44 protein-coding genes and 1 pseudogene (2 of these 45 cut by a window edge) are annotated in these 57,671 nt (G+C 52.0%); 25 read left to right on the top strand and 20 right to left on the bottom strand.

The window, feature by feature from the left end:
- Both JT719_RS12075 and JT719_RS12070 read left to right on the top strand, forming a co-directional pair.
- Positions 1-39, top strand: partial view of a TPM domain-containing protein gene (locus tag JT719_RS12075; RefSeq protein WP_207433598.1) — the end only. The gene continues 423 nt to the left of window position 1, outside the view; only the last 39 of its 462 coding nucleotides appear in the window; the start codon falls outside the window, past its left edge; its stop codon occupies positions 37-39.
- On the top strand, positions 40-828 hold the full coding sequence (locus JT719_RS12070) for a TPM domain-containing protein (protein WP_207433597.1): 789 nt from the start codon (positions 40-42) through the stop codon (positions 826-828).
- A gap of 843 nt (positions 829-1,671) precedes the next feature.
- Here the strand turns inward: JT719_RS12070 and fbaA are convergent.
- Both fbaA and JT719_RS12060 read right to left on the bottom strand, forming a co-directional pair.
- Positions 1,672-2,739: a class II fructose-bisphosphate aldolase gene (gene fbaA, locus JT719_RS12065; protein WP_207433596.1), complete on the bottom strand. Its 1,068-nt coding sequence runs from the start codon at positions 2,737-2,739 to the stop codon at positions 1,672-1,674.
- A gap of 53 nt (positions 2,740-2,792) precedes the next feature.
- Positions 2,793-3,041, bottom strand: a complete 249-nt coding sequence (locus tag JT719_RS12060) for a 2TM domain-containing protein (RefSeq protein ID WP_207433595.1) — start codon at positions 3,039-3,041, stop codon at positions 2,793-2,795.
- 751 nt (positions 3,042-3,792) lie between these two features.
- Here JT719_RS12060 and polA point away from each other — a divergent pair.
- Complete coding sequence (gene polA / locus JT719_RS12055; protein WP_207433594.1) at positions 3,793-6,660, top strand: DNA polymerase I; 2,868 nt, start codon at positions 3,793-3,795, stop codon at positions 6,658-6,660.
- Positions 6,661-6,761: 101 nt separating this feature from the next.
- Here polA and JT719_RS12050 read toward each other — a convergent pair whose 3' ends face one another.
- From JT719_RS12050 to JT719_RS12025, 6 genes are all read right to left on the bottom strand, one after another.
- Complete coding sequence (locus JT719_RS12050) at positions 6,762-7,217, bottom strand: hypothetical protein (protein ID WP_207433593.1); 456 nt, start codon at positions 7,215-7,217, stop codon at positions 6,762-6,764.
- Between the two features lie 477 nt (positions 7,218-7,694).
- The gene (locus JT719_RS12045) at positions 7,695-8,168 is read right to left on the bottom strand and encodes a lipocalin family protein (RefSeq protein WP_207433592.1); all 474 of its coding nucleotides are present in this window, start codon (positions 8,166-8,168) and stop codon (positions 7,695-7,697) included.
- 532 nt (positions 8,169-8,700) lie between these two features.
- Positions 8,701-9,165, bottom strand: a complete 465-nt coding sequence (locus JT719_RS12040) for a lipocalin-like domain-containing protein (protein ID WP_207433591.1) — start codon at positions 9,163-9,165, stop codon at positions 8,701-8,703.
- A 151-nt stretch (positions 9,166-9,316) separates the two neighbouring features.
- Entirely contained in the window at positions 9,317-10,747 is a 1,431-nt protein-coding gene (locus JT719_RS12035) for an SGNH/GDSL hydrolase family protein (RefSeq protein WP_207433590.1), read from the bottom strand.
- An 11-nt stretch (positions 10,748-10,758) separates the two neighbouring features.
- Positions 10,759-12,000 carry an OmpP1/FadL family transporter gene (locus JT719_RS12030; protein ID WP_207433588.1) on the bottom strand — a complete coding sequence of 414 codons (1,242 nt, stop codon included), beginning with the start codon at positions 11,998-12,000 and terminating at the stop codon, positions 10,759-10,761.
- Between the two features lie 107 nt (positions 12,001-12,107).
- Positions 12,108-12,245, bottom strand: a complete 138-nt coding sequence (locus JT719_RS12025; RefSeq protein ID WP_207433586.1) for a hypothetical protein — start codon at positions 12,243-12,245, stop codon at positions 12,108-12,110.
- Between the two features lie 24 nt (positions 12,246-12,269).
- Between JT719_RS12025 and JT719_RS12020 the strand changes: the two genes are divergently transcribed.
- Together JT719_RS12020 and JT719_RS12015 are read left to right on the top strand one after the other, a co-directional pair.
- On the top strand, positions 12,270-13,163 hold the full coding sequence (locus JT719_RS12020) for an NAD(P)/FAD-dependent oxidoreductase (protein WP_207433584.1): 894 nt from the start codon (positions 12,270-12,272) through the stop codon (positions 13,161-13,163).
- 348 nt (positions 13,164-13,511) lie between these two features.
- The gene (locus JT719_RS12015; RefSeq protein ID WP_207433582.1) at positions 13,512-14,705 is read left to right on the top strand and encodes a T9SS type A sorting domain-containing protein; all 1,194 of its coding nucleotides are present in this window, start codon (positions 13,512-13,514) and stop codon (positions 14,703-14,705) included.
- Positions 14,706-14,798: 93 nt separating this feature from the next.
- Here the strand turns inward: JT719_RS12015 and JT719_RS12010 are convergent, their stop codons facing one another.
- Positions 14,799-15,629: a cyanophycinase gene (locus JT719_RS12010; RefSeq protein WP_207433580.1), complete on the bottom strand. Its 831-nt coding sequence runs from the start codon at positions 15,627-15,629 to the stop codon at positions 14,799-14,801.
- 250 nt (positions 15,630-15,879) lie between these two features.
- Here JT719_RS12010 and JT719_RS12005 point away from each other — a divergent pair, with 250 nt between their 5' ends.
- Entirely contained in the window at positions 15,880-17,229 is a 1,350-nt protein-coding gene (locus JT719_RS12005; RefSeq protein ID WP_207433578.1) for a rhodanese-like domain-containing protein, read from the top strand.
- 338 nt (positions 17,230-17,567) lie between these two features.
- Positions 17,568-18,374, top strand: a complete 807-nt coding sequence (locus tag JT719_RS12000) for a DUF481 domain-containing protein (protein ID WP_207433576.1) — start codon at positions 17,568-17,570, stop codon at positions 18,372-18,374.
- Positions 18,375-18,486: 112 nt separating this feature from the next.
- Here the strand turns inward: JT719_RS12000 and arfB are convergent, their stop codons facing one another.
- Entirely contained in the window at positions 18,487-18,891 is a 405-nt protein-coding gene (gene arfB / locus JT719_RS11995; protein ID WP_207433575.1) for an alternative ribosome rescue aminoacyl-tRNA hydrolase ArfB, read from the bottom strand.
- A gap of 413 nt (positions 18,892-19,304) precedes the next feature.
- On the opposite strand from arfB, the gene JT719_RS11990 reads away from it, so the two are divergent.
- A complete protein-coding gene (locus JT719_RS11990) occupies positions 19,305-19,508 on the top strand; it encodes a hypothetical protein (protein ID WP_207433573.1) in 204 nt (67 codons plus the stop codon).
- A gap of 78 nt (positions 19,509-19,586) precedes the next feature.
- On the opposite strand, the gene JT719_RS11985 is transcribed toward JT719_RS11990, so the two are convergent.
- Positions 19,587-20,135, bottom strand: coding sequence for a hypothetical protein (locus JT719_RS11985; protein WP_207433571.1), 549 nt, complete (start codon positions 20,133-20,135; stop codon positions 19,587-19,589).
- 282 nt (positions 20,136-20,417) lie between these two features.
- On the opposite strand from JT719_RS11985, the gene JT719_RS11980 reads away from it, so the two are divergent.
- The 3 genes from JT719_RS11980 (at position 20,418) to JT719_RS11970 (ending at position 24,558) form a co-directional block, all read left to right on the top strand.
- Entirely contained in the window at positions 20,418-20,819 is a 402-nt protein-coding gene (locus JT719_RS11980) for a BlaI/MecI/CopY family transcriptional regulator (protein WP_207433569.1), read from the top strand.
- On the top strand, positions 20,794-22,878 hold the full coding sequence (locus JT719_RS11975; protein ID WP_207433567.1) for a M56 family metallopeptidase: 2,085 nt from the start codon (positions 20,794-20,796) through the stop codon (positions 22,876-22,878). The genes JT719_RS11980 and JT719_RS11975 overlap by 26 nt, the downstream gene beginning before the upstream one ends.
- Before the next feature lie 201 nt (positions 22,879-23,079).
- A complete protein-coding gene (locus JT719_RS11970) occupies positions 23,080-24,558 on the top strand; it encodes a serine hydrolase domain-containing protein (RefSeq protein WP_207433564.1) in 1,479 nt (492 codons plus the stop codon).
- 154 nt (positions 24,559-24,712) lie between these two features.
- On the opposite strand, the gene JT719_RS11965 is transcribed toward JT719_RS11970, so the two are convergent.
- From JT719_RS11965 to galA, 5 genes and pseudogenes are all read right to left on the bottom strand, one after another.
- Positions 24,713-25,300: a carboxymuconolactone decarboxylase family protein gene (locus tag JT719_RS11965; protein WP_207433562.1), complete on the bottom strand. Its 588-nt coding sequence runs from the start codon at positions 25,298-25,300 to the stop codon at positions 24,713-24,715.
- A gap of 139 nt (positions 25,301-25,439) precedes the next feature.
- A pseudogene (locus JT719_RS11960) lies at positions 25,440-25,936 on the bottom strand (YfbM family protein).
- Between the two features lie 43 nt (positions 25,937-25,979).
- Positions 25,980-26,735 carry a hypothetical protein gene (locus tag JT719_RS11950; protein ID WP_207433556.1) on the bottom strand — a complete coding sequence of 252 codons (756 nt, stop codon included), beginning with the start codon at positions 26,733-26,735 and terminating at the stop codon, positions 25,980-25,982.
- 61 nt (positions 26,736-26,796) lie between these two features.
- A complete protein-coding gene (locus tag JT719_RS11945; protein ID WP_207433554.1) occupies positions 26,797-27,300 on the bottom strand; it encodes a RidA family protein in 504 nt (167 codons plus the stop codon).
- A 23-nt stretch (positions 27,301-27,323) separates the two neighbouring features.
- Positions 27,324-30,200 (bottom strand): beta-galactosidase GalA, encoded by a 2,877-nt coding sequence (gene galA, locus JT719_RS11940; protein ID WP_207433552.1) that lies wholly within the window; start codon positions 30,198-30,200, stop codon positions 27,324-27,326.
- Positions 30,201-30,376: 176 nt separating this feature from the next.
- Here galA and JT719_RS11935 point away from each other — a divergent pair, with 176 nt between their 5' ends.
- The 3 genes from JT719_RS11935 (at position 30,377) to JT719_RS11925 (ending at position 34,900) form a co-directional block, all read left to right on the top strand.
- A complete protein-coding gene (locus JT719_RS11935; RefSeq protein ID WP_207433550.1) occupies positions 30,377-30,895 on the top strand; it encodes a hypothetical protein in 519 nt (172 codons plus the stop codon).
- A 177-nt stretch (positions 30,896-31,072) separates the two neighbouring features.
- The gene (locus JT719_RS11930; protein ID WP_207433548.1) at positions 31,073-31,783 is read left to right on the top strand and encodes a head GIN domain-containing protein; all 711 of its coding nucleotides are present in this window, start codon (positions 31,073-31,075) and stop codon (positions 31,781-31,783) included.
- Between the two features lie 366 nt (positions 31,784-32,149).
- Positions 32,150-34,900, top strand: a complete 2,751-nt coding sequence (locus JT719_RS11925; RefSeq protein WP_207433546.1) for a S8/S53 family peptidase — start codon at positions 32,150-32,152, stop codon at positions 34,898-34,900.
- Between the two features lie 100 nt (positions 34,901-35,000).
- Here the strand turns inward: JT719_RS11925 and JT719_RS11920 are convergent, their stop codons facing one another.
- Complete coding sequence (locus JT719_RS11920; RefSeq protein ID WP_207433544.1) at positions 35,001-35,963, bottom strand: TolB family protein; 963 nt, start codon at positions 35,961-35,963, stop codon at positions 35,001-35,003.
- A gap of 338 nt (positions 35,964-36,301) precedes the next feature.
- On the opposite strand from JT719_RS11920, the gene JT719_RS11915 reads away from it, so the two are divergent.
- From JT719_RS11915 to JT719_RS11865, 11 genes are all read left to right on the top strand, one after another.
- The gene (locus JT719_RS11915) at positions 36,302-37,945 is read left to right on the top strand and encodes a TldD/PmbA family protein (RefSeq protein WP_207433542.1); all 1,644 of its coding nucleotides are present in this window, start codon (positions 36,302-36,304) and stop codon (positions 37,943-37,945) included.
- Between the two features lie 71 nt (positions 37,946-38,016).
- On the top strand, positions 38,017-39,333 hold the full coding sequence (locus tag JT719_RS11910; RefSeq protein ID WP_207433541.1) for a TldD/PmbA family protein: 1,317 nt from the start codon (positions 38,017-38,019) through the stop codon (positions 39,331-39,333).
- 241 nt (positions 39,334-39,574) lie between these two features.
- Positions 39,575-39,808 carry a DUF2442 domain-containing protein gene (locus JT719_RS11905; protein ID WP_207433540.1) on the top strand — a complete coding sequence of 78 codons (234 nt, stop codon included), beginning with the start codon at positions 39,575-39,577 and terminating at the stop codon, positions 39,806-39,808.
- A gap of 15 nt (positions 39,809-39,823) precedes the next feature.
- Positions 39,824-40,444 carry a DUF4159 domain-containing protein gene (locus JT719_RS11900; RefSeq protein ID WP_207433539.1) on the top strand — a complete coding sequence of 207 codons (621 nt, stop codon included), beginning with the start codon at positions 39,824-39,826 and terminating at the stop codon, positions 40,442-40,444.
- 285 nt (positions 40,445-40,729) lie between these two features.
- The gene (locus JT719_RS11895; protein WP_207433538.1) at positions 40,730-41,725 is read left to right on the top strand and encodes an AAA family ATPase; all 996 of its coding nucleotides are present in this window, start codon (positions 40,730-40,732) and stop codon (positions 41,723-41,725) included.
- Positions 41,726-41,900: 175 nt separating this feature from the next.
- Positions 41,901-42,785, top strand: coding sequence for a DUF58 domain-containing protein (locus JT719_RS11890; protein ID WP_207433537.1), 885 nt, complete (start codon positions 41,901-41,903; stop codon positions 42,783-42,785).
- Positions 42,786-43,194: 409 nt separating this feature from the next.
- Complete coding sequence (locus JT719_RS11885) at positions 43,195-43,644, top strand: RNA methyltransferase (RefSeq protein WP_207433536.1); 450 nt, start codon at positions 43,195-43,197, stop codon at positions 43,642-43,644.
- 149 nt (positions 43,645-43,793) lie between these two features.
- Positions 43,794-45,347 carry a BatA domain-containing protein gene (locus tag JT719_RS11880; RefSeq protein ID WP_207433534.1) on the top strand — a complete coding sequence of 518 codons (1,554 nt, stop codon included), beginning with the start codon at positions 43,794-43,796 and terminating at the stop codon, positions 45,345-45,347.
- A gap of 29 nt (positions 45,348-45,376) precedes the next feature.
- Positions 45,377-47,596: a DUF4175 family protein gene (locus tag JT719_RS11875; RefSeq protein ID WP_207433532.1), complete on the top strand. Its 2,220-nt coding sequence runs from the start codon at positions 45,377-45,379 to the stop codon at positions 47,594-47,596.
- A gap of 2 nt (positions 47,597-47,598) precedes the next feature.
- Positions 47,599-49,386, top strand: coding sequence for a hypothetical protein (locus JT719_RS11870; RefSeq protein WP_207433530.1), 1,788 nt, complete (start codon positions 47,599-47,601; stop codon positions 49,384-49,386).
- A gap of 189 nt (positions 49,387-49,575) precedes the next feature.
- Positions 49,576-52,815, top strand: coding sequence for a T9SS type A sorting domain-containing protein (locus JT719_RS11865; RefSeq protein WP_207433528.1), 3,240 nt, complete (start codon positions 49,576-49,578; stop codon positions 52,813-52,815).
- 362 nt (positions 52,816-53,177) lie between these two features.
- On the opposite strand, the gene JT719_RS11860 is transcribed toward JT719_RS11865, so the two are convergent.
- The 3 genes from JT719_RS11860 to JT719_RS11850 all read right to left on the bottom strand — a co-directional run.
- Positions 53,178-54,644: a PKD domain-containing protein gene (locus JT719_RS11860; RefSeq protein WP_207433526.1), complete on the bottom strand. Its 1,467-nt coding sequence runs from the start codon at positions 54,642-54,644 to the stop codon at positions 53,178-53,180.
- Positions 54,645-55,166: 522 nt separating this feature from the next.
- Positions 55,167-55,808: a response regulator gene (locus JT719_RS11855; RefSeq protein ID WP_207433524.1), complete on the bottom strand. Its 642-nt coding sequence runs from the start codon at positions 55,806-55,808 to the stop codon at positions 55,167-55,169.
- Positions 55,795-57,671: the 3' portion of a tetratricopeptide repeat-containing sensor histidine kinase gene (locus JT719_RS11850; protein ID WP_207433522.1), read on the bottom strand. Its footprint extends 91 nt past the window's final position; the window shows 1,877 of its 1,968 coding nt (coding positions 92-1,968); the start codon falls outside the window, past its right edge — the gene reads right to left on this strand; its stop codon occupies positions 55,795-55,797. The genes JT719_RS11855 and JT719_RS11850 overlap by 14 nt, the downstream gene beginning before the upstream one ends.

The following is a 57,671-nucleotide window of genomic DNA, read 5'->3' as shown; positions in this document are numbered from 1 at the left end:
ATCTCCTTTGGCAGTTCCCTTGACGAGAATCAAAAGTAAATGAGAAAATCTATCTGGCTTCTGGGGGTTTTATGGCTGTGGGCTTGGCAAGGACTGGCGCAGGATTTTCCGCCACGCCCTAATCCGCCGCGACTGGTCAATGACTTAGCCGATATTCTGAGTCCGCAGGAAGAGCAGGCCCTGGAGCAGAAACTGGTCAACTACAATGACAGCACTTCCACCCAGATTGCCGTTGTCAACATCACCTCCATTGGCGGTTATGATGTGTCTGACTATGCTTTCAGGCTAGCCGAGCAGTGGGGCATTGGCCAGCAGGGCAAGAACAACGGTATTCTCATTCTTACTGCGGTAAAGGAACGGCGCGTGTTCATTGCCACCGGCTACGGCATGGAAGGCGTGGTGCCAGACGCCATTGCCAAACGCATTACAGAATACACCATCAAACCCGAATACCAGCAAGGCAACTACTACGCCGGTCTTGACAAAGGCACCAGCTTCATTATTGACGTAGCCAGCGGCGAATACAAAGCCGATCCGCGCCAGCAACAAAGCGAAGAAGGAGGCGGTTTTCCCCTCCTCTGGATCATCATTGGCCTGCTCATCCTTATCTTCATCATTAGTCGGCGCGGTGGCGGACGAGGTGGCCGGGGCGGCGGCATGCGTACCCTGGGCGGACCATTCTTCCCACCCGTGATCTTCGGGGATTTCTCCGGCGGACGCGGCATCTTTGGGGGCGGCGGTGGCGGCTTTGGAGGAGGCGGCGGAGGTGGTTTCGGCGGCTTCGGCGGCGGTAGCTTTGGAGGCGGCGGGGCTGGTTCCAGCTGGTAAAAAGCTTTCTGCTTGCGCGGGAGGAAGATCTATAAAATCGAATGGGGGCTGTTTTCTGAAAAACAGCCCCTATCCGATTTTATGTTTGTACCAGAGTTGAATGTGTATCTCGTTCACAAACAAACCTTCAAAGAAGTTAAAGTTCAAAGAGGTTAAAGTTCGAAGGGGTGAAAGAAGGAAAACATTCCCTTATTCCTGCCATGATTCAAGTCTGTGACTTGGACCTGCCATGGTCTGAAGTTCGCAAATCAGTAAGGCACTAGCCTCAAATTCACTCTTGCTCTTCTATGGCGCGGAAGTTACTTCCGTGCCTTTCTTTTCTACTTGCTGCTTTGCCAGCCATTCGCCGTTGTTGGTGTTCCGCCGTTGTTGGTGTTCTCACCAACAACCCAATCTGCCTCTCAAGCTACTACTTCCTATTCCCTGATTCAGAACTCTTGACTCATGACTCGCTCTGCGGGCGTTTGTCACTTTTCTCCTTGATGAGAAAAGTAACCAAAAGAATCAAGAAGCCTCAAACTCGCTGACGCTCAAACAGTGAGGCTTCGGATGGTACCACCGGGCACCGTCCTCCGTTTCATAGGGAGCGTGGGCTATTGCTAACTTAGACGCTACTACTTGCCCGAAAGCCCCTGTTGGGTTACGCAGGCGCCCAACAGGGGCTCTGGGACATTCAAGTATTTACTGTTTGGGCTGCTGCAATGCCTTCATTGTCCTGCGGACGGGGCTTTAGTTATTATCTGTTCCCTCAATATTTAAAAACAAAAAAGCCGATCCTTGTGGATCGGCTCTTCTATCTGCATGTGCAATAGCACATCAGCACATTAAAAAATTAGCACATTACTATGCGTTGCGGTTGATGCAGTTCAGGTCCTGGAAGGCCTCTTTCAGGCGGGTAACGAAAGTCTCTTCGCCGGCGCGTAACCATACGCGTGGGTCGTAGTACTTTTTGTTAGGGCTGTCTTCGCCGGTTGGGTTCCCGATCTGGCCTTGCAGATAGTCTCTTTTGCCTTCGTAGTAGTTCTTGATGCCGTCCCAGAATGCCCACTGCATGTCTGTGTCAATGTTCATCTTGATGGCACCGTACTCAATGGCCTCGGTGATTTTCTCTTTCTCAGAGCCAGATCCGCCGTGGAACACGAAGTTCACGGGGTTCTCCTGCGTACTGTATTTCTCCTGGATGTGTACCTGAGAGTTTTTCAGGATCTCAGGCCGAAGCTCTACGTTACCTGGTTTGTACACACCGTGCACGTTACCAAACGCTGCAGCCACGGTGAAACGAGGGCTGATTTTGTTGAGCTCTTCGTAGGCATAAGCCACGTGCTCTGGTTGCGTGTATAAGTGGGCGCTGTCTACGTCTGAATTGTCTACACCATCTTCTTCGCCACCGGTTACCCCCAGTTCAATCTCAATGGTCATGCCCATTTTGGACATGCGCTCCAGGTATTTGGCAGAGATTTCAATGTTCTCTTCCAGAGGCTCCTCAGAAAGGTCTAACATGTGCGAGCTGAACAAGGGCTTGCCGTGTTGAGCATAGAATTTCTCACCGGCATCAAGCAGGCCGTCAATCCAAGGCAACAATTTTTTGGCAGCGTGGTCTGTGTGCAGAACAACCGGAACACCATAGACCTCGGCCATTTGGTGTACGTGGTGAGCACCAGAGATAGCACCGGCAATAGAAGCTGCCTGGCCCTCGTTGCTTAGGCTTTTACCCGCGTAGAACTGGGCACCGCCTTGTGAAAACTGAATAATGACAGGGGAGTTTACCGCTTTGGCAGTTTCCAACACCGCGTTGATGGAGTTGGTGCCAATTACGTTTACTGCTGGCAGGGCGAAGTTATTATCGTTTGCATACTTGAATAACTCCTGCACCTCATCGCCGTACAGAACGCCAGATCTAAATTTAGGCATGGGATAGCTAGTTTTGGTCAACTAGCAAAACTAGTTAATTTATCTGTTAAGTTCTAGGGGTTCTTCTTGCGGGTTAGTTTCTCATACTCACGTTCTACTGCAAAATCCTGTGAGCCATGGTAAGCATCATAGTAATTGAACGCCAATGCCACTCCCCAGCCAAAGGTCATCCAGGCCGGCCATGGAAGCCCTCCGGCCAGAGTTCCCTGCTCTTTGGTAAAGAGCCATACGCACCATACCAGGATATTAATCACAATATACGTGGAGAGATGACGCCTGAACGCCACCCGTTTTTTCGCCAATTTCCAGAGATGTTTATCTTTTCCAGCTTCCATAGACGAAAGAAATATAGTGATAAATAGATATAACGTACAAATACTTATGGATGTTAGCCTATAAAGTACTTGTTTGCCGTAATGTTTTGGATTTCTGCTGCCATTTAGCACTTTTAGCCAAGACTAGCAGGTAGTGCCTCTCCGCTACACGTGCATTCTGAAATAGAAATTGATTTTATTTGGATAAGTTGCTGAGTGTTAAACTATAATACTTTATAAATCTAGCGATGTGATATGAAGCTAGCGCCTTACGGCAGTTACAAACTGCCATCATAGTAGGTCCAAGTCACAGACTTGAACCATGAAAAGGCAATGCGTGCAGGAGACAAGGCAGTGCCTTGTCTCTACAGGGTTCCACAATCATTCTGCCTCTTCCCCGAATCCAGTCTTTCCGTTGAGCGCCTTAGCAGGTTCCGGTGCCTACAGGCATTGCGACTGAAAGGAGCAAAGGAAGCTGGTACAGCGCGATGCGGGAAGACGGGGCCTCGCGGCCGTGAGCGCACGGAGGCTAACTATGAAACAAGCTGTCTATGAGTCACTGGATCAGCCGCCACTACGCCAGCAAAAGCAAACTACATGCACCTCAAACCACCCTGTTTCAAGCCTCTTTCCATAAAAACACTTCCAAAACAAAACCCTTCAACTTTTTACGCAAACCATAGTTTATACAATAACCACCATTGCACAGCCGCCGCTTTGCCCGTACCTTCGCTAGCCTATGAGTACACCAGACAAACGCCTGTTTCTGCTAGACGCCATGGCGCTCATCTACCGCGCCCATTTTGCGTTCAGCAAGAACCCCAGAATCAATTCCAAAGGCATGAACACCGGGGCAGCCCTGGGATTTACCAACACCCTGGTAGACCTGCTGAACCGCGAGAAGCCTACCCATATTGGCGTCTGCTATGACGCACCCTCAAAAACGTTCCGGCACGAGAACTTCGTGGAATACAAGGCCAACCGCCAGGCCATGCCCGAGGACATCGCCATTGCCATTCCGTATGTGAAGAAAATTGTGGAGGCGTTCCGCATTCCGGGCCTGATCATGGACGGTTACGAGGCCGATGACATCATCGGGACGCTGTCCTGCAAAGCCGAGAAGGCGGGGTACGATGTTTACATGATGACGCCCGACAAAGACTATTACCAACTGGTCACCGACCACGTGTTTGTTTACAAGCCGGCTTTCCTGGGCAACGCCATTGAGGTGATTGACAAACCCAAGGTGCTGGAGCGCTGGGAAATCAGCAACGTAAAGCAGGTCATTGACATTCTGGGCCTGCAGGGCGATGCCGTAGACAACATCCCAGGAATCCCCGGAATTGGCGAAAAGACCGCGAAAACGCTTATCCAACGTTTCGGGAGCGTAGAGAACCTCATCGCCAACGCGCACGAACTCAAAGGCAAGCAGCGGGAGAACGTGGAGAAATTTGCGGAGCAGGGCTTGCTGTCCAAAGAACTGGCCACCATTCACCTGGACGTGCCCATTGACTTTGACGAGGACGGCCTGCGCTACGATGGCCCGGATACCGAGAGACTAGCCGCCCTGTTTGATGAACTGGAATTCCGGCAACTGGCTACCCGCGTGCTGGGCACCGCCTCGCCGGCTGTTCCCAAACCCGTGAGCAACAAACCTACCGTGGGCAAAGGCGTGAAATCCAGCGTACCTACCGGGCAGACTTCGTTGTTTGGAGCCACTGAAGAAACCGTTGCCCCGGAGATCGGCTCGGCCGCTGAACCTACAGCAGATGAGTTCACACCGCGGGTACGCAAAACCATTGATACCACGCTGCACGAGTACCACCTGCTCACCACCCCTGAGCAACGGCAGCAGCTTTTGAAATATCTCAAACTGCAGAAGGAAATCTCTTTTGACACCGAGACCACCAGCATTGACGCCATCACGGCTCGGTTGGTAGGGATGTCGTTCTGCTACGTGCCCGGCGAGGCCTACTACATTCCGGTGCCGCCGCACGATGAGGAAGCTGCCTTTGAGATAGTGCAGGAGTTCAAAGAAGTGCTGGAAAGCCCTTCCATTGTGAAGATCGGGCAGAACATTAAGTACGATCTGGTGGTACTGCAACGCTACGGCATTGACGTGCAGGGACCGCTTTATGACACCATGCTGGCCCATTACCTGCTGGAGCCCGACATGCGCCACAACATGGATCTGCTGGCCGAGACCTACCTCAACTACACGCCCATCTCCATTGAGACGCTGCTGGGCAAAGGCAAAAACCAGCTTACTATGGACAAATTGCCGGCCCTGCAGATCTACGAGTACGCCTGCGAAGATGCCGATGTCACCTTACAACTCAAAAACTACTTTGACCCACTTCTGGAAAAACAAGGCCTGAAACGCCTCTTCAACGATGTGGAGAACCCGCTGCTGCGCGTGTTGGGTCACATGGAGCGCGAAGGCGTGAGCATTGACGCCGAAGCCCTGGCCGAGTCTTCCCAGGTGCTGCAAACCGATATTCAGGAGATAGAGCAGAAGATCTTCAACCTGGCGGGTATGGAGTTCAACATCGGTTCTCCCAAGCAGTTGGGCGAGGTGCTGTTTGACCGCATGGGCCTAGGCGGAAGCAAGATCAAGAAAACCAAAACCGGCCAGTACGCCACCGGCGAGGAGATTCTGTCCAAACTGGCCTTTGAGCACGAAATTGTGCAACTGATTCTGGACCACCGGCAACTGACCAAACTGAAGAGTACCTACGTAGATGCGCTTCCGGCCTTGGTTTGCAACGAGGATAACCGCCTGCACACCTCCTACAACCAGGCCGTGGCCGCTACCGGGCGCTTGAGTTCTACCAACCCCAACCTGCAGAACATCCCTATCCGGACGGAGAAAGGCCGCGAGATACGCAAAGCGTTTGTGCCGCGGGATGAGAACCACGTACTCCTCTCCGCCGACTACTCGCAGATTGAGTTGAGAATCATGGCGCACTTCAGCAACGATGCCACTATGAAAGAGGCCTTCCAGAATGGGCTGGACATTCACGCCTCTACGGCAGCCAAGGTGTTCCACGTGAACGTGGAGGATGTGACTTCAGACATGCGCCGGAAAGCCAAAACCATCAACTTCGGGATCATCTACGGCATCTCGGCCTTTGGTCTGGCTGAGCGTCTGGCCATTCCGCGCCGCGAAGCCGCCGAGATAATTGAAGCGTACTTCCAGGAGTTCCCAGCCGTGAAAGAGTACATGGACAGCGCCATCAACCAGGCTCGCGACCAGGAATACGTAGAAACCCTTCTGGGCCGAAGACGCTACCTGCGCGACATCAACTCGCGGAACCAGAACATACGCGGCTACGCCGAGCGAAACGCCATTAACGCGCCTATTCAGGGCACCGCCGCCGATATCATCAAGATAGCCATGATCAACATTGACCAGTGGCTGCGCGACGAGAAACTGGCCAGCCGTATGATCCTGCAGGTACACGATGAATTGGTGTTTGACGTGCTCAAAGAAGAACTGCCCGTTGTGCAGCCTAAGATTGAGGAACTCATGAAAAACGCCTTCCCGCTGAGCGTACCTATGGAAGTAGGCCTGGGCACCGGCGAAAACTGGTTACAGGCGCACTAAGCATTTTAAGCCTGTTTTGCTTAAAGAAGGCCTAAAACAGGAGACACCATAAACAGAAAGGGGAGCCATGGCTCCCCTTTCTGTTTTATATATAGCAAAGCTTATTTTGCGTTCATGGCAATGTTCTCAGTTACGGTGACATTTTGCACCTTAACGGAATAGGTCAGCTTCAGTTTACTGTTGCTCAGTTCAGAGATGGTGAAGGAGGTTTCATCTTCCATGGTCTGCCCAATCACTGATAATTGGCAGTCCCAATTTAGTTTGTCGCCTTTCACTTCATAGGAGCCTTCTGAAAAATGCTCGCCATCAACGTAGATGGTGTATTCTCCATTCTCCTTAAATTCAAAAGTTACCTCATTACCGTCGTATTCGGCTAATACGTCGTAGTCCTCCTCGTCGGTGGCTTTCACTATGTGCTCTGTTACCACCCATTCATGGTTCTGCAATTGTTTACCATCAATTCTTGGGGTTGGGTCATCTTTGTCATCTTTGCTGCAAGAAGTGAATACCAGAACGAAAGCGGCCAGCAGGGAGAGTAAATAAGATTGCTTTAACATGGTTAAGAAGATAAAGTGAAAAAGTAAATGGTTATAGGTTAGAGTAGATTGATACTGGATTGTTCTTCTTATTTCCGGCAGTACTGGGTAAGATTGCAGGATATGCTGCCAGGAGGTTGACGGATGTATTGTATAGACCAGGAAGCTCCGAAGTCCCCCTACCAAGATTTCTTAGAAAAGTGCCCTATTTTACTGAGGCATGATTGAACGCGGTTGAAGTTGGAGAAAGCACCACTGAACCGGCTGTCCTGATGCGACATCTGAGATTTACTGAGCCCAGTGGGAGAAGCGTTTTTTGATTGTTTTTTGTAAAAGTCGCCTAAACCCAGGTGTATGGGTCCAAGCTTTAGTTTGATTCTGACCTATTTGCTTTGATTAGAAAAGCCAAGAACCAACTTAGGGGAAAGCTGGTCCTTGGCTTCTAGGTGGTTATTGCTCCATAGGGGCTATTGAAGAGGAAGCCCCAACTGAGAAGGCTTATTGAGCGGTAAAGGTGATGGTTTCTTTCAAAGGCTGGCCTTGGTACGTCGCGTTTGATATAAGCCTTAACGTGTTACCGTTTATCTCAAATTCATAAGGCAGAATGTCTTCATCAGAGGATAACCAAGAGATAGTAGCTTTGTAATTCCACTCTATCTCATCGCCGTTTATTTCATAGGTGCCATCCTCTAGGTTTTCGCCATGAGAAGAAATCATATATCCTCCTTCGTCATCAAACTCCACCACAATTTCATCTACTTCAAACTCTTCATAGATGACATTAAGCACATTCTGTTCTTGCCCGTTCCCAACTTTAGCTTTCTGTGAGGTGAGTTTCCATTCTTTACCTACCAGTTTAGCTGTAGGGGTTGGCTCTGGATCCGGATCTTTTTTGTCTTTGTCTTTCTCGCAAGAAGTGAATACCAATGTGAATGCGGCTAAGATGGTAAGCAGAAACGTTTTTTTGAACATGGTTGTAGGAAATAAAAAATTAAACAAATAATGAGTTATGGTTTAGGGTAATGGTTACTCTGCCAGATCATATCCTTAAATCAATCAGTAAGTGTCAAAGGATAAGTTGCTGTTCTGTAGTAAAGACCTCATTATCAGAATATTCCCCTACGCGTAATGTTCAGGAATTTAACATAATAGGATGAAACTAGAATTTGGGCGAGTGAAGCTGGATATACCAGACCTGAATTGATGGGGCATATAATGGGGGAGAGAAGAGAAAGGAGATTGAAAAGGTGAAAGAAAGCCGTAACTGTTTGATGCTTAACAAGAATGATTCTGCTGACAGGTGAGTTTCAAGGGCTTTGCTCTTTCTTGTTGGGTGAGGTAACTATCCTTAGACCAGCAACGGCTTCGCAGCCAAGGAAGCAGTTGGTTAGGGTGTGCTGTTTTGATGGTCGTTTTCAGAAAACGGCATAAAAACAGAAAGGGGAGCCATGGCTCCCCTTTCTGTTTTTATGCGTGATAGGTACCCTCTAGTGGGTTGGCAGGTTTACTGCTGTACTGTCATTTCAAGGTTGCCGTCAAACGTGAAGCCTGAAAAAGTAGTTTCAAAATCAGCCGCAAGGGAGGTGTTGGTCAGTTCCGTTACTTGTAGTTCCAGTTCATCTACCTGTAAGGAAAGGGCCGCCCCAATTCCACTAATCCGAAGGGTGTTGCCTTCCAGTGACCAGGTGCCGGGGTTTTCCTGAGGCGCTGAATCATTACATTTTGTAGGGCCTTCGTTCATGACCAATATGCCACCAGATCTGAATTCTATGTAATTATCCCGCATGCAATCTTCAAATTCCTCATAGTAATCTATAGATCCCAGGGGCGTGGAGACCGTTAAGCCGGTAATCTGCCAGCGCTTGTTCATCAGCATTTCCTCTCTGGAAGGAGTGTCGTCGTCATCGCTGCAGGCGTTCAGGAAAAAGGTACAGCAAAACAAGAGGAGCAGAAGCGAGTAATTTTTCATAGGAATACAGATTTAGGTGGACGTATACAAATCTATCTTTTTAGCACCACATAACCGAACGGATTTACCTTGAAATAGTTGAAGCCCAAGTTGGTGCAAACGAAAAGACCAGCCGGTGAAAGCTGGTCTTTTCTGCGAGGCAGGGGCCGTATTACGGGAACAACACCGCTCTGAACTGGGTCACATCAATGGTTGGGATGGTTGAACCATACTTGGCATTGATGGCTTTGATCATCTCATTGGCAATGATGGCATACCCGCGCTGGGTTGGGTGCACCCCATCCAGAGAGAACAGGTTACCGGTGATAAACGCCGGAGAGTAAGCAACCCCGTTCTGGGTAAAGCCAGCCTGGATGCTGTTGAAGTATTGGTAAGCATCAAATATCGCCAAACCCTTAGCGTTTGCCTGTGCCTTTATGATATCATTGAAGGCAGCGGTTGCCGCATTTATTTCATTCTGTTCGGTATCATCCAATACAAAAGCGCTAGGTATCGGATTTCTTGGATCTAACCCAAAAGCTTTGGTGGTATCAATCTGGAAATTGGCAAGATAGCCCTGCAGTTGAGCTGTAGGGTTTGTTGGGTTTTGAGAAGCAGCCAATTCACGCCAGTATCTTCCGGTTGGTTGTCCAATCAAAGGGAGATACGCACTGGAAGTTAGTGTCAGGAGGATACTTCCACCAGATGCATCTTTGATAGAAGCCGGGGTGATGGTGATACGGGTTGCGGTATTTTTACTAAGGGCTGTTACACCAGTAATAGGAAGACCTTGAGCATTGGCAGCAGCCACTGCGGCAGCCAGAAGAGGTTTGGCAGTTGGACCAACAGTCGTAAAGAAAGGAACTGCCCGCACATCTGGAATAGTGGCTACAATACCTTCAGCACCATTAGCGGTCAAGGTATTAATTAATTCAGTATACAGATTAGTAAACGTTTCAACAGGGGTGAGAGCCCCCGCAAAACCTCCAGCAGTTGCATATCCTAAAACATCGTTATTGCCTAACCAAGAACTAAAGAAAGTAGGGTTACTAGCCGCAACACGTTGCAAATATGTCTGCAATTGATTTGCATCTGGCGTAATGCGCTCAAAGTACGGGTTGCCTTGGGCGCTACCATAGCCTGGAGTTTTTATATCAGCAAGTCTGATGCCCGGTATACCCAAGTTTTGCACCTCTCCAGTAAACTCGTCTTTAAAGAAAGCGCTGGTAGCTGATTCAGTAGCCAAGTTGGTGGTTACCGGCTGCAGGATAGGGGAACCGGTAGCCGTGAAACCGCTTAACCGCAGGTAGCCAGAACCGTTGCGCTGCTCATTGGAGAACAAAGGCTGCGCAAATCCACCGCCGCCCGCAAAAGAGAATTGGTTGGCCAGAATGTTAGGGTAAGAGAAAACCTGGCCTTCCAGGTACAGGCCGTTGTCCTGGTAACCGGCCGTTAGGGAGTTCCCCACGGCTACGTATTTGCTTAAATTCAAAGACCCCGCACTTACCTGTACATCATCTTCAAACTCAGGATCACAACCAGAAAAAAGAAACGCGCTGGAAAGAAGAGCCGCAGCGCCAAATTTGTAGAATATGTTCTTCATGGTACTTTAGATTAAAACTTATAGTTGAGGCCTACCCCAGGGATGTAAGCCACTGACTTGTAGGTGCCGGCCACGCCACCAGATTTGCTGGCATCATCGGTGCGCTGTTTCTTGTTGATGTACAGGAAAGAAGCATCCAGGTCTACCTTTTCGCTCAGTGCCAGGGTTAAACCGGCAGAAACACCTCTTGAGTCGGCATCTGGCGTTTCCGGGGTAAGGTAGCCTTCCTGAACCGGAGACTTGTCATAGTACGCTCCAGCACGCAGGGTAAGAATGTCAGATACCTGGTACTGTGCACCTAAACGGTAAATGAACACATCTTCATAATTGCGGGGGCTTTCAGAGAAGTTCTCACCTCTGATGGGCGCGTTATAGTCAAAACGCAGGGCTTTGTAGGCGCTCCATTGCACATGCTGGATGTCAACGGCAATAGCAAGTTTCTCGGTAGGTCTAAAGCCAATCCCCAGCGTAATGTTGGCCGGTAAAGGAAGTTTGGCATCAAACTGGGTAGCCTGGAACTGGCTTGTGATCAATGGAGAAGAAGGAAGCATGAAGGTTACATCGCCTTCTTTCACTTCCATTTCTACTTTTGATCTGTAAGTTAAACCAAGAGAGAGTTTCTCAACAGGCTGGAAGAAAACCCCCAGGTTAAAGCCGAAGCCGCTGGCATTACCGTCTAGTTCTACCTGACCCTCGGCATAGTTACTGGCTTGCAACGGAATGCTTCTCTGCAGGTTCACATTACCGGTAGAGTAGACAAAGCCTGCCCCAAAGCCTAATTTGTCTGAAATACGATAGCTGATGGTTGGCTGGATAAAAATGGCCTGCAAGGTGAGTTCATTCAACCCGAAACGTCCTTGCCACAGGTTGCCCCAGTTCACTGAACTACCATACGGAGTGTACACCCCAATCCCGAAACGCAGTGGGCTTTCTTCTTTGCCATAGGAGGCATACACCTGGAAAGGAGTGCTCAGGGGGTTATCGGTTTGGGCCGAGGAAATGCCGGGAGACGGCTCACGGTAGGCTATTTTAGCATTTAACGCACTCACACCCAGTTGAATGCCGTTCTGGCGGAGATGAGCCAAAGCACCAGGATTAAAAAAAATGCTACTCTGGTCTAAAGCCAGGCCTGTACCAGCGTGCCCCATTCCTATCTGCTTCTGCCCCTGAAGGTTGGCTTGGAAGCCTCCCGCGGTGGCTACGCCCGCTGAGAGCACAGCACTGCCCAGGAAAGCTAAAATTTTACTTTTCATGCGTTTGCCAGTTAAAATAAATGTAATTGTATCTTATTGATTTGATAATCAAATATAGAAAAACAGAATAGATATTCTAATAGTGTTATGCATAAGCACTATGTATTTTAGAAAATATTAATGGCCTGTGCTGCAAGGGATAGCAAACCCAGGAAGGAAGTTGCTGGGGCAAAGCACATTTCTGACGAAACGCCGAAAAAAGTGACGCAATTTCCATCTCTTTTTTGCCAGATGCGTTTAGCCATGACTGGTTAAGAGATATAGAGAATATGTACGACGTGTTAATTGTTGGCGGCGGGCCGGCGGGACTCAGCGCAGCCATGTTGCTGGGGCGCTGCATGCGCAAAGTGGCTTTGTTTGATTCAGGGGAGTACCGCAACTCCTACTCTCATTCTATGAACGGTTTCATCTCCCGCGATGCCACCCCGCCCGACGAGTTCCTGCGCCTGAGCCGGAAGGACCTGGAGAAGTACGAGGTAGAATTCAAGCAGAAGCGCATTGTGCGGGTCACCAAAGAGGGAGATCTCTTTACCGCCTGCGATGAAGACGACCAGGTATATCTCTCCAGAAAAGTATTACTAGCCACTGGCTTGTGTGACCGATGGCCTAAGCTACCCGGAGCAGAACCGTTCTATGGTTCCAGCATTCACCACTGCCCGTACTGCGATGGGTATGAATCCAAGAACAAGCCCCTGGCAGCCTACGGCAAGAACCGCGATGCCATCGGCCTTTCGCTCTCCCTCAAAACCTGGAGCAGTGACGTTATGCTTTTCACCGACGGCACCAACCGCCTCACCCGCGAAGACCGCGAACTCCTGGCGCGTAACAAGGTGCAGATCAATACCGCGGGCATTGAAAGACTGGAGGGGGAGGAAGGCCACTTGCAGCGCATTGTGCTCAAGAACGGACAAATTGAAAACCGGGAAGCCATGTTCTTTTCCACGGGCTCAGACCAGCGCTCAGACCTTGCCCGTCAGCTGCAATGCGATTTCACCAGCAAGGGCGTGGTAAGAACCTACAAGCACCAGCAAACCAACGTTCCGGGGCTCTATGTAGCCGGAGACGCCGCCCGAGACATGCAGTTGGTGATTGTGGCGGCGGCCGAAGGTACCAAAGCCGCCGTGGCTATCAACATGGAGTTACAGAAAGAATTCAGGCTGTAGTTTTAGCCACCAAATTATTAAAGAGAACTTTCAGGTGCGTTTCAGGGCTGCTTTATACAAAACAGGCCTGAAACGCATCTTTTTCATTTAAGCACAGAGAGCGGCAAGCTGTTTATTGCCTGTTTTTCAGGAAGGTAGGTAAAAAAATATCCTAGAGTGTATAGGGGTATTTCTTACAAAGGCTGTCAAGCAGTAACAACTTGTCCTAAAATATCTTGGCAAAAAGCAAGGTGAGTGAAGTGGAAGAGAAGCAACAGGCTGCTTTTAGGGAATAAGGACAATCCAGAAATGAGTTACATCAGATTTAGTGTCTTTATAATTCATTAAGAACCCCTTAACTCTTTGCTTATGAAAACTCTTTACATCTTGGTATTGCTTTGTGCCCTCTGCGTGAGTGCCTTTGCGCAGACCACCACCATAACCCTTCCCCGCAAGACAGAATTCTATTCTTGGGACAATCAGGCCTCTCCGCCAGCCTGGGAAGTGGCTGGTGTCTATACTACCACGTATAACAACAGAGCTCAGCAAACCGAGCAGGTGTTGACGTTTGAGGATGAGAACCAGTCCCGGGCGGTCAATACCTATGACAATTTCAGGTTAACGGAGACGCTGTTGCAGACCTGGAACCCTGAAACCAATCAGTGGATGAGTAATCTTAAATCTACTTACACATATGATGCGCAGGGCAGAATGCTGACCATCACCTCCCAATCTAACTTTGGGGCGGGCACCGGAACATTGGTTAACACAGGAAAAACCACCTATACCTACACCGGAAATGAAACCAATCCCACTATTGTAGTAAGCCAGAACTGGGATGCCACTTCAAATAGCTGGGTTAATGATGAGAGAAGCCATAATTTCATGTGGGCTACCGGTGGCGGCAACCCCGCCGGCTTTATCATGTATGAAACCCAGGAATGGGTTAATAATGCTTGGGTAAATGAGGAAAGGGTAAACAGTTCCTATGACACCAATACCCGCAAACTCACCATCACCACCGAAGAAGCCTCTGGTTCCAACTGGGAGAACGAATCCCGTGAAATCACCACCTATGATGAACGGATGAACGTAATCAACTCCCTGAGCCAAGAGTGGGATGGTAATTCCTGGGAATTTGACAGTGAGACCCAGTACGTGCTTACGTACAATACTAGCAATGTGCTCACAGAGAGAATTACCCGGCAAAGAACAACCGAAGACGAGGAACTGGAAAACTCCATAAGAGAAGTATACAGTGACTTCCAGACGTTCACCATCACAAAATCAGCAGAGCAACTGCCTCAGTCATCGTTAGCGGTATTCCCTAACCCAACCACCGATGATTTGAAGATCACCTTGAAGAGCGTGGAGTTCAAAGAAGCACAGGTAGAGTTGATCAACACCCAGGGAGTGAAAGTGTACGAGGCGGCCATTCCGCACAGATCTCTGACCAGTGGCTTACACGTAATCCCTACAGAGCACTTAGCGTCTGGGTTATACATTCTGCACATCAGAACGGACAACAATAAAGAGATTGCCCGCCGGGTCTTGAAGAATTAACCCATTGAACTATGAAAAAGCAGAAAAGCCCGGTGCTAAACGCACTGGGCTTTTTCTTTCTTATCTGGTTAAGCAGGAACCGGCAACAGCTTTCTAGGTCTTGCTGGATTCTTTCTGTTTCTGCTGAGAAACTTTCCTGAAAACCCGGTCGGCCAGGCAGTACTCATGGCCTTCTACCAGCAGGTGCATGGTAAGGTTCTCTACGGCAATGGGCTCGCCTTCTTCTACCTCGTTTATGTTGGAGTAACGCACATGCGAGGCATCCATGATGGTGACCACCCCGGTGCCAAACACCTCTACATGGTTGCACCCTTTAATGATAATGCCGGTTTCCTCACCCAGGCCTATTCCTATGAACTGAGGGCGTTTAGCAATGGCGTGGGCCAGCCGGCCAAAGCGCCCGCGTTCTGTGAAATGCGTATCAATAAACACGTTCTGGATAAAGGACAGCCCGTCGGTGGTTTTTACCTCCCCTTTCAGCAGAGAGTAATAGCCGTACCCTTCATAGATCATGCGGTTAGACATGGCTGCCGCCCCGGCACTGGTTCCGGCAATGGTGATTTCTTCCTCCATGAAGCGTTTCTGCATGAGTTGGTGCAGCTTGGTGCCGCTCAGGAACTCCTTCAACCTTAACTGGTTGCCCCCTGTAAAGAAAATCACCTCGGCGTTTTCAATACGGGAGAAATAGTCGGGTTTATCGGCTTCGTTGTCCTCGTCAATGTGCATGAACCGTACGCTGCTGCATCCCAGTTCTTCAAAGGCTTCTTTGTAGGCCTGGCCAGACTCCATAGGCTCCAGCGTAGCGGTAGTAATGACCTCAATATTAGAGTTGACGCTGCAGAGTTCAGACCTGATAAGGCTGATTAAGCCGTCATCGTCGCCGCCGCCAAGCGCTATAAGGGTTCCTTTGGGGGTTATTTGCATGATTTCCAAAAAAAGTAACGTAAAACGTAAGCCGCTCAAGCCTGCAATAGAAGACTCATTTCCACCTACGGGAGATACTGCCTTTAGATTATACCCAAGCCGGGTACTTTCTAAAATAGAGCATAAAAACAACAGGAATCAAGCAGATCTTGTTTGCGGTAAGCCCTAAGAGAAAGCAGAAGTTTGTGCCTGCCCCGGAAAGCCGTTCTCTTCAACGAGGATGGTATTCTGTACGTAAGCTTCAAGTGCTATGAAAATCGAACAATTTGAAGACAAAGGGCTAGCCCATTTCTCTTACATCGTGATGAGTGATGCCGAGATTGCCGTTATTGATCCGGCGCGAGACCCCAAGCCGTATGAAGAATACGCCATGCTTCATGATGCCAGAATTGTCGCTATCATTGAAACACACCCCCACGCCGATTTTGTAAGCGGCCACCTTGAACTCTCAGAAGCCAAACACGCCGCCATTTACGTGAGCAAGCGCGCGGGGGCCACTTACAAGCACAATCCTTTTGACGAGGGAAACACGCTTAGAGTAGGCCAGGTAACCTTGCAGGCCATCAATACGCCCGGGCACTCACCAGACAGCATCTCCATTCTGCTGCGCGATGAAGAAGGCAAAGAACACGCTGTTTTCACCGGAGACACGCTTTTTGTGGGCGATGTAGGACGGCCGGACCTACGTGAAAACGTGGGCAACGAAACCGCCGCCCGCGAGGAACTGGCCCGGCAGATGTACCGGTCTACCCGCGAGAAGCTCATGCCCCTCCCAGATTCTGTTCTGGTGTATCCGGCGCACGGAGCGGGCAGCCTCTGCGGGAAAAAGCTGAGCGATGCCAAAAGCAGCACCATCGGAAACGAGAAGGCCACCAATCCGGCGCTGCAGCCCATGACCGAAGAGGAGTTTGTAGCTTACCTTACCTCAGATCAGCCGTTCGTGCCCAAGTACTTTGAGTATGACGTGCAACTGAACCGGAAAGGAGCACCCAAGTACCTGACGTCTATCAAACAGGTGCCCATCATCGGCGCAGACCATGAACTGGACAAAGCCTGCCTCATAATAGATGCCCGCTCGCAGGAGCAGTTTAAACAAGGGCATGTGCCAGGCGCCATTAACCTGCAGGCCGGACCTAAGTTTGAGACGTGGCTAGGCTCTATTGTGTGGCCAGATGAAACGTTCTACCTCATCAGCGAGGATGAGGAGAAACTCAGGGAACTGATCGGCAGATCGGCCAGCATTGGGTATGAACCCTTAATTGCCGGAGCGTTGTCTGTGGCACCTGCGGGCACCGAGCAGGAGCCCAGGTTAGACGTAGAGCAGTTCAGAGCCCATCCAGAGGAATTCACCATTGTTGACATCCGGAACATGACCGAGGTAAAGGAGAAACCGGTTTTTGCCGGTGCCCTCGCTCTTCCGCTGCCGGAGCTAAGAGAGCGTTTAGACGAGATTCCCACTAATAAACCCATTGTGGTGCATTGCGCCAGCGGGTACCGGTCTGCTGCCGGAGCCAGCATTATTAACCAGTTCATCACCAATGTGCCGGTGTATGACTTAAGCGATGCCGTTTCTGAGTTCAATGGCGAAGAGAAGACTTAAAAGCCAGATTTCTGGAATGTCTTTTCAAGAACCCGTTTTAAGGCTGTTTTTCATAAAGCAGCTCTAAAACGGGTTTTCTGTACCCGGGGAATTGGCTGTGTATAGGCAAAGGAACAGAAAGCCTCCGGTAGATTTCTGCCGCAGAAGAACCGCCTGACCTTTGCGCCGGAACCGCGGGCTGCCCGTAAGACCTTGGCTGCTTGGGCTAAAATCCTTACCTTCGGGGTAGAGTGAAGGAGCGGACTGCGCATTTTGCAGTGACCAGACAATCAAGTCTCCGCTCCTCAGGTTCAATCAGATAAAGGCAATGTCTCTGGGTAGGCATGTCTGCTTTGCTTATGCGTTTACCATTCCGTCTTTCTTTCCTTTTTGCTACTGCTTTTCTTCTTTCTTTTTCCGTTTCCGGCCAGATTCTGAATGTTGAAAAATCCAGGGTAGACCGTGACTCATCGCACTACTTTACCGGTAAAGCCGGGGTGAACCTTAACCTGTTTAACCGGGCCGTGGGGGTGGAAGGCAGAACCGACCATTACATCGGGCTTACCGGTACCGGAAACATTGGCTATGTGTCTGAGCATAACACTTACCTGTTGCTGGCTTCTTACAACTACGTGCGGCTGAAAGGCGAAACCCAGGTAGAAACCGGCTATGTGCACGGGCGGGTGACGTTCAGGAGGCAGGAAAGATTGTCTTATGAAGCCTTCACGCAGGCCCAGTATGATTACAACCGGGGTCTGGAGTTCAGGGCTCTGGCGGGCGCGGGCATCCGGTTCACGGTTGTGCAGAAAGGCGATCTGCGGTTTAACCTGGGCACCGGCGTTATGTATGAGCATGAGCGCTGGCGCAACATGGAAGAAGACCGATACATCAGGAAAGACATCCCTAAGCTGTCAAATTACGCCAGTATCCGGTTGCCCCTGAACCCTTACCTGGAACTGAGCACCATCCATTATTACCAGGTAGGGTATGACCAGCCCGCCGGCATGGCGCGCCACCGTTTCAGCGGCGACATCTCTATTGTCACCAAGATCAACAACCGTTTCCAGCTGGTTACCAACTTCACCCATACCTACGAAAACCGCCCTATCGTTCCCATCCCCAACTACCTGTACAGCCTTACCACGGGAGTTCAGGTAAGTTTTTAGGTGATTTTTCGAGAGATCGGTAAGAGTATAATTCCGGTTTATCAATCTGCAGAAGCGGAAGACTGCGTAAAACCGTTCCTTGGCAGTTTTTAGAAAAACAGGCCTGAAATGTTCATTCCTCTCCGCCCCGGAAACCTCTGTTTGCTTTCTTCTGGCTTTGCCTTTGTTTACTCTGTAAGCGTTTCTGCACGGCCGCTTTAGAAGGGGTGGTTCTTTTGCGGGGCTTGGGCCGGTGAAGGGCTTTTTCCAGTACCTCATAGAGTTTCTGCACCACCAATTCTTTATTAGCCAGTTGGCTGCGGTCTTCCTGGCTGGCCAGATGCAAGTACCCTTCCTTGTTAAGCCGGGAGGCCAGTTTCTCTAACAGCAAATCTTTCTGTTCCTGGCTGAGGAGCGCAGAGTTCTCAATGGAAAACCACACCTCTACCCTGCTGGCCACTTTGTTGACGTTTTGTCCGCCGGGGCCACTGCTGCGCGAAGTCTGAAAAATCAATTCTGGGGTTAAATCTGGTAGCATAGAGTAAGAGTACGGGAAGAGATAGGCTAAGATAATCTCCTGCCTCAGAAAAGGCTTCTGTGGCACCGTTCCCCTGCATTCTTTCCCAGAAAATCTCAGATAATTCTTAGGTGTCCTTCAGGGCTGGTCACCCCTGCATCAAAAGTGTTCGTAAGTGGACATCTTCAGTTCATGGGTGGACACTTTTAAATGCAGGCTCTATTTGTAAATAATTAATAATCAATTACTTAACTGTTTGGCACAGCATTGGAAAAGAAACTAACCAGAGCGGGCAACCAAACAAGCAGCATCTGCATCTTTTAATTGTAACGGTTACGATGAAAACAGCAGAGAAAAGCTCTGGTTCCGCTCCGCAAGAAGCAACCAATTAGAAAAAGCAGTAGTCTATCAGTTAACCTCAAAAGAATAAAGCCATGAAAGTCATCATCCTAATGTTCGCAATGTGTATTGGTTCTGGTTTGGCCTTGAAAGACGCCTTGAGCGGCCTTAACTACAAACAAGAAGTCATCTACATCAACCAGTCAGGTAAGCGCATGCCGGCTCCCACCGCTGAGGCCGCCGAAACCGCCACTGCCTGCTCTTTTGTGATGGGCGGAAAAGTAACCTTCAGCGCCTAACAGGCCTTGTAGCAGGCGCCTTTCGGTTTTGGTTTTGTTTTCTTCCAAGTACGCCCAAAACGCAGCGCACCTGCCCGCTTAGAACCAGGAAGAATCTTTCTTCTTTTTCTTGTCTTTGCCTTTATCCTTGCCCTTTGGGCTGAAAATGCCCTTGATGATTTGACCAGGGGTAGGCGGTTTCTCCCGAACGATTACGTACCTGATGGAGAAGGCACCTCCCATATCAAACCATTCTTCGTGCCGAAGATGGATGGCAGGTTTCAGATCAGCCGAAAGCAGAAAAGGGAGTCCGTTTATTTTGTACTCTATCCCGGCGATGGCGTCAAAGCCATAGATAGCACCATAGTCTTTGAGGCGGCCACCGTGTACCCCGCCGCCCATGTAGTAATTGAAACGCTGGCCCAGCATAGGAAAATGCTGCTCTGCCAACACCGTGGCGGTAACCTGCCGGGGGGCAGCAGTCACCATTCCTTCCAGCGTGGTTTTGTCCAGAATTTTCTGCTGTACGGTCAACCCGAATTCCTCATTGCCAATTCGTAAGCCGGCAGCTGTTTTATAGCGTTGTGCCAAGGCCGGCAAACAGCTCAGAAAGCTTAAGCCCAGCCCTAGCAGTAAAGTCTTCTTCATGCGGTAAAGTACGGAAGAGTTTGCCAAACGGCTGCTCTCAAAGCAACCGACTCCAGCCCTAGGAACGAGATAAACACCTTTTTCTTTTATACCATGCGCATCTGTCTGTCCTGTACCTGTAGGGGAATTACCCTCACCTGTTTGTCTACCAGAGACATAGCGGGCGCAGCGTGCCTTTTTTTCTTAATCTACGAAAAATTTCGTGCTAACTATTTTCTTTTTACGAAAAGCTTCGTATAATTGTCTACGAAGTTAGTCGTAGATCAAGAGAGGAAAGAAACCATGGAGAACACAGCACCCCTAAAACCCACCGAAACCGAACTGGAAATCCTGCAGATCCTGTGGCAGCACGGGCCCAGCACGGTCCGGTTTGTGAACGAAGAGCAGAACAAGGTCAAGGAGACCGGCTACACCACCACCTTAAAGCTGCTGCAGATCATGTTTGAAAAGAACCTGGTCTCCCGCGATGAGGAAAGCCGCTCACACGTGTACCGCGCCGCCGTGACCGAGGATGAAACCCAGCAACGCCTCCTGGACCGTTTCCTGGACACTACTTTTCGGGGATCGGCCATGAAACTGGTGATGCAAGCCCTGGGCAATCACCGCACTACGCCAGATGAACTGAATCAAATCCGCCACCTTTTGAAAAAACTAGAAGATGACTCCTCAAACGCTGATTCATGATGTAGTACCACAGGCGGTAACCCACGCCTTAGGTTGGACCCTCCTGCACTCCCTCTGGCAAGGTGCCTTGCTGGCTTTGCTCCTGGCGGTGTTGCTCCGGCTCATGCACCGGCACTCAGCGGCCATCCGCTACCGGGTTGCCTGGGGTGGCCTTATGGCCATGCTGCTGGTTTCTGTGATCACCTACACCAGGCTGTACAACAAGGAAACGGCCATTGCCAAAAAAGCAGCGGTTTTGATTTCTGCGCCAGAAACCCAGCCCATGGAAACCATTCACCTTTTTTCGGTGCAGGCTCCTTCTACCTGGGAAAGCTCTCTGGCTAAAGGCCAGGCCTATTTTGAGCAGCATTTACCGGCCATTGTGCTACTGTGGTTGGTGGGCATGCTGCTGATGGGGCTGCGGTTACTGGGCGGCTGGGTGTACGTGCAGCGGCTTAGGTCTTACCGCACCAGTCCGGTGCCGGCCCTGTGGGTAGAAAAGGTACAGGATTTAGGCCGGGAGTTGGGCTTGCCAAGAGCCGTAAGAATGGCCGAGTCTGCCTTGATCCAGGTGCCCATGGTCATCGGGCATTTTAAACCGCTGGTGCTGCTGCCTTTGGGTACGTTGGCCGGCTTATCAGCGGCACAGGTAGAGGCTATCCTGGCCCATGAACTGTCGCACGTGCAGCGCCGCGATTATTTGTTAAACTTATTTCAAAGTGTGGTGGAGACCCTGTTTTTCTTCCACCCTGCCGTCTGGTGGATGTCTGACTGCATCCGCACCGAACGGGAACACGCCTGCGATGACCTCGCTCTTTCCCTCTGCGGCGATTCCCTCACTTATGCTTACGCGTTAACCAATCTTGAAGAACTGATGATGAAAAAGAAACCAAACTCCCCGCGTCTGGCAGTGGCGTTCTCGGGCCGCCGCCGGTCTCTGCTGAGCCGCATCACCCGGTTGGTACAGAAACCAGCCGTACGCCCTACTTTCTCTGAAGGCTTTCTGGCCAGCTGCGCCGTAGTAGCCGGTTTGCTCATTTTCTCGGCCAGCGCCAGCGCCAATTATGCCTCGGCCCAGGAACAGGAAGAAAAACCCGTTGCCCCTGCCTTTGCCCAACCCTTCACGGCACCTGTTCTTTCTGAAACCGACAGCAGCGACGAAGAACTGACCCTGCAGCAACTGGATGATGACCTGGTCATCGTGAAAAACAAAAAAGGGAAAGTGGTGGAGCTGTACGTAAACGGCCGCCGGGTGCCCAAAGGCGAGATCAGCAAGTACCAGGATCAGATTGACCAGAAACTGGCCGCTGCCAAAGAAGGCAAAACCATCCGGCGTTCTTACGAGGTGGAGGAAGCCATGCGCCGCGCCGAAGCTTCGCTTGACAGGCTGGAATCAGACGAGGATGACTTCATGCCGCCTGCACCGCCGGCCCCTAGAGCACCCAGAAGTCCTAGAACCCCGCTGCCTCCGTTGCCCAGAGGTGACTTCCAGGATATGGTAGCGCCGGTACCTCCGGTGCCACCCGTAGCACCTGTAGCTCCTTCGTCTGATGACAAAAGGGAACAGAAGCTGTACGAAAAGGCCATGAAGGAATACCAGGAACAAATGGATGAGTTTGAGGCCCGCATGGAGGAGTTTCACGCCCATCAGGAGGCCCTTATGTCCAGAACCCGTGACATGCAGGCCGAGCGCATGCGGCACCAGGAAGATCGCCAGCGAGACCATGCCAGACGCATGGAAGAGCACAACAAACGCCAGGCCGAGCACGCCGTGCGCATGAAGGAACACGAAAAGCGCATGGCCGAGCACAACGAGCGAATGAAGAAGCACGATGCCATGATGAAAGAGCTCAAAGCCGCGCTGGTGTCTGACGGGTTAATCAAATCTGCCGATGATAACTATGAACTGGAAATCAACAAGAACGGCCTGTTCATCAATGACAAAAAACAGTCTGATGCCTTGTTTGAGAAGTACAAAAAGATTTTCCAGAAAACCACCGGCGAAGACGTAGATGTCATGCTGAAGAAAGACGGAGCCAATTTCAGGATCAACAACAACTCCAGCTCCAGAACCAAATAATATTCCCCGTTCGCCAACCAAGCGAAAAACGGAAGCCCTTCCTACCGGTTTTACGGCTGTTTTCTGCAAACCAGAGCAAAAACGGGAGGAAGGGCTTTTTGTATCCTTTCCATAAACTAAGGCGAAAATACCCTCTCTTGAGGGCCAGAACATTGGCTCTCCGGGCATCGCCTTGCCTTTTCTCAACCTTTTACTCAAGCTATGAAAAAGAATATCCTTTGGGTTTTATTTCTGCTGCTGGCAGTAAACCCGCTGGCGGCACAACCGCAACTGAATGCCCAGCGGCTAGACAGCGTTGTTCAGGCGTACAAAGCTTTGGGCTATGCCGGCAACGTGCTCATCGCGCACAAGAACAAGGTGGTCTACCAGCGGTCTTACGGATTGGCCAACATAGAAACCAAGGCTCCGGTGAACACTGCCACGCTGTTCAAGATTGAGTCTTTGGGCAAAATGTTTACGGCGGTGCTGGTGTTGCAACTGGTGGAGAAAGGAAAACTGCGGTTAGACGTGCCCATCAATCAGTACCTGTCCCGGGAAGAATATGCTCTGCCGTTGATGGACAAGGTAACCGTGCACCATCTGCTCACGCATACCTCGGGCTACGCGGCTACGGCGCCCAATCCTGCCTCTAAAAGAAAGATGAACCACGTGAAACTGGCCTTCCAGGAGCCCGGCAGTCAGGCTTTGTACAGCAACGTGGGGTATGAGGTGCTGGGCGAAGTGGTGGCGCGTGTAACCGGTAAAACCTTTGAGGAAGCGTTACGGGCACGCATTCTGCAACCCGCGGGCATCAAAAACTTCTACCACAATGATAGGAACGGAAAGCTCACCAACGTGGCCCTGCCCTATAAATTCCTCTCAGAAACCAAGTACCGCCTGGTAGAGGAGAACAGGGCTGTGCAGGCGGGGCCGGATGGCGGATGGCTCACTTCCATTGAGGACCTGTTCAGGTTCTACAAAGCCTACCGGAACCACAAGTACTTCTCGGCCAATACCTGGGAGATGATCCGGACGGCGAACCAGACTGTCACGCCTCAGCCGCTTAAAACCGAGGTCTTTACCTACGGCTTAAACTGGCTGCCCTCAGGCTCCGTGGGCGAGCACCTGATTTACGGGCACAGCGGGGGCGGTATGGCTTATTCCAGCGCTCTGTACTTTGACCCTGAAACCGGATACGCCGTGATCACGCTCAGCAACACCGCCCAGAAAAGCCGGGGACCGGTGGCTAATTTCTTCAACGTGCTTAATAACCGGCCCTTGTTGCCCATTGAACCAACCACCGAGTACCAGCTCATGACCCTGATTGACCTGAACGGAATGGACCACTTTCGGAAAAATCACCCGGAATACGTCTCGCAGCTTTTGGGAAACCAACAACCGTCCTCCTTCTTCTTCACCCGGCTGATCGACAATTACCAAGAGGTGAAAGAATACCAGATGGTGTTCCCGGTGGTGGAAGTAGCCGAACAATACCTGCCCGGCCTGTCTATCTGGCACTACATGAAAGCAGATGCCCACTTCAACCTGAAGAACTTCGCGGAGGCGGAAAAAGAAAACCGGCTGGCCAAGGAAAAAGCAGAGAAAGAGGGCAGTCCCCACGTGAAATGGTACATAGACGAATTAGCCCTCAAACTGCAGAACCAGAAAGCTCAGACGGCGCAAAACGTTGCGGAACAATAGCCGGAAGCAGCTTTTAAGTTTCCTGGTATCTGCTTTCAGGAGGTAAAGAGAACAGGCGTAGGTCTTCAGGAGGCAGAAGGTCTACGCCTGTTCAGAAAAAATCAAAGAGGCGAGCGCCCCTTTTTGTTGGAAAGGGCTGGGTTGATGTGTTTTCTTAGTTTCGGCCTTTCCTGTTCATCATCCAGATCACAAACCTGCGAAGAAACAAAGGTGGGTATTTATAGCCTTTTTTCGCCAGTCTGGTGCCCATGCCAGGATATTCTTCCTCGGCGGCTAGGTTGGTGCCCAAGCCATCTACGTAGCGGTTGTACATGCAAAAAGCCGCCGCTACCAGGACCGCGTCATGGATGTCTTCATCCGTTGCGCCTTTCGCTTTGGCCTGCTCTATGTCTTTGGGCAGAACTGCTTTCCCGCTTTGCTGTACTTTGCCGGCAATGGTCAGGAGCGCTTTCATCTTCTCAGAGATGGGAGCTTCTGACAGGTTCTCAACCACGCAGCGCACGGTCTCTCCCTGATCGTTCAGGTGCACGTTAGCGGCAGCGGAATGGGAGCGGTGGCAGTACTCGCAATTATTCAACTTAGACACGTAGGAGGCAATAAGCTCCCGTTCGCCGGAGGTAAGGCCAGAAGGTCCGTGCAGAAGGGTGTGTGCCAGATTAGATAAAGCCTTGCCCGTAGAGCCTTTGTAGAAGAGCAGATCCACTATGCCTGGCTGGTTCACCCCTGTTTTGATGTACGTCATGTTGCTAAAGATTATTGATTTAACAACGGCTCAGCCAAACGAGGGGGAGTGAAAAAGACCGCAGCTTTGCCGGTTTCTATGTCAAAGAAAGATAAGCAATTTGCCCTAAAGAGACCGGGTCTTTGTAGAGATTTTCACGTTAGTACAGGAAGGAGATGACCGCCATGTTCTCTTGTGCGGCAGTTTTGTAAAACTCCTTTGATTCCTCAAAACATTCCAGCAAGAAATCAAGCGATTCGGGGTCATCCCATACTGTAGGGTAGATGCTCTGTTCTAGCATCTTCTTGCCATCAAAATTCTGTTTTAGGGTTTCTGTTGTTATAGGAGCAAGGGCCTGGTTTAATAATTTAACCTGCTCTGCATTGATGTAAGAAGCGGGTCCATAGCCCATATCTTGCTCCTCATCTATAACCTGCCCGTTAAAGAAGAACCAGGACAGAGGGGCTTCGCTTCCTCCATTTCGGCCATTCCATAACCCGTTAATAAGTAGTATATTCCTTCCCATGATTTGTCAAGGTCCAGGAGACCGGTTGGGCCTTCACCTTCTTCCGGAAATACTTTCTCTTCCAGAATGGAAGAGTCATTTAAAATTTCTTCAAGTTCTTCTGTTGTTACCCTGTAAAGGCTACCAATCATTCCCATGGCTTCTGATCTGTAAAGAGAGTAGTAAGTGTATTGATTAAAATAAGCTGGAGTGTCTTAGCTTGTCTTGCAGCAGAATGTAGTGGTCATCGCCGGTGAGGATCACAATTCTTTTGCCTTTGTTTTCTCTGAGTATCTGCTTGAGGTTAACTAAGATCTTCTCATTCCGCTGGTCATAGAAGTTCAGCACCCGCTCATGAATACTGCCTTTCAGGGCCTCGGAAAGGCATTGGTAAAACTGTCTGGTCAGTTCAGCGTCTTTGCTGGAGAGTAACTCCTGCAGGGAAAGGCGCTGGAGTAATTGCGTTCGTTCGTTGGATAGCGGACTGCAGGCTGCGCTTCTTTTGCTGTAAACGCTGTCTGCGTTTTTAGCCTTTTCCCACTGTTTAATGGCCGAAATCTCTTTCCAGTAATTGGCCGGAATTAGCTTGCCTTCAATGTCGCTGCCCAACCAATCGAAGCCTTTGAGGGCAGCATTCGGGAACCAGTACCGCATCATCCGCATCTCAAAGGGATAATTCTGTTTGAGGTAAGAAGAGTCTTCCCCCATGTCTTCAGGCCTAATCTCCACCGCAATGATATCGGGGTTCAAACGCGCTACCAAGGCCCGGAGAGAGTCATAGGAATAGTTCTGGTTGGTCTTATGGAGGCTGTGCAGCGTAGGGATGAAGTAGGCCTTAGTTTTAACGGCGCTGCAACTCCAGAAGGACACCGCCAGAAAGCACGAAAAGAACAGGGTCAGATAAGGGTTACTCTTCTTTGGAGCGATGGTGTGCGTGTTTGTTGTGTTCACTTTATATTGTTGCTTAAATAAAAGCAAAGGCGCACCAGAAGCGAGCCTTTGCTTTAAGAAATTATTGTTCTTGCCTGATGGTGAAGGTAGCCGTAAGCCCCACGCAGAAATTCCTGGGCAGTTTGTGCACGCCGAAGATGGCCCGTGAATGGGTGCCTTTTTCGCCTAAAACTTTCACAAACAAGTCAGAAGCGCCGTTGACTACTAACGGAGAATCATCCCACTCCTCCCCGGATTGGAAGTAAGCATCCAGGTGGTTCAATCCTACAAGGTTCCTGAAACCCACCTTTTGGTCTATCTGGGCCAGAACGTTCAGAGCGCAAAGCTGCATGGCTTCGTACCCTTGTTCGGTGGAAATGTTTTCTCCCAATCTTCCCTGGAAGAGGTAAGTACCGTTCCTGATGGGGAATTGAATGGCTACGTACGCGATGTTCTCCCGGATGTTGACCGAGACATACGTGCCGCCGGGCGTAGAAGCCTCCGGCAGTTTCAAGCCCATGGATGTAAGAATTTCTTTCGGGTCCACCAGGTTGTTTTCCAGGGGTACTGCTTTTTCAGGTTGCATAGGGTTTGCTGCTTATCCAGTAATTAGTCAATGGAAGGCCTTTTCTCCGTGTCCGCAGATTTTACCTTCAACGTGGTGGATTTCAGGCCTTGCCCGGTGGCGGTTAAGGTGATTTCACCGGCGTCTTTGGTAGTTTGGATGATGATTTGGGCCAGGCCGTTGAACAGTTTCCGTTTCCAGGTGGAGGCAGGCGTTAAGATCTGGAAGGTGCCAGGGTCTTGGTTCACGTTATCCCAATCATACTTCTTAGGAATAGGTGTGGCTAAAATCTCCAGCTGGTTCTGGCCGGGCTTCAGGATGGAATGATCCAGCTTGAACACGTTGCCTTCGGCGCTTTCCTTCAGGTTTTGGGCAATCTCTTTGCCGTTGATGTAAATGGTTTGCTCCCGGCCGATGCTCTTGTAAAAGAACGTGACATCCGCACCAGTGAAGTTGGCGGGCAGTTCAAAAGAGCCGCGGTGTACGTAGGCAGGAGCCAGGTTTTTGTAGTCCCGCTTCTTGAACGCATCGTCCCAGCCGCTGGCGTTTGTTTCCTGAAAAGCGGATTGCCCGTTGTCCATGCCCGCTACTGGTTTCTCTTTCAGGTCTGTGATGCCCACGGTTTTGATGTCTTCAATGAACCGGTCTTTCTCCAGCGAAGTAGGATCACCGTTGCCCACGCCAATGATTCTGCCGGGGCCTTTGAGCTGGAAAGAGATCTCATTTCCTGCGGTAGGCACGGCCAGCTTGTTTTTGTCATTCACAGATACGGTGATAACGGCAATGTCTTCGCCATCAGCTTTGAGGGAGGTTTTATGCGGGGTTAACTGTACAGCAGCAGCTTCACCGGTGGTTTTCACCACATCGGTTAAAACCTTCTTGCCGTTTTTGTAGCCGACGGCTTCCAGTGTGCCCGGGGCGTAGTTTACTTTCCATTCCAGGTGCGAGTTGGGTTTCATGGTTTGTCTGCCCAGGCTCTTTTTGTTCAGGAACAGTTCCACCTCATCACAGTTGCTGTAGGCCCACACGGGAATCTCCTTGCCTTCCTGCCCTGGCCTGTTCCAGTGGGGCAGCAGGTGCAGGGTGGGCTGGTTTGACCACCACGAGCGCAGGTAGTACACGTTGTCCTTGGGGAAGCCGCAGTTATCCATCATCCCGAAGTAAGACGTCACCGATGGCCAGCCGTGCGGCGTAGGCTCGCCGCGGTAATCAAAGCCGGTCCAGATGAACATGCCCGCCAGCCACGGCCGGTTAGCGTAGAACGTCCAGCCTTCTTCTATGGAGTAGAATGTGGGGCGGGGCTTGCGGTCATAAGCGGCCTGGTAGTGCTTCTCCAGGTCGGTGACGTACACGCCGCGGGTGGCGAAGGTAGAGCCTTCCTCGGTGCCCATGCTGGGCTGGTTGGGGAATTGTTTGTGGTGCGCTTCAATGTCACCGTTGCCCAGGTAATTGTAGCCCATCACCTCCAGCACATCAGAAATGCCGCTCCGAAACCCGCCACTGATGCCCGCCGAGATGGCCCGCGTAGAATCCAGACTCTTGGCATAGTCCTGCATGGTGGTGGCAATGCGCGCGCCTATGATGCTGTTCTCAATGGCCCACTCCTCGTTCCCAATGGACCAACTGATGATGCTGGGGTGGTTCCGGTCCCGGATGATCAGGCGTTTCATGTCGTCGATGCGCTGCTCAGAAGTACCCATCAGGCGGTTTTCGTCAATGACCAGCATGCCTAGTTTGTCGCAAGCCTCCAGCAGTTCCGGGGTGGGCGGATGGTGGGAGCAACGGTAGGCGTTGGAACCCATGTCTTTCAGGGTTTTGATGCGCCAGTACTGCAGTTCATCAGGAAGGGCGGTGCCCACGCCGGCGTGGTCCTGGTGGTTATTGGTGCCTTTCAGTTTCACGTGCTTGCCGTTCAGGAAAAAGCCTTCCCTGGCATCAAAGCGGATGGTCCTGATCCCGAAGGAAGTTTCGTAGCGGTCGGTTTCCTGGTTTCCGGCCAGCACGGTGGTCACCAGTTTGTAGAGGTACGGCGATTCCAAATCCCACAGCCGGGCATTGGTCACCGGCAACACCATGCGTACTTCCTGTGTCTGGAACGGAGCCAAAGTAAGGTTGTCCTGCCGTTGGGTGGCTACGGTTTTGCCAGCAGCGTCTACAACGGTCTGCAGCACCGAGAAGGTTTTGACCGTTTTGTTTTCGTTGATGATGTTGGCCCGGGCGGTGACCTCCGCGTTGGTATTGTTTACCTGCGCGGTCACAAACGTGCCGTGGGGCGCTACGTGCAATGGATTGGTTTTGGAAAGCCACACGTGGCGGTAAATCCCGGCCCCCTCATAGTACCAGCCTTCTTCCATGGTGGCGTCTACCCGTACCGCAATGGTATTGTCAGCGCCGTAGTTCAGGTACTCAGAGATGTCCATCCGGAAGGTGTTGTAGCCGCTGGGCTCTGCGCCCACTAAATGGCCGTTCACCCAGACCTTGGAGTCACGGTACACGCCATCGAACTCCAAAGCAATCCGGCGGCCCAGATCCGAGGCGGGAATGTGGATGGTTTTCCGGTACCAGCCCACGCTTCTTCCGGGGAAATTGCGCCCGATGGCTTTGAACCCGTGGCTGAAACTGGCCTGCGGACTGAACTCCTGTTCCACCGCCCAGTCGTGGGGTAGGTTGAGTTGGCGCCAGGCCCGGTCATCAAACTTAGCGGCGGCAGGACCATCGCCGTAGCCGGCTTTGGCCAGATAAGAGAAATAGCTGGTGCCGTGGTCGAAATCCTTTTTAGTGTCTGACGGATGGCCGAAGGCAAAGCGCCAGTTGAAATCCAGCAGAAAACGTTGGCGGCCGCCGCCGTTCTTTTCCTGCGCAAAGGCAAGATGCACCAGAAACAGTAATCCGAGGAACAGGTAGCTCTTCAGGCGTGACATAGACAGAAGGTTGAGATCGGAATCAAGTTAATCAAAACTTCGGCAATCTGTTGAATTTGCCTTTTCAACCGACGGAGACGGCGTTAACTCCTGTTTTAGGCCTCTTTTCCAGAAAGCGGGTTCAAAACAGGTGCAAGTAAATGCGTACCTTCACGGCTCAAATCAGACACTAATATATGAGTAATAATATATTTCCGGAGCTGCAGCATTTGCTGGAACTTCCTCTCACCAAAACCACCCGCCTGGGGCATGTGCAGTTCTTTCATTTCGGGAAGGCACACGTGACCAACGCCAGCGGCCTCATCCTGGACGTGGGCGCCTGGACGCTGGAGGTGGCCTGCCACTGGCAACTGGAAGAAGACGGCGACGTGACCATCCGGTTTGAGGAAGTGGAAATCCCCCGCGATACGCAGACCTTAGCCGATCCTAACTTCAACCCGCAGGTACCGGGCAGCAACCTGAGAGACCGCAAACTGCAGGAACTGATTCGGGAGCATCGGAATCAGTTGCGCGTGATGCAGGTGAGCGCCTCAGACGAGGGAGAGCTGGCAGTTCTGCTGGAAGGCAAGAAGCTCCTGCGCATCAGGCCCACCGAGGGCGTGCTGGACAACGCCTCCTGTTTCTGGCGTCTTTTCAGCAATACGGGCTCCAACCAGAACGTGCGCTTTGGCGCAGACGGCGTAGAGCGGGACTAACGCGCGGCGCGGCATGCAAGCGGTTTTCAGCCCGGTTTTCAGAAAAGAGCCGCAAAAGGAGGAAAGCCGCAGCCTGCCTCGGTTTGCCGCATCACCTAATTTTAAAGGAGGCAAGCAACCTTTGCGCGCATTCTGCATCTATGGAAGAAACAACCCAGAACTAAATCCTATAAAGCCATGAAAAAGACCTTTGCTCAATTCTTTATGCTGCTGGCCCTCGTTTGTTTGGGGCAGCAAGTACAAGCCCAAACCGTGGACGGTAACGGCAAAATGAAAACCGAGAACCGCAACGTAAGCTCGTTCAGCAGCCTGCAGGTAGGCGGCGGCTTTGAGATTGTGCTTACCCAGGGCGCCTCTGAGAGCCTGAAACTGGAGGCCGAGGAAAACGTTTTGCCGCTCATTGAATCCAGCGTGCAGAACGGCGTTCTGTCCATCAAAACGAAATCTAACCTTAGAAACGCCAAAACCCTGAAGGCCTACGTGACGGTGAAAGACCTGAAAAGCCTTGACCTGAGCGGCGGCATCAAGCTTACTTCCACCAACACCATCAACGCCAATGCCTTGAAATTTGATTTCAGCGGCGGAATCAATGTGAAGATGGACATCAATGTGAAACAACTCACTGCCGATGTGGCCGGCGGCACCGATATCACGCTCAGCGGCCAGGCCGAAACCGTGAAGCTGGACCTGGCCGGCGCTGCAAGCCTCAAAGCCATTGAGCTCAAAACCGATTACTTCACCATTGACGCCGCCGGTGCCAGCAACGCCAAGGTAAACGTGGCCAAAGAACTGAACGTAGAGGCTGCCGGCATTGTGAGCATAGACTACAAAGGCTCGCCTAAAGTGAAGCACAGCGGTATGGGCAAGGTAAGACCTATCAAATCCTGAGTTGAACATAAAGGAATGGGAAATCCCCGGTAGAGCAATCTGCCGGGGATTTTTTTATGCCCGCAAGTCACGTTTTGGGAAGTCTTCAGCTTGTACTTCTCTTTCAACTCGCTTGTATTCTCAAGGGGTATTTCCCAACTGATTTGCTTCTCACAAGAAGAGGGTAGTTATCATAACTACTACTCAACTTATCATAATGTTAGTGCATTATCTTTCTTAAGTGCAAGTCTTCTCTTAGAAAAATCAGTATTGTAGTGAATTGGTGAAACTTCAGTTACGTCAGTAATGAGGTTTTCAACCTTCTCATTATCACCCAAACTACCTAACAAACAAACTTTTTATTGTAAACCTTTACCCTTACACCTGATGAGAAAACTGGTACCCGTTGTTGCCTTCTGCCTGATGGTAGTGGGGCAAGTCTTTGGACAAGCCTTTGTAGATCCAAAACTGAAATCAACGCTTCTGGGCAGGTTAACGCCCGTGCAAGTGGTTGTCACTTTTAAAGGAGAAGCCGCCCCCACGCTGCTGGATGTGGCCTCTCTTACCCGGGTAGGCATTCTGCAAGGCCTCACCCTGCGCGCGCTTCCCATTGCCGGGGCGGTGGCTACTGCCTCGCAGGTAGAAGCCCTGGCCAAAGACCCCAGAGTAGCGTCTATCTACCTCAATGAGTCACTGAAGTATGAGAACGATGGGGCCAGAGCCATTACCGGTGTGGATAAAGTACGCACCGAGATGGCTTTCACCACCAAGAACGGTGGCCTGCCGGTGTCGGGTAAAGGCATTGGCGTACTGGTAAACGACAGCGGGGTAGACGGCACGCACCCAGACCTGCAGTTTGGCAAGAACCTGAAACAGAACGCTACCTCCGTGACCAACCTGAACTCGGTTTCCGGAATTCTGCCCTACACACCGGTGGAAAACATCCCGAATACCGATGCCACCGGTGGTCACGGAACCCACGTAGCCGGTATTGTGGGCGGTATCGGGCAGGCCTCCCAGGGCAAATTCACCGGAGTTGCTCCGGGCGCTGATCTGGTGGGCTACGGTTCCGGCGCGGCGTTGCTGCTGCTAGACGTACTTTCCGGCTTCGATTACGCCCTCATCAACCAGGCTAAATACAACATCCGGGTTATCACCAACTCCTTCGGGAATACCAGCGACACCGGAACCGATGTGAATCCCGCCGATCCTATCACGCTGGCCACCAAGCGCTGCGTTGACCGGAACATTGTAGTCGTGTTCTCCGCCGGTAACTCGGGCCCCAGCTCCAGCACCATTACGGGTAATTATAAAAAAGCGCCTTGGGTCATTGCCGTGGCCGCCGGTGACAAATCGGGCCGTTTAGCCGATTTTTCTTCCAGAGGGGTTGAAAACAAAGGCGGTTCTTTCACGCTTGATGGACAAACCTACACCTGGCAGGACCGTCCTACGGTAACTTCGCCGGGCGTAGACATTGTCTCAACCCGCGTCATTGCCCCGGTGTCTTCCCTATCTATTGACAAAGACGTGACTACCCTGGAGCCTGCGCACCTGCCGTACTACACGCACATGAGCGGTACTTCTATGGCGGCTCCGCACGTGGCGGGCATTGTGGCGCTTATGCTGGATGCCAACCCGGCGTTAACCGTGGCGCAGGTAAAAGAGATTCTGCAGCAGACAGCCTCCAACATTCCCGGCGCTGAGCCTTGGGAAGTAGGTGCCGGTTACGTGAACGCGTATGCCGCCGTAGACAAAGCGTTCCGATTGACCGCCGCGCCGTATGGCTCTACCGTGAACATGACCAGAACCTTTAACAGCAACGTGAATGCAAACAATGAAGTAGAAAACTTCACCATCAACTACAACCCCGCTACTACTGCTACCAACGTGTATCCTTTCAACGTTGCCGCCGGTACCACCAGCATTGAAGCCAAGATCAAAGCAACCGGCATTGCCGGCGAGACCGGGAACCCCGTTAGATTGACGTTGATCTCACCAAGTGGAGTGAGAACCAGCGCGGGCATTCCGGTGACTTTCTCGCTGAGCTATGACCGTGGAGTAGCCGTGGCATCTCCGGAGGCCGGCGCCTGGACTGTGGAAGTATCTGGCTTGAACGGAGTAGCCTTCCCCGAAACCATCAACGGACTCATCAACAAAATGACAGCCGCTGGCACCACCGGTCTGGCCGATATTGCCGGTCACCCCGCCGAGGCTTCCATTAAGATGGCCGTAGGTGCGCGCCTGGCAGATGGTTTGGCTGGCGGTGGTTACAAGCCAGACGAGCTCCTGAAACGCATTGACCTGGCAGATTACCTCATGATGGGCGAAGGCATCCGTCAGTTCCTGCCTATTGACGGTTCTTTCACCTTAACCGATGTAAAAGACAGAAAACTGCTGGCCGAGTCTATTGTAGCCAAAGGTGGTGCCCTGCGTGATCTGAGCCACAAGTTCAACGGCATCATGTTACCAGTAGCGCCGGGCAAGTTTGTGCCTGCCGGAAAAGTAAACCGGGCGGAGTTGTCTTACTCTTTGGTGCAGGCGCTGGGCTTGCAGGAGTTTGCCCTGGCCCGCAACGGCAAAACCCCCACCGTGGCTGTAGACGGCGTGAACTACCCAATTGAAGATGCCGCTTCTATTCCGGCCGGGCTAGAAGGCTACGTAAGCGTGGCCTTGGAACTGAACCTGATTAACGCCTACTACTCGGTGACCCAAGGTCCGTATGATCTGCAGCCTACGCTACACGCTTCTTTCAAACCGTTGCAAGACGTAACCCGCGCTGACTTTGCCGTGATCATCACCCGCACCCACGCGCAGTGGAACGCAGCTACGCAACCGGCCGCTACCAGCACCTCTACCGCCGTGGCCGGTTTGAACAAAGTGAATGACCGCGTGTACAGCTACCCTAACCCCTTCACCGGCAATACCACCATCAGCTACGTGGTTACCCAGGACGGGCCGGTGCAGATTAATGTGTATGACGTGATGGGCAACAAAGTGAAGTCACTGGTGGCTGAAACCAAGAAATCTGGTAACTACACCGTGAACTTTGACGCCGCCGCTTTACCGGCCGGTACTTACATCTACAAAGTAGAAACCGGCGCCAAAACCTACACTAACCGCATGGTGCTTACCAAGTAAGCCCTGGCTTATTCTAATACAGAAGAGGCGTCCTTCTTAACGGAGGGCGCCTCTTCTGTTTATAACCTGTTTCCTCAAAAACGAACTTGAAACAGATGTTCTACTTACTGGCCGTGAGAGTTTCTGTAAGGGCAGAGATATCCACCTCGTAGATGTTGCCCAAACCGTTGTAGGTGCCCCGCAGTTCTTGCAGGAGTTCTTTGTAGGAAGCAGACTTCGGGCGGGTTCCGGTGGGCATTTTTGCCGAGGTGAAGTACAGCTTTTTGTTATCGGCGGAGAGGCCGGGCTGGCCTTCGTTGAGCGAAGAATTCACGTTGGAGTCTAGCGGCCGTGGCGTGGACCAACCCTGCGGACCATTCACGCTCACGAACAGATCGGCCCCGCCAAACGCCTTGCGGTTGTTGCTGGTAAAGAAGAGCAGGCGTTCATCGGCGGTGATAATGGGGTCCAGGTCAGTGGCGGCGGTGTTGAACGACAGCTTTTCCGGGGCGGCATACTGCCCGTTCTCCCATTTAGACACATACAAGTCCATGCCGGAAGCGGTGAGCGCGCTGAAGTACATATTGCCGTTCGCGGCTACTGAAGGGTAATAGACCTCCTTTAACGTGTTTGGCCCGTTCGGCACCACCTGCGGCTCGCCCCAGCCGTCCTTCGTCTTGGAAACAAACCAGATATCATAGTCTACTTTTGGCTCACCGTTCACCGGCCGGTCAGACATAAAGAACAGCTTCTGCCCGTCTGGGCTGATGAACGGGTCGGCATCGCGGTACTGGCCGGAGAAAGGCGCGAGCTTAGGTTCCTGCCACTTTCCGTTCTTTTGCTCGGAGTACAGAATGACCATGCGCTGCCAGCCGGGCGTCGCCTTGGTGAAGAAGACGGTTTTGCCATCGGGTGTGAAGGTGGCGTTGAATTCAAAGTCTTGGGTGGAAATCACACCGTCGGCGAAGAGGCGGGGCGTGGCCGAAAGTTGAACGGCAGTGACAGTGTCTGGAGCTGATTGAGCCAAAGCCAGACTTGGGAAAGCGGTGAGAGCTAAGAAAAGTTTTTTAGCGGTAGAAAACATTTTTGGGCAGTTTTTAGAAAACCAGCCGGTAAACGCAGAGGCTGATTGTGTTTACTGCATAGTTCGGGAGAACACGGATCCATCACCAGGTTTTTGCAGCCAATGGTGCATTTTGCAGGGCGACTGGCGAAACAATCATATAGAAGGTGTTGAAAGGCCTGTCTGTTTTAGAGCCGTTTTCAGGAAAACAGAGGCAAAACGGTGGTTAACCGGTGTATCCCGAGGCCCTTTCCACAGTTACCGCCCAACTTTCTTGCTTTCCTCCTGAACAAGAAGTAAACTTAGAAGTGCAAATCTTTTTGCTCTGATAAATTCTCGCTTACCTAACAAACAAACCCTTGAAAAGACGTGATTTTATAGGACTGACCGCCATGGGTGTAGGAGGGCTTTTGCTTTCCAACATCCCAACGTTTGGTCACGAGATTGATCCGGCCCGCGCACTGGAAACTGTGGACGTGGCCCTGAAAAAGCGCTTGGCTGATGTGGCTTTAAACGCCGCTAAAAGCAAAGGCGCCACTTACACCGATGTACGCATTGGCCGTTACCTGGCCCAGAACGTGTTTACCCGCGAGAAGCAAGTGCAAGGCATCAGCACCACCGAGAGCTACGGCGTGGGTGTGCGCGTGATTGCCAACGGCACCTGGGGCTTTGCCGCCACCTCAGACGTGAGCGACAAAGGCGTTGCCAAAGCTGCCGAGCAGGCCGTGGCCATTGCCAAAGCCAACTCCAAACTACAGAAAGAGCCGGTACAGCTGGCCCCGCAGCAAGGCTACGGCGAGGTAAGCTGGAGAACGCCTATTCAGAAGAACGCCTTTGAGGTACCTGTTTCAGAGAAAGCCGACTTGCTTCTGGCAGCCAACGCCGCCGCCCTGGCCAACGGTGCCAACTTCGTGAATTCGGCCTTGTTTCAGATAAACGAGCAAAAATACTTCGCCTCTACGGATGGCTCTTACATTGACCAGGACATCCACCGCATCTGGCCAAACTTTACGGTAACTGCCGTGGACAAAACCTCTGGTAAGTTCAAAACCCGCGATGCGCTGAGCGCTCCTATGGGCATGGGCTTTGAGTACCTCACCGTGAAGGCACCAACTATGAAAGGCCCGGAAGGTACCGGCCTTACCGGCTATGACAAATATTTTGACATTGTCGCTGATGCCGGTCTGGCGGCAAAACAAGCCCGCGAGAAACTGACGGCCAAATCAGTGATGGCAGGTAAATATGACCTGGTGTTAGATCCCAACCACCTCGGCCTGACCATCCACGAAAGCGTGGGTCACCCACTGGAATTGGACCGCGTGCTGGGCTACGAGGCCAACTACGCCGGTACTTCCTTCGCTACCTTGGACAAATGGAAAACCAAAACCTTCCCCTACGGCAGCAAGCACGTGAACATCTTCGCCGATAAAGTGCAGCCGGGTTCTCTGGGCGCAGTAGGCTATGACGATGAAGGCGTGAAAACCAAGCGTTGGGACCTCATCAAAGACGGCGTACTGGTAAACTACCAGGCCACCCGTGACCAGGCCCACATCATTGGTGAGAAAGAGTCGCATGGCTGTTCTTATGCCGATAACTGGAGCTCGGTGCAGTTCCAGCGCATGCCGAACGTGTCATTGGCTCCAGGCAAGCAGAAACTGAGCGTAGATGATATGGTCAAAGGCGTGGACCGGGGTATCTACATCGCAGGCCGTGGCTCTTACTCCATTGACCAGCAGCGCTACAACTTCCAGTTTGGCGGCCAGCTGTTCTACGAGATCAAAGGCGGCAAAATTGTAGGTCCGCTAGAGGATGTGGCCTACCAAAGCAACACCCAGGAATTCTGGAATTCCTGCGCCGCCGTTTGCGACGAAAGCGATTACCGCATGTTCGGCTCCTTCTTCGACGGCAAAGGCCAACCCAGTCAGGTAAGCGCCGTTTCGCACGGTTCTTCGCACACTCGTTTCAATGGCGTGAATGTGATCAATACTGGAAGGAAAATTTAACAAGGAGAAACTAGCGAGATAAGTGCGACTATATTAGTCGTGTCTTGCTACTTGATACGTGATACAGACCAATGGCAATATTAAGTAAAGATCAGGCGCAGGCGCTGCTGAAAAAGGCCCTGAGCTATTCCAAAGCCGATGAGTGCGAGGTAAACCTCAGCGGCTATAAAGGGGGTAACATCCGTTACGCCCGCAGTACCGTGTCTACCAGCGGCCAGGAAGAAAACATGTCGCTAGCCGTGGAAGCCCGTTTCGGGAAACGTTCGGGCGTGGCTACCATCAACGAGTTTGACGATGCCTCGCTAGAGAAAGTGGTGCGCCGTGCCGAAGAGGTAGCCCGCATCGCCCCGGAAAGCCCGGAGTACGTGCCCATGCTAGGTCCGCAGAATTACCTGCCCAGCAACGCTTGGTTCAAAACCACTCACGACATAGATCCTGAATACCGCGCCAACGCTGCCGCCAAAAGCATGCAGCTGGCTGATAGCAAGAAACTGACAGCCGCCGGTTTCTGGGAAGACCGCAGTGGCTTCAGCGCCAAAATGAACTCCAAAGGCCTGTTTGCCTACAACCAGAGCTCAGACGTGGATTTCTCCGTAACCATGCGTACCCAGGATGGAACCGGATCGGGCTACGTAACGCGTGATGTAAGCGATGTATCCAAGCTGGACACCGCTGCTGCCTCAGAGATTGCGGCCCAGAAAGCCCTAAGCTCGGTGAGCGCCAAAGCGGTGGAGCCGGGTAAATACACCGTGATCCTGGAGCCTACCGCGGCCGTTGATCTGCTGGAAAACATGTTCCGCAGCCTGGATGCCCGTAGTGCCGAAGAAGGGCGTTCTTTCCTGAGCAAACCGGGTGGCAAAACCAAACTGGGCGAGAAGATGTTTGATGAGCGCGTGACCATCACCTCAGACCCTACCAATCCCGAGATTCCTTCCTCTACCTGGTCCGGCGATGGTCGTCCACACGAGAAAGTAACTTGGATTGACAAAGGCGTGGTGAAGAATATGACCTACTCCCAATTCTGGGCGCAGAAGAAAGGCGTGAAAGGCTTGCCCTCGCCGGGTGGTTTCATCATGGCCGGCGGCAACCAGAGCCTGGAAGACCTCATCAAAGGCACCCAAAAAGGCATTTTGGTAACGCGCCTGTGGTACATCAGAGCCGTGGATCCCCAGACCCTGCTCTACACCGGCCTCACCCGCGACGGAACCTTTTACATTGAGAACGGCAAGATCAAGCACCCTGTGAAAAACTTCCGTTTCAACGAAAGCCCGGTCATCATGCTCAACAACCTGGAGGCCTTAGGAAAACCGCAGCGCATCGGTGGCAACCTGGTGCCTCCTATGAAGATTAGAGACTTTACCTTCACCAGCTTGTCAGACGCAGTGTAGTCCGGCCTGAATCTCTTTCCCGCTTTTGGCCTAATTTCAAGAATATAGGCCAAAAGCGGGATTAAACTTATATTATCAAACTCTTCTTTTGTCATCCTAAAAGGATCTTGTGGGCGAACAGTAGAAGCGCTCATTAAAAGTTACTCTAGTTTGCTCACAAGATCTTTCCAAGATGACAAATTAGAAATAGGGCTGGTGACGTAGCCCTTTACCCATAAGTCTCTTTTTGAGCAAAAATGGCATGAATACTTTAGTTAAGCACACTACTCCTCAAGCTCAAAAGGTTTGGTTTACCGATGCCAAGATGTATGTTCTTCTTTCGGATGGAAGAGAATTAGGAGTTCCTTTGGAGTGGTTTCCGGTTCTGAGAGACAGTACAGAAGCGCAACGGATGAACTGGCGCCTGATTGGTAATGGGGTTGGTATCCACTGGGAGGAACTGGACGAAGACTTATCTATTGCGGGTTTACTCTAGTTCCGTAGTTTTTCCATGCCCGCTCCTTTCACCTTCGTACGCCTGCAATACCGCTCCGGCAACTGGGACACCGACCAACGGATGCCCTCTAATCTGCTGCACTCACTGGTAGAGTACACCACCGTGCCTATTGTGGAGCAGGAAAAGGTCATCTCTTTGGAAAGTTCAGAGCTGTTCCGGTACCCTTTCTGCTATTTGAGCGGCCACAAACTGGTGCAGTTTAACGCGAAGGAAAGAGCCAATTTTGAGCGCTATGTGACGAACGGCGGCTTCGTGTTCGTGGATGACTGCAACCATGACATAGACGGCCTCTTCGCACGGTCTTTTGAGGAGCAGATGCGCGTGTGTTTCGGGCCGAAGGCGCTAAAGAAAATTCCCAACAACCATCCCATTTACCGTTCCTTTTTCAAGTTCGAGGAAGGTCCGCCTACCACCTCCTTTGAGCTCAACGGCTGGGGCGATGACCTGGTCCACGACTACCTCAAAGCCTATGAAGTGAACGGCCGCATTGCCGTGCTCTACAGCAACAAAGACTACGGCTGCGAGTGGGACTATGACTTTAGAAACAAGCGCTGGCTAGCGGAGGATAACACCAAGTTTGGCGTGAATATTCTGATGTATGCGCTTACGAGTTAAAGCTTACCTCCGTTTTTGACTCATTTTTCTGAATTCAGGTTAAAAGCGGGAAACGGGTCATTCTTTTAACCGCTGGCGCGAGCTTCCAGCTCGTGCCTTCATATTGCTGAACAAACTCAGGGGTTGGAATGCGTGCGGACACGAGCCGGAGGCTCGCGCCAGCGCAAGAACGCTTTATAGCTTTTTTGCCCTGATTTCCTGAAAACAAACAAAAAACGGAAAGGCAAATTCAAGAACAATCGCTTACTTACTGGTTCAAGTAGTATCGTTTAGCTTCCGCCCCACGTGACCCCACAAGACGTAACCCAACTGTTAAGCAAACTGCCGGCGCTTCGGCAGGAAATAAGTAAAATCATAGTAGGCCAGCAGGAAGTGCTGGATGAAGTACTCATTACGCTTTTAGCCGGTGGCCACGGGCTCCTGGAAGGCGTACCCGGCTTGGCGAAAACACTGCTGGTGCGTACGCTGGCCAGTGCCGTAGATTTACCGTTTCGTCGCATCCAGTTCACCCCGGACCTCATGCCTACCGATATTCTAGGCACCGAAGTTCTGGAGGAAGACCACACCACCGGCAAGCGCTTTTTCCAGTTCAATGAGGGTCCTATCTTCGCCAGCATCGTGCTAGCGGATGAGATTAACCGGACGCCGCCCAAAACCCAAGCGGCGTTGCTAGAGGCCATGCAGGAGTTTGAAGTGACCTACGCCGGTAAAACCTACCCGCTGCCGCGCCCTTTCTTCCTGCTCGCCACGCAGAACCCCATAGAGCAAAGCGGTACCTACCCGCTTCCTGAAGCGCAGTTGGACCGGTTCCTGCTGTACATCAAAATCAAGTACCCCACAGAACTGGAGGAAATCTCGGTTCTGAAAAACACCACCGGCGGCAAACGGGAAACGGTGCAACCCATTCTGTCCGGACCTGAGATTTTGGCGTTGCAGAGCTTAGTGCGCGAAGTCACTATTTCTGATGATTTAGTTTCCTATGTTGCCCACGTAGTTCGTGCCACCCGCCCCGCTGAAAGCCCGGTGCCGTTTGTGCAGGAGTTCGTACGCTGGGGCGCCGGTCCACGGGCCGGACAAGCACTCATTCTCACCGCTAAAGCGCGAGCCCTGTTGCAAGGTCGTTTCGCGGTAACATTGCCAGATCTGCAGACCATGGCGTATCCGGTGCTGCGCCACCGCGTACTCTTGAACTTTACTGCTGAGGCAGACAATATCACTACAGACAAGGTAGTGGAAGAACTGCTAAAAGGCTTGGAGATGCCGAGGGAGGTTTTAAGATAGAGCTGCATCGAAAGAAATACCACCTTAGACAGCATCACTATTCTGTCATCCTGAAAGGATCTTGTAAGCAAACGGTATTGGCGCTTATTCAAAGTTATTCTAGCTCGCACACAAGACCTTTCCAAGATGACAGAAGAAGTGATTACACTGCCCGTTTAATAACTAATTTAAATTCATGCCCCACCGCCTCCTCAATCCCCAAACCTTCGCCGCTATCAAAGACCTACGCCTGATTGCCAAGACGGTGGTAGATGGTTTTATGCTGGGTCAGAACCAGAGTATTAGGCGGGGGGCGGGCATAGAGTTCAGCCAGTACCGGAGCTACCAACCCGGCGATGATTTGCGGCAACTAGATTGGAAAATGTTCGCGCGCTCAGATCGATATTACATCCGGGAATCGGAGGTGGACAGCAGCGTGGCGGTGCGGTTTGTGGTAGATGCCAGCGGTTCTATGGGGCATCAGGACGGAACACTTACCAAACTGGACTATGCCCGTTATCTAGTGGCCTCGCTCGCATATTTGGCCGTGCAGCAAGGTGATGCGGTGGGATTGTTTGTGTTACAGGAAGAGCAATTGGTGCAGCTCGCGCCGCAGCAGTCCAGCCAGCATTTGCAGCGGTTCTTCCATCAGTTGGAGCAGGTGAAACCCAACGGGGCATTCCCGGCGCCAGACCGTTTAGTGCCTGTTTTTGCAAAAAAGCGGCAGAAAGAAATTACGGTGCTGGTGACGGATATGTACGAGCAGACTTCAGAGATCTCCGAAACGTTACGCAAGATTGGAGCCCGCGAAAGGGATACACTTTTGTTCCACCTGATGGGGCAGAATGAGCTGGAATTTACCTACAAAGGGCAACTCACCTTCCAGGATTTGGAGACCGGCCAAACCGTGCAAGTGAGTGCCGACAGTCAGCGGGCCGCCTATCTGCAACAGCTACAGGAATGGCTCCGCAACCTGGAAACTGACACCCGCAAAAAGCAAATCCATTACGAGCGTTTCCACCTGCACGAGCCGCTGGACAAAGCCCTGCGCGCTTTCCTGATGAGCCGAGCCAGGCAGTAGAGTCGTTTCAAACCAGAATTATCAAGACCGTTTATTGCCTTCTTTTGCAGAAATCACCTGAAACCGAGGAAAGCAGTGCACAGTTTGACCCTATCCTTGTTCACGCACTCTTTTCCTCTTTCAATCTCTCACATCTCTTAATACCCCTTGGATGAAGATCAGGCATGCGTGCGGACACGAGCCGGAGGCTCGCGCCAGCGGAATAATATTTTTGTAAAACAATCAGCAATTAACAATCAGCAATCAAAAAAAGCCGCTCAAGACCTCGTAGTGTCCGGAGGACCTGCGAGTGTCTCCTCCAATACCGTTTCCAGCCTGTTACCCCAAAATCAAGGCAGAAACAGAAATCTCCCTCCCTTACCTTTGTCTTGCATTCACTCATTCTCTCCATCACTCATTCACTCATTTTATGGAAAGCGGCTACTTTGGGATAGGCATCTTTGAACCGAAAAATGAGACCAACATGGGTACCTTGTGGCGGTCGGCGTCTATTCTGGGGGCCACTTTCATTTTCACCATAGGCAAGCGGTACAAGAAGCAGTCCACCGACACGAACAAGAGCTGGAAGGAGATTCCGCTGTTCCATTACACAGATTTCGAGGATTTCTACGTGCATCTGCCGTACAGTTGCCAGTTGGTGGGCGTGGAGCTGGATGCCCGGTCGGTGCCGGTAGAGCAATTTGCGCACCCAGACCGGTGTGTGTACTTGCTGGGCGCGGAAGACCACGGCCTCACCAACGCCGTGCGGGATCGGTGCCATCATCTGGTGCAGCTCCCGGGAGCTACTTCTTTGAACGTGGCCTCGGCGGGCTCCATCATGCTCTATGACCGTCACCTGAAGAACAGCCTGGGCAAGTAAAAGGGCTTTCCAAAAGGCAACTAAGGCGGGCCGGAACAGAATGCCCAGAGAATGTAGGAAAATCCATATGCTCCTCTTATCTTGGATTGCCAGACCAAGCTCCATTTGCTTGCGTCTTATGTCTTACCCCTGCGTTTATCTACCTCGTTTTGTTTCAGTTCCTGAGTCCGGTTTGGTTATGGGCAGCGGCCGCAGTAGCGGTGCCAATCGCGATCCACTTGTGGAACAAGAAGCCACCCCAAACGGTACCTGTAGGCAGTATCCGGTGGTTACAGCCCTCGCAGAGCCAACGCCTGAGCAGCCTGCACCTCACCCAACCCTGGCTCCTGTTGCTCCGCTGCCTGCTCATTTTACTGTTGGCCCTTCTTTTGGCCGGACTGCACTGGAAACGGGAAGTGCCCGTACAACCTAAAAAACACGCCTATCTGCACCCGGCGTTGTTTCAACCCCAATACCTCTCTCAGATTGCGGCTACCGTAGATTCAATGGCGGTCCAAGGCTGGCGTATCCATCGGCTGGAGCCGGGCTTCCCTGAGTTGTCTTTGACTCCTGAAGCTTCCATCAGAACGTTCCAGGTGGATAGTCTCTCCCCGGATACCACCAACGCGTGGGCTATGGCCCGGGTACTCAACCGCAGCCTCCCGTCCCATGCCACCGCCCAGATTTTCACCACTGATTTGCTGCGCCACCACCGGGGCGAGCATCCGCTGTTACGGAACGGCTTCAGCTGGATTCCGGTGAGTGTGCCCCAAACCCAAACTTGGCTGCAGGAGGCATATTACACCTCGTCTGGACAACTGCTTCTGCAGTTTGGGCGGAGCGAGGAACAGGAAATCACGTTCACGGAGCATCGGGTAGCGAAGCCGATTTCCGGGCAGGTGATTTCAATGCCTGGTTTTCCTTCGGTTCGGTTTACCAGCCATTCTGAGGTGGATTCACTTCATTTGTTGGGCAGCGCCAGAAACACCATCCCGCTTAGAAAGGAGCCCCTGCGGATGCTGGTGCGCTATGCGCATTCGCGGCAAGCCGATGTGCGTTACCTGCGGGCTGCCTTGCAAGCTGCGTTGGAGTACAAAGGCGTCGCTCATACGTTGACGGTATCTTCAGATGGGCAACCGCTGCCCACTTCGGCACCAGATTGGGTGTTCTGGCTTTCAGATGAATCTATGGCCTCGTTTCAGGCCCAGTTCCCCAAAAAGAAGCTGAAAACGCTGCAAGACGCTCCTGCCTCTGCAAAGGCGCAACCAGTTAGCACTTGGCTGCAGATTCCAGAACTTTCTAAGGCTATTCCGTTGCACCGCCGCATCCCGGCCCCCACCAATTCTTCCGTTGAAGTCCTGTGGCAAGACGGTTTCGGGCAGCCGATGCTCACGCAACAAACCCAGCAGTACGGAACACGGTACCACTTTTACAGCCGTTTCCATCCAGACTGGAATGCCCTTCCCGACAGCGGCCATTTCCCTGAACTGCTCCTGCGTCTGCTCTTCCCCGAAGACTCTTCCTGGCGCACGCTTTATGACACGCGCAGTTTACCCAAAGCCGTGGAACGGCTCCGCATGATTTCCGCCTCTTTTTCTGAAAACAAGCCTAAAACCACCGAAGAATCAATTGACCTGAAGCCGTGGCTGATAGGTTTACTAGTGCTGTTGTTGGCGTTAGAAAGGTGGTTAGCGAGCAGAAGCAAAACGCAGCAAATCGGGTAAGTTCAAGCAACAAATTTGAAGATAAACAGGTGATCCAAACCAACCAACATAGCACCCCAGCCTCTGCCGTTCTTGAACAAGTGCGGACGAAGTACCTTCAAAAGAAGGTGGGGCTGTTTGCGTTGCAGGGAGTAGGTTTGGTACTGCCGCTGTTGCTATGGGCATACCAGGGTTTGGGCGGTTCTTTAGGGCAAGTGGCAGCAATTACGTTGGTGTTGTTGGTATTAGGCGTGCAGGTCAGCCGTTGGTACAACCTCAGGAAAAAAACCGATTACCCCACCGTTGCCCGGCACCTGAACCGAAAGTATCCGCAACTGGAAGAAAGTACCGAGTTGCTGCTTCAGCCGGAAAACGAATTGCCGTTGCTGGGGCAATTACAACGACAGCGGACGGCTGAAATGTTGAACCAGATTTCCCCGCAGGAAGCCTCCAGGGTAAATTTCAGGAGTAGCTGGATGCTGCTCTTAACGGGAGTAGCCTTGGCCGCTGTCCTCTGGTTTGTACCGGCAAACTTCCTCCCGAAGAAACAAGCACCCGGAACGGCTACCGGCACCGCCAGCAATGTAAACCAACCCGTAGCCGAACCCAAAGCCATTCTGCCGGCCATTGAGCAGATGCACCTGCGCATCACACCGCCGGGCTACACCCGGAAAGCGGCGTATGCTGTGACTACGCCTTCGTTCAAAGCCGAGGCTGGGGCTCAAATCACCTGGACCGTGCAAACTAATCAGCCTGTCGCTTCTTTTCAGTTGGTGCTGAGCAACCAGAAACCTATTCCGTTGCGGCCGGTAGCCGGGCAGGAAAACACCTATACCGCTTCCCTCACGGCCACGCAATCTGCGCTGTATCACCTGCGGCTGAACGGACAGGCTTCAGACTTTTATTCCATCGAAGTCATTCCAGACGAAGCACCCTCTATCCAGATCAGGAAACCCGCACAGTACACTGAGGTTTTGTTCGGAGATCCGCAGCGGATAACTCTCCAGGGCACCTTTCAGGATGATTACTGTCTCCGGAACGCCGATCTGATTGCCACCGTCGCCAAAGGCGAAGGTGAAGCCGTGAAGTTCCGGGAGCAGCGCATTCCCTTGAAACTTTCTTTCCAAGGGCAGCCCCGGCAGGTGCAACTGAACCAGACCCTCAACCTGCAGCAACTGGGCATGACCTACGGCGATGAGCTCTATTTTTACCTGCAGGCCTGGGACAACCACCGGGGCTACATCCGCACCGAGGCTTTTCTGGTAGAGATTGAAGACACCACTATTGTGGAAACCATGGATGATATGTCCTTGGGCGTGGCGCCTAACCCCGAGTATTTCCGGAGTCAGCGGCAGATCATCATTGACACTGAGAAACTCATCCAAGAGCAGAAAGGCCTTACCCAAACGGTGTTCCAGGAGCGCTCCAACAACATTGGCGTAGACCAGAAGTTGCTACGCCTGCGCTACGGCAAGTTCCTGGGCGAGGAGTTTGAATCGAACATTGGCACGGCCGGTCTGCCCGAAGGCTTAGCAGAGGGGCACACCCTGGATGACGGGCACGACCACTCCCCCAAGAAAGGCGAAAGCGAGCACCAGAACCAGATGAACGAGTTGCTGGACCCTTATCTACACAAGCACGACCAGGAAGAAGCCGCCACCTTCTTTGAACCGGCCGTCAAAGCCCAGCTCAAAGGTGCCTTGGCCCAGATGTGGGAAGCCGAGCTTCGGCTCAGGACCGCCAGGCCTAAAGAAGCCCTGCCCTTTGAATACAAAGCCTTGCGGATGCTCAAGGAAGTGCAGCAAAAGTCCCGAGCGTACGTGAAGAAAACCGGTTTTGAGCCTCCTCCGCTCAAAGAACCCGAAAAACGCCTCACCGGCGATCTAAGCAAAGTGCAGCCCGTGCAAACCCGCCGGGAAGAAAAGCCCGAGGTAACGGCCCCCGTGGTGCGGCAAGCCTTGGTGCGGGTGGCGCAGATCAGGCAAGGAGCAAAGCCCTCCTCAGCAGATGCCGCCCTGCTGGAGCAAGCCGGACAAGAACTGGGCAAAGCCGCCGTGCAGGAACCCGGAAGATATTTAAGGGCTTTGCAGGACATCCGCCAACTGGCGCAGGAAATCAGGGGGCAGCGGCCGCTTTGTGCAGAGTGCCTTACCCGCGCCGAAGCCACCTTCCACCGTTTCCTGCCTGTTTCTTCTAAAACAGTGCAGAAACCGGTTGCGCCCGCCGCGCCTAAAAAGTTGGCTCAGGACTATTTTAACCGGCTCAAGTAACCATGGAGATACCTTTGCCCTTTCTGTTGGGAGTAGCGGTGTTGCTGGGAAGCTGGCTGACCTGGCTTGCCGTGCGCCGTCCGGACCGCCGCCGGTTAGCGTGGCGATTACTGGCTTCCTGGGGAGTAGTTGCGTGCCTGGTGCTGCTGTTGGTGCCGCCTAAAATAAACCGCACCTACAATGCCTCAGAGGTCCTTCTGCTCACCGACGGCTACAGCCCAGATACCCTGCAACGTTTGTTGAAAAGCCTGAAGCCTCGTCCGCAGGTGTACGGGTTGAACGTGGACGCCGAAGTTGCCCAGCCCGTAGCAGACCTCACCGCTTTTTTAAAACAGCACCCGGAAGTAAAAACCATTCATGTGTTGGGACATGGCCTTCCGGCCGAAGAGATGCCTGCGTCTGATTCTTTGCGGTTCGTGCCCCACTTGTCTGAACTTCCCACCGGTGTGCTGGCTGCCTCCTGGCCTAAAGAGGTAACCTTGGGCGAAGAGGTGCAGGTGCAAGGTACGTTCCATGCCCCATCAGCGCAGGAAACCAAGGTATTTCTGCACTCGTCTGGTGCGGCCCGTGATTCGGCAGCCGTAAAGAAAGGAGCGCAGGCGTTTCGCTTAAAGTTTACCCCTAAGACGGGGGGTAAGTTTGTCTATACCTTGCGCTGGACCGGGGCCAATGATTCTGTGTACCAGGAAGCCGTTCCGGTAGAGGTGAAGGCTCCGCGCCCGCTGAGCGTGCTGGTGCTTTCTTCGGCGCCCTCGTTTGAGGTGAAATTCCTGAAGAACTTCTTAAGCCAGCAAGGGCACCACGTAGCCATCCGGACCCAAGTGAGCAAGGGCATCTTCCAGACCGAAGTGGTGAACCTTGCTTCAACAAAGCTGGATAGACTCACAACCGGGCTTTTGCAGAAGTTTGACGCGGTGCTCCTGGATGAAACAGCCTTACAGAATCTGAGCGGTGCAGAGAAACAAGCGCTGCAGCAAGCCGTTCGGCAGCAAGGTTTGGGGACGCTAACCACCCTTTCTCAGCCCAGTTCCAAAGCCATTCCGTTTTTTGCGGAGACCGTTTTCAAGCCAGTTTCCCAGAAACAGCCCAGAAACGGAACGGTGCGGTGGCAAGGGTTGGCTTCTTCCAATGCCGTGCTTTCTTTGCCAACCAGAGTTCTTCAACTTAAGGATGGACAGCAAGCAATGGTTTGGGAACAGAACCAACAGCAGACCTTGGCAGTACGGTACCGTCGGGGTATGGGGCAGGTGGGCGTAAGTGTGCTGCCCGAGACTTTCCCGTTGGTGTTGGAAGGCAAAGAAACACTGTATCAGCAATACTGGGCAACCGTTTTGAATGCCATCGCCAAACCTGCAGAAGAACCGTCTTTAGCTGTTATGCCCTCCATTCCGCAAGCGCATCAGTTACTACAGGTTTCTTTCTCAGTAAATTCTTCCGCCCATAAAGTAACGTTTCAGAGTCTGAAGGCCGGAACTGCCGCGCCAGTTCTGGTTCAACCTTCTTCTCTCCTGCAGGAGCAGCAGCAAGGCTTGTTGTGGCCGCAGGAAACCGGTTGGTATTCTGTTCTTACCTCTGGTGGACAGGAGAGCTCTGCGTTTGTGCAACCCGAGAACAGTTGGCAAACGCAGAAACTTCAGCAACAGCAGCAGGCGTTCCTAAAGTTAGTCAAACAGACAGCCGCCTCTCCAGACACTCAGTCCATGCAAGTGCAGACTGATTTTCCTTTGTGGGGTATTGGACTTTTCTTGCTTGTGTCTTTAAGTTACCTGTGGTTGGAAGAGAAACTCTAAGAGAAATTATTCTACTTCTAACTATCTCCAACAGAAAATATGTAGTCCTCTGATTTTCTGCGTTAATCGGCTTATTTCCCCAATTAAGCGAAAATTCATGCAATAATTTTCTTGGCATAATACCTTTGATCTGAATATCCCGTACAGCTATCAGGCATATTCTTATTAAGAAAATTATAAAGCAATTGTATGCGGTTAACTCTACTGCTTTTCTTATGCATTTTCCTAGACCAATCTGGCTTTAAGAAAGATGTTTATGCGAAAGGTTCTGCTTTACCCTCGTTTGCAGAAACCCTTAAAACGCAACCCATCACGGGCTCTCCCTTTTGTGTGGGAAGCACCTTTTTGGTGTCGTTTACCACAGATGCGGTTCTTCCAGCTGACAATGTCTTCAGTGTTCAGCTCTCCAATGGCAGCGGGAGCTTCAGTTCTCCAAGAGTACTGGCTTCTGCCCCGGGGACAGGTTCCGGTTCCATTCAGGTGACATTGCCTTCCAGTGTGGCGGCAGGAACGGCATACCGCATCAGGGTGGTGGCTTCCAAGGCTCCGGCAGGTTTGGCAGTGGAAGACAACGGTCAGAATTTGATGATGGGTACTCCGCCCACGGTGGCTATTACCGCCAATGATGGGCTTTGCGCCGGAGGAACTCTTACCTTAACCGCAAATAATGTGAGTGGGGCCACTTATACCTGGAGAGGGCCTAACAACTTTACAGCTACGGGCAGATCGGTATCAATCCCAGCGGTGGAGACCTCGGCCGCCGGAACGTACACGGTCACCATCCAGGCCAACGGATGCACCGCCACGGGCAGCAAAGAAATCACTATAAAACCAGCCTTTGCCGATGCCGGGGCAGACATTCTTACCTGTCCGGGACAGTCTGTGCAGTTACAGGCAACCGGAGGGGTGAAGTACAGTTGGTCGCCCAGCGCGTCCTTGACCGATGCCACCATTGCTAATCCTATTGCCACTCCCTCGGCTACTACCACTTATACCGTGACCGTGACCAATGAGAATGGCTGCGTGCGCACCGATAAAGTGGTGGTAACAGTGAGTCCTCTGCCTACGCTGACCATCAGCCCCAGCGCTCCTTCTATCTGCTTGGGTTCCTCTGTGCAGTTGCAGGCCAGCGGCGCGGCTTCGTATTCCTGGAGCCCTGCTGCCGGGTTAGATGATCCTACCAGCGCTACTCCGGTAGCTTCGCCCAGCCAAACCACCATCTACACCGTCACCGCAACTTCGGCTGCTGGCTGTGTGAGCACCAAAACTGTGACCGTAACGGTGAAGAATCCGCCCGTGGCCAATGCCGGGTTTGACAAAGCAGTCTGCTCTGGTCAGGCGCAGGTACTGGGCTCAGCGGCTACTTCTTCCGGTACCTATCTTTGGGAACCGGCCATTGGATTGTCCAGCGCCACTGTGAAGACACCTACCCTTACCTTGGTGAACAACACCAATCAGCCTGTCACCCATGTGTACAAGCTAACAGTTACTTCTAATGGCTGTGTCTCTACCGACGAAGTGGCCGTAACAGTGAACCCAGCGGTTTTGGCAAATGCTGGTCCCGATGTGGCCATCTGTACGGGAGGCAGTACCCAATTGAAAGCGAGCGGAGGTGTTACCTATAGATGGAGCCCAGCCACAAACCTCAGTGATCCCAACAGTGCCAATCCAGTAGCCTTTCCTACTGCCACCACCCGTTACATTGTAACAGTGACTAACGCCGAGGGCTGTAGTCGAAATGATACGGTGTTCGTGAATGTGAATCCATTGCCGGTGGTCACAGTGACACCTGCGGCTCCGGCAGTATGCGTGGGTTCTTCTGTGCAACTGCAAGCCTCCGGTGCGGCTACTTACCGGTGGAGCCCGGCTACGGGGTTAAGTGATCCTACGGCACCCAACCCCATCGCTTCTCCTGTGGGCACTACCACCTATACCGTGATTGGTTATTCTGAGGCCGGATGCGCCAGTGTGGCCAAAACGGTAACCGTAAAAGTGAACCCAATTCCAGTAGCCAATGCTGGTCCAGACAAGGTGGTTTGTTCAAGGCAAGGAACTACGTTAGGCGCGGCCGCTGTGGCGGGGTATACCTATTCCTGGTCACCTGCCATAGGATTAAACAATGCCAGGGCAGCTAATCCGACTCTTACTTATCCCGGAGACAATGCAGAGCCTATCACCGTTGAATATACTTTAACTGTAACGGCAAACGGATGTTCTTCCACGGATGTCGTGCGGGTGACCGTAAATCCTGCGGCCTACGCCGGCCCCGATGTGGCCATTTGCCAAGGTTCCAGCACCCAACTGCAAGCCTCGGGTGGATTGACCTACAACTGGAGCCCTGCTGCAGGCCTAAGCGATCCTACCATTGCCAACCCGATTGCCAACCCGACAGCCACTACTACCTACACGGTCACTATCACTAACCCGAATGGCACTTGCGTGAAGACCGATCAGGTAAAGGTGACGGTAAATCCATTGCCAACTGTTACGGCTAGAGCCTCGGTGGCCACCATTTGTGCGGGAGGTTCAGTAACTCTGTCGGCCACGGGCGGCACCAGTTACCTGTGGTCTCCAAGCATCGGGCTTGATAACCCAGCCAGCGCTTCACCGGTGGCCACCCTCACGGAAACCACCACGTTCACGGTTACCGCTACCGATGCGAAGGGGTGTTCCAATACCGCTCAGGTCACGGTAAATGTGAACAAAGCAACCACGCCAACCATTCAGGCCGATGGCCCGACCAGCTTCTGCCCCGGCGGCAAGGTGGCCCTGACATCGTCTCCAGCTTCTTCTTACCTGTGGAGTAACGGACAGACTACCCAGTCCATTGAAGTAACCCAGGCGGGATCTTACACCGTGACCATCACCGACCAGAATGGTTGTACGGCTAGTTCCGCACCTACGGTAGTTTCAATCTCGGCACTGCCGGTGGTGACGCTGGAGCCGTTTACCAATGTTTGCAAAGACAGAGGAACGTTTACCCTGACCGGAGGAGCCCCAACCGGAGGAACGTACAGCGGACCAGGCGTAAGCAACAACCAGTTCCATACTGCTGAGGCTGGTGAAGGCACCCACACCATTACGTACACGTACACCAATGAACAAGGCTGTACGGCAACGGCTTCTCAGACCTTAACGGTAGGCAACTGCCTTGGGGTTGAAGATGATTTGCAAGCGGCTTCCCTGAGAGTGTTTCCTTCTCCTGCCCAAGACGAGCTGACGGTAACATTAACCCTCACCAAGAAAGAGGAAGTCTCCATTTTACTGACCGACCTGAAAGGGCATGTTATTTACAAACTTGCCGTCTCAGCACCAGCGGGCGAGTTTAAGAGAATCATTCCGGTGCAGACACTGCCCCAAGGGATGTACCTGCTGCAGTACAGAACGCCAAATGCCACTGCTAGCAAGAAAGTAGTAATTGCACGCTAATCCATAACTAGATCTCATGAAAAAGGCCTGGCAGTTTGTCGGGCCTTTTTCATGGGATCTAATCGTATAGAGTGGACACGTCTTCTGGATCTTTTATAAGAAAAGAATTAAGCATCTTGAAACCCAAAGGATCAATTTCTACTCTATGCTAACCTATTCTCAAATTCAATAATAAGCACCAGGAGGTTCAATGCTCCCTTGGTTACACTCATTTTTGGTTTGGATCCATATGGCTGAAAGAGAAACTCTAAAAGCTATTCTTCATTCAAATCTGCTTTCATTTCCATACCGACTTAAAAAACAGACCTCCGGGCTCAGTTACCTAAGAACTGAACCCGAAGATCTGCTTAAGAAGCTTTTGCTTAATGACTCACATTATGAAACACAGGAGCCAGGGCATTTGAGGTGAAGGTATTGGCGGTTTCCATATCTGCGTTGAAGGTCACATCGCGGCCATTGAGGTATACTCCGTAGCCGCCGCTGTGGCTGATAACTGAGTTTTTCATGGTTAGGCTGCCGCCGTGGCTCACCACTACGCTGGTCTTCACACCGGAGATTATATCGGCACCGCCGGCATAACTGATCTGCACATGCTCCATCCGGTTAGAGGCGCTTCTGGTGTAAATCATGATCCCGTTCCAGGAGCCGGTTGTTTTGGAAACGCCCGTGAAGGTGATCTTCTTTTCGGGGGTGCCTACGGCATGAAGGTAGCCATCTCCAATATCAAACTGCTGGTCCTCGGCTACTTCAATGGTGATGCCTGGGGTGAGCCTCCAGCCGGCATGCACGCCTATGAACCCAAGGAAGCGGTACGGGGTGTTGTCATTGAAAGCGGGCCACACCACCTCATTGTTACCCTCCACGGAAGAGCGCATCACCTCAATAACGTTTCTTGCGTTGCTGCTGGTAAACACGCTGGCGGCATCCAGCACCGGCACATTGTTGGCCGCTAATTTCAACGGTGCCTCTGCGTTGTGGCTTAGGGTGTTGTTGGCAAACCCCACCAGGATGGAACCCTCGGCCAGGTACAGACCGTGTCCGCCGCTTTGCGAGATAGTGGTGTTCTTGATGGTTAAGCGGGCGTCTTCGGTTACTACAATATTGGCTCTGGCGTCACTCATCAGGTCTTCGCTGCCGCCGTACACTACCTCGGCGTGCGAGAACTCGTTCAGGCTGCTGTTAGAGTAGAACATGATGCCGGTCCAGTAGCCTTTCTGAGCCGTTTTACCAGTGAATTTAATCTTGTTAGTAGCCTCGCCCTTCGCGATCAGCACCCCGCCGTTTCCGTTAACCGACATGCTGACATCTTCCGCGAAAGCAATGACCACGCCTGGTTTAACGGTCAGCTCGGCGTTTACGCCTATGTCATCGTTCACCAGGTAATCGGGGAGGTTTGGATCAGCGATGCGGTTTTCCAGCACGGTTTTCACGTCTATGTCCTGCAACACCATTGCCGATGAGGTGACCGTCACCAGCACTTTATCTTTAACCGACACCTTGCCGTTGCTAACTGTTAACTCTGCCTCATATTCACCCGGTTGGTCTGGCATGAAGGTGGCTTCTACGGTATTGGCCCCGGTGAGCGCGGCGTTGCTGTTGGCCGGTTTCTTGGTGAAACTCCAGGAATACGTGAGCGGTTGGTTCTCGCTGTCCTCAGAAGCGCTGCCGTCCAGGGTAACGGTTCTGATAAACTCCACCTGTTGGTCTGGGCCGGCGTTCGCCACTAGTGTGTTAGGCATTGGATCTTCGTTGTCCTCTTTGTCTTCGCAGGCGGAAAACAACAACATGGCAGGAAGAAGGAGCAGGAATATTTTTCTTAAAGGGAACATAGTGGGTTGTTGAAAGTTGAACGATGAGGGGAAAAACAAATCTTTAAACCTGTGAATTGGTCCGTTTTAGGGGCGTTTTATCAGAAACAGGACAAAACCTTGCTAACAACCGGCCGGTGAAAGGCATAGGTATCCTGTCATTGATTTTTGGAATCATTGCTTTTTGTAGAGAGTAAAATTCTGATTAGTTGTTTGCCTGTGGCTAATCCTGAGGGCCGTTGAAAGTCTGGCGCACGCTAAAGAGCTCCCAACTTCAGGGAGTCTAAGAAGGCAAACGATTGAGGAGAATGATCTTTTTCATAGTAGCTAGTCCTGTTCTGTTGGGGTGATTGAATAGGACAAATTTAGGCTACCAGGCACGGGCATTTTTGCGCAAAAACGCTGGAAAATGTAATTAAGTAGTACTACGTAGTTGCTTCTGCAAAGCAGACAGCCGGAGATGAAGGAAGAGTTGCCAGGCCAGCAAAGCTGCAAGTCTGGGCCGTTTTCTGTGGGTTTGCAGGACCAGGCTTGCCGGGCGGTTTAATCAATAAGACCTCTTTTGATGGCTTCTTTTACCAGGGCGGCTGTGTTTTTGGCCCCTAATTTCTGAGTTAAGTTGAATCTGTGTGTCTCTACCGTGCGCAAACTCAGGAAGAGTTTATCAGCGATTTCCTGGTTGCTGTGTTCCTCGGCTACCAGCTTCAGGATTTCCTTTTCCCGCTTGGTCAGGGGGATCTCAAACATAGACCGCCGCTGGCCGGTAAGGCTTTCCTGCAGCAATAGCTTTTTGATGGAGTCGTCAAGGTACTCCTGTCCGCTTGTCACTTCTTTAATGGCTTGCAGCAAGGTCTGTTGATCGGCGTTTTTCAGAACATAGCCCGAGGCACCGTTCCTTATCACCTGCTTTACCAAATGGCTATCGTCAAAGCTGCTGAAGGCGATGATCTTCACGCCCGCATTCTTCTTTAAGACCAGTTTGCAGAGGTCAATGCCATTGATCTGGGGCATCTGGATGTCCATCAGCAGCACATCTGGCGGGGTGTGCGTGACATACTCCAATAACTCCTGATGGTTTGTGGTGCTCAGGACAACGTCTAGCTCTGGGGCAGCAGAAAACATGGAAACCAAACCATTGATTACTACCTGATGGTCATCTATGATAGCCAGTTTAACTGAGTTCATATGCTTCTACTTCTAACCCGCTGGTTTCAAATTCAAGATAGGCACTCACGCCACTGCCGACCTCGGCTTCTACTTCCAAGGTGCCGTTGATGGCTTTTACCCGACTCTTCAGGCTGCTCAGGCCTAAGCCATCACCTTTCTCCTGGTGGCTGAACCCAATGCCGTTGTCTTCCACCGTGCCCGAAAGCACGTTGTGCTGATAACTCAACTGAACAATGGCCTTGTCTGCTTTGGAGTGCTTGATAATGTTGTTGATGAGTTCCTGCACAATCCGGTACACCGAGAGCTCAAAGCTGTCTTTGTACCGCTTTATCTCGCCCCAGGAATCATACTGCACCACCAGCGTTTTCTCATTGCTGATGTTGAGGCAGTACCGGCGCAGAGCTTCGTCCAGGCCGTGTTGCATGAGCATTTCGGGCATGAGGTTATGGGCGGTTTTTCTTACCTCGTAAGAAGCCTCGTCCAGCAACGTGACTGCCTGCTGGTAGCCAATGTTCTGAAGAACCCGTTCGTCTTGCAGAGACAGACTGCCCACGTGCATTTTCACGGCGGCCAGCATGCCCGCCACACCATCATGCAAATCTTTGGCAATGCGCGTCCGTTCTTTTTCCTCCCCTTGCATGAGCGCCTGCAGCACTTCAATCTCCTGCACCTGCTGCAGCGCCAGCAGTTTTTCAGCGGCGGCTTTCTGCCGGTTGCGGTAGAACTGGTACAGCAGCACAATGAGGAACAACAACACCACCAGCGCAAACACCGAAAGGTAGATCAGGTTGTTCTTTTTCTGCAGTTCCAGGCTGGTGTTGGCAATGGTAAGCTGCTGCTGGGCAATCGCTTTTTCCTTTTGTGAGGTCTGGTACTCCATCTCCATCTTATGGATGTTGCGCTTGTGCTCGGCGCTTTGCAGCGAGTCATTGAGGGCCTCGTATTTCTTGCGGAAGTCCAGGGCCTGGTACGGCTGGCGCAGTTCCTCCTTGATCTCGGCTCCCAAGTGGTACATCTGCCGGAGTTCTGCTCTCGCCCCAATGGATTGCGCCAGCTTCAGGCCTTTCTCTAAGTAGGTATTCGCCAGTTGCGGGGAACCCAGCAGGAAATGCACCCGGGCCATGCCCCAATCGAACCGGAAGGCGTAATCTGGGTCTGAGTAGGTTTTCAGTATCTGGGCTCCTTTCCGGAAATAAGCCGAAGCCGAGTTGTAGTTCTTCTGGTCTATGGCCACTTCGCCCAGAATGAGATAGGCATCCAGTTCATAGCTGGGGTCTTTGAGGGCTTTGCCGTACGCAATCACCTGCAGATTGTGCTGGATGGATTTCTCATACTGCTTGAGGTGTTTTTCAGCGGAGGCAATGTTCACCAGGCTGCTGGCTACCCCAAAGGAATCCTGGAGTTGCACCGACAGTTTATGGCTCAAAGTAGCGTAATGCAGGCCTTTTTTGGCGTCTCCCAGCTCTAAAAAGACAAATGCCAGGTTGTTGGTGTAGCGCCGCACAAACGTGAGGCTGTCTATGGCCTCCGCAATATGGATGGCCTTGAGGTAATACGTGGCGCAGGAGTCCAGGGCACCTTTGCGGCCGTACTCGTGCCCGGCGTTATTGTAGGCAATGGCCAAGGAGGCACTGTCTTTCATCTCCTTGCAGAGTTCAATGGAACGGAGGTTCAGCTTCAGCGCCTCGTCATACTTGCCCTCGCGGTTGAGTACGTGGATGTAATAACTGGTAAAGAGCACCAGGCCATACTTGAAATTATTCTTTCGGGACAGTGCTTCGGCCTGCAGGAAGTAGTACCGGGCAGAGTCCAGGTTGTCATTGAGCAGGTGCCTGTCTCCGGCAACAATCAGGCTGTTCACCTGCCGTTTCAGGGTTTTCT

It is taken from the genome of Sabulibacter ruber, assembly GCF_017355955.1.
Classification (GTDB): domain Bacteria; phylum Bacteroidota; class Bacteroidia; order Cytophagales; family Hymenobacteraceae; genus Nibribacter; species Nibribacter ruber_A.
Note: the sequence above shows the minus strand (reverse complement) of the source record. Positions and strands in the feature narration are given on the sequence as shown.

What these genes read in the sequence shown, in the direction of transcription:
- JT719_RS12070 (WP_207433597.1), top strand. Translation starts at nt 40, where the DNA reads ATGAGAAAATCTATCTGGCTTCTGGGGGTTTTATGGCTGTGGGCTTGG.
- fbaA (WP_207433596.1), bottom strand. Translation starts at nt 2,739, where the DNA reads ATGCCTAAATTTAGATCTGGCGTTCTGTACGGCGATGAGGTGCAGGAG.
- polA (WP_207433594.1), top strand. Translation starts at nt 3,793, where the DNA reads ATGAGTACACCAGACAAACGCCTGTTTCTGCTAGACGCCATGGCGCTC.
- JT719_RS12050 (WP_207433593.1), bottom strand. Translation starts at nt 7,217, where the DNA reads ATGTTAAAGCAATCTTATTTACTCTCCCTGCTGGCCGCTTTCGTTCTG.
- JT719_RS12045 (WP_207433592.1), bottom strand. Translation starts at nt 8,168, where the DNA reads ATGTTCAAAAAAACGTTTCTGCTTACCATCTTAGCCGCATTCACATTG.
- JT719_RS12040 (WP_207433591.1), bottom strand. Translation starts at nt 9,165, where the DNA reads ATGAAAAATTACTCGCTTCTGCTCCTCTTGTTTTGCTGTACCTTTTTC.
- JT719_RS12035 (WP_207433590.1), bottom strand. Translation starts at nt 10,747, where the DNA reads ATGAAGAACATATTCTACAAATTTGGCGCTGCGGCTCTTCTTTCCAGC.
- JT719_RS12030 (WP_207433588.1), bottom strand. Translation starts at nt 12,000, where the DNA reads ATGAAAAGTAAAATTTTAGCTTTCCTGGGCAGTGCTGTGCTCTCAGCG.
- JT719_RS12025 (WP_207433586.1), bottom strand. Translation starts at nt 12,245, where the DNA reads ATGGCTAAACGCATCTGGCAAAAAAGAGATGGAAATTGCGTCACTTTT.
- JT719_RS12020 (WP_207433584.1), top strand. Translation starts at nt 12,270, where the DNA reads ATGTACGACGTGTTAATTGTTGGCGGCGGGCCGGCGGGACTCAGCGCA.
- JT719_RS12015 (WP_207433582.1), top strand. Translation starts at nt 13,512, where the DNA reads ATGAAAACTCTTTACATCTTGGTATTGCTTTGTGCCCTCTGCGTGAGT.
- JT719_RS12010 (WP_207433580.1), bottom strand. Translation starts at nt 15,629, where the DNA reads ATGCAAATAACCCCCAAAGGAACCCTTATAGCGCTTGGCGGCGGCGAC.
- JT719_RS12005 (WP_207433578.1), top strand. Translation starts at nt 15,880, where the DNA reads ATGAAAATCGAACAATTTGAAGACAAAGGGCTAGCCCATTTCTCTTAC.
- JT719_RS12000 (WP_207433576.1), top strand. Translation starts at nt 17,568, where the DNA reads ATGCGTTTACCATTCCGTCTTTCTTTCCTTTTTGCTACTGCTTTTCTT.
- arfB (WP_207433575.1), bottom strand. Translation starts at nt 18,891, where the DNA reads ATGCTACCAGATTTAACCCCAGAATTGATTTTTCAGACTTCGCGCAGC.
- JT719_RS11990 (WP_207433573.1), top strand. Translation starts at nt 19,305, where the DNA reads ATGAAAGTCATCATCCTAATGTTCGCAATGTGTATTGGTTCTGGTTTG.
- JT719_RS11985 (WP_207433571.1), bottom strand. Translation starts at nt 20,135, where the DNA reads ATGAAGAAGACTTTACTGCTAGGGCTGGGCTTAAGCTTTCTGAGCTGT.
- JT719_RS11980 (WP_207433569.1), top strand. Translation starts at nt 20,418, where the DNA reads ATGGAGAACACAGCACCCCTAAAACCCACCGAAACCGAACTGGAAATC.
- JT719_RS11975 (WP_207433567.1), top strand. Translation starts at nt 20,794, where the DNA reads ATGACTCCTCAAACGCTGATTCATGATGTAGTACCACAGGCGGTAACC.
- JT719_RS11970 (WP_207433564.1), top strand. Translation starts at nt 23,080, where the DNA reads ATGAAAAAGAATATCCTTTGGGTTTTATTTCTGCTGCTGGCAGTAAAC.
- JT719_RS11965 (WP_207433562.1), bottom strand. Translation starts at nt 25,300, where the DNA reads ATGACGTACATCAAAACAGGGGTGAACCAGCCAGGCATAGTGGATCTG.
- JT719_RS11945 (WP_207433554.1), bottom strand. Translation starts at nt 27,300, where the DNA reads ATGCAACCTGAAAAAGCAGTACCCCTGGAAAACAACCTGGTGGACCCG.
- galA (WP_207433552.1), bottom strand. Translation starts at nt 30,200, where the DNA reads ATGTCACGCCTGAAGAGCTACCTGTTCCTCGGATTACTGTTTCTGGTG.
- JT719_RS11935 (WP_207433550.1), top strand. Translation starts at nt 30,377, where the DNA reads ATGAGTAATAATATATTTCCGGAGCTGCAGCATTTGCTGGAACTTCCT.
- JT719_RS11930 (WP_207433548.1), top strand. Translation starts at nt 31,073, where the DNA reads ATGAAAAAGACCTTTGCTCAATTCTTTATGCTGCTGGCCCTCGTTTGT.
- JT719_RS11925 (WP_207433546.1), top strand. Translation starts at nt 32,150, where the DNA reads ATGAGAAAACTGGTACCCGTTGTTGCCTTCTGCCTGATGGTAGTGGGG.
- JT719_RS11920 (WP_207433544.1), bottom strand. Translation starts at nt 35,963, where the DNA reads ATGTTTTCTACCGCTAAAAAACTTTTCTTAGCTCTCACCGCTTTCCCA.
- JT719_RS11910 (WP_207433541.1), top strand. Translation starts at nt 38,017, where the DNA reads ATGGCAATATTAAGTAAAGATCAGGCGCAGGCGCTGCTGAAAAAGGCC.
- JT719_RS11905 (WP_207433540.1), top strand. Translation starts at nt 39,575, where the DNA reads ATGAATACTTTAGTTAAGCACACTACTCCTCAAGCTCAAAAGGTTTGG.
- JT719_RS11900 (WP_207433539.1), top strand. Translation starts at nt 39,824, where the DNA reads ATGCCCGCTCCTTTCACCTTCGTACGCCTGCAATACCGCTCCGGCAAC.
- JT719_RS11890 (WP_207433537.1), top strand. Translation starts at nt 41,901, where the DNA reads ATGCCCCACCGCCTCCTCAATCCCCAAACCTTCGCCGCTATCAAAGAC.
- JT719_RS11885 (WP_207433536.1), top strand. Translation starts at nt 43,195, where the DNA reads ATGGAAAGCGGCTACTTTGGGATAGGCATCTTTGAACCGAAAAATGAG.
- JT719_RS11870 (WP_207433530.1), top strand. Translation starts at nt 47,599, where the DNA reads ATGGAGATACCTTTGCCCTTTCTGTTGGGAGTAGCGGTGTTGCTGGGA.
- JT719_RS11865 (WP_207433528.1), top strand. Translation starts at nt 49,576, where the DNA reads ATGCGGTTAACTCTACTGCTTTTCTTATGCATTTTCCTAGACCAATCT.
- JT719_RS11860 (WP_207433526.1), bottom strand. Translation starts at nt 54,644, where the DNA reads ATGTTCCCTTTAAGAAAAATATTCCTGCTCCTTCTTCCTGCCATGTTG.
- JT719_RS11855 (WP_207433524.1), bottom strand. Translation starts at nt 55,808, where the DNA reads ATGAACTCAGTTAAACTGGCTATCATAGATGACCATCAGGTAGTAATC.